This window comes from Shewanella sp. 125m-7, from assembly GCF_052977045.1.
The window spans coordinates 1-57,671 of record NZ_JBRILQ010000008.1 but is presented as its reverse complement, the minus strand read 5'-3'; the positions used below and the strand labels follow the sequence as shown (position 1 = coordinate 57,671).

The following is a 57,671-nucleotide window of genomic DNA, read 5'->3' as shown; positions in this document are numbered from 1 at the left end:
TACCGCAAAATTCATCCCACCAAATACCACCATAAAAGAGGCAACGGTTGACTGCATCGCCAGACTAGACTTATTACTCATAGGGAACATTCCTTTTGTTCTTTATTTATCACATACCTTAGCCCTTAAAGGAGAGGTTAGGAATGTTAATAGACTTATATTAGCGCAGAACAGAGCCAATCAGCTTGATCTATAACAGCAAGTAAGCGAAGAGAGAATCGCGTTCACTAATGGCACATTGTTAATGGATGCTTTTGGACCTCTGATTAGGTGGCTAAATTGACCGTAACAATACAGATGAAATTAGCTGGGTTATAGGGAAATTAGGCGTGTGGGAAAGATATGAGCTTCTAAGAAGCTGATGGGTTAACTGCCGCCATCACCATTTTCGGATTATAAACTGGTAACCCCATTATAACGAGTTAGCGAAAGTTAAAACGCCATTGCAATGTGAAAGTCTTGATCTTCTTTGTTTACGAGTAAAGCGGCTTTTTATTCAATTTTTAAACATTACAGGTACAAAAAAAGGCCGCATTAGCGACCTTTTTTGCATATCAGCTTACGTTATTAGCGCTTAATTAAAGAGCGACTACGTTGCTTGCTTGTGGACCTTTTGGGCCTTGCTCTACTTCGAAAGTCACTTTTTGACCTTCAGTAAGCGTTTTGAAACCTTCAGATGCGATAGCACGAAAATGTACGAATACGTCAGCGCCACCGTTGTCTTGAGCAAGGAAACCGAATCCCTTGTCTTCGTTAAACCATTTTACAGTACCAGTAGTTGAGTTAGACATATGATGCCCCTTATTTAGTTTTAAAAAGTTCAACATTAACACTATGTTAATTTATTGAATTATATCATGTTACGCTAAAATATAAGGCAAACGTCTAGCTACAAAACACGGTTTTGATAGTGGAAGCTTTACTTGTACTTGATGCTGCATTTAATAACTCTCTGAACAACTGAGCGATATAATAACCGCTGTGCGTTTTTTGTACAGCGCTTTTTTGATTTATTTTGCCTTTTTTAAGCAATACCTTTATTTAACAGTTATATGCATATTTTCGTTTTAGACTGCATTGCTCCATTGAACTTTAGCTTCATTGACTTTGGCTAGGGGAAGAGCTGTCAGGGTGAGAGAAATAGGCCTAAACCTATCTCTTGCAATATGACTTCGCCTTGAAACCTTACAAAAATGTATAGTTCAGGAAAACTTGCGGAAAGATGTCTTAAGTAAAGTAGCCTCATCGACAGGGAAGCACCTTGTCTGCATTAAAACAAATGAGGATTTAACCATGAACAATACATCAGTTTTTAAAACAACAACTATTTCGACTCTGCTTGGACTAGGCGCCATGATGGCCATTGGCTCTGCAAATGCAGGTGATGCACCTACATCTTTTAGTCAAGATCCAGTCTCTCTGCTTCAGGCCGTCGCATTGGCTGAAACCAACACGGGTGGCGTAACCGTTGAAGCCGATCGTGAAGTGAAAATGGGACAGGTTTTCTATGAAATTGAATTAATTGGTAAAAACGGAGAGAAAATTTATACCGCAATCAACACACAAACGGGTGATGTTATTTTAACAGACAATCGTGGTCAGAATGATGATCATGACGCTGATGATAAATTAGAAGATGCATTGTATTTATCTGGCTTGAACAGTGGTCAATATTTATCGTTTGCAGATGTTGTGAAGCAAGCAGAAATACAATTTAGCGGTAAAGCGTGGAGCGTTGAACTTGATGATGACCACGGTAATGTTTCTTATGAAATCAAGTTGATGACAGTCAATGGTAAACAAGTTGAAACTGAAGTGAATGCATTGACAACAGCAGTGACCAAATAATTCTCTCGTTGAACACTTGAGCCAAACACTTGAGCCAAACAATGAATAGTTAAAAAAGGGGTGATCTTTGATGACCCCAAGGAGATCTAATGACTGAATCAACTGAATCAACTGAATCAACTGAATCAACTGAATCAACTGAATCAAAAAATACCAACCAAGAAGCTGAGCCTTGCTCGAAAAAGTCGACGTCTTGGTTAAACAGTGTCAAATGCTGTATTAATAAAGTGAAACTGTGGCTTAACAAATCGAAACAATGGTCGTCAAACATACCATCAGGGCTTAAAAGCCTTCGTGAAAATGGACCAAAAGCACTTATTGGTTTAGCCTCTTTCTCTCTGTTTTTCATACTAGGATTGGTTACGCTGGGCGCGAGCTTATTAGCTGGTATCGCAGCGGTGATTATGATGAAATGGCAACAGCATAAAGCGGAAACGGTGCCAACTAATGTGGCTGAACCAACGCCAACTGAACAACAAAATGTCCCTATCGTTGCGGCTTAAGCGACAACGACGTTACCTTATGATCTGAGAGAGAACCGCCATGCGAGTGTTACTGGTTGAAGACGATGTGAGTCTGAGCAGTTTTGTTGAAAAAGGGCTACGTGAAGCTGGGCATCAAGTAGAGGTGACAGAAAACGGCAAATATGCGTTGACCCTATGCATGACGGAACACTTTGATGTGGCGATCGTCGATCGCATGTTGCCGGGCTTAGACGGATTGTCTTTGGTTAAGGCCCTTCGAGCTGCGCAAGTGGGAACGCCTATCTTATTTTTGACCTCCTTAGGCGGGGTGGATGACCGTGTGCAAGGGTTGGAAGCGGGAGGTGATGATTATCTAACTAAGCCATTTGCATTCTCTGAACTGCTTGCCCGTGTTAGCGCTCTTTCTCGCCGATCCGCGCTGACATCGACTGAAACTAAACCTGAACTGACTTTTGGCGATCTGGTATTAAATCTGTTTGAACATACCGCGACACGTCAAGGTAAGTTATTGGATTTGCAGCCTAAAGAATTTCGTATTCTAGAGTTGTTTTTACGTCATCCAGGCCGCGTGATCACCCGTACTATGCTGCTTGAGCATGTATGGGATATTCATTTTGATCCTCAAACCAGCGTTGTCGAAACTCACATTAGTCGTCTTAGGAATAAAATAGAGAAGCCTTATGGCGATACTTTGATCCAAACCGTGCGAGGCGCTGGTTACAAGTTAGAACATCGACATCACCAGGAGGCCAAATGAAACGCAGGCTGCTTGATATGTTGCGAAATAAAATGTCACTTCAGCAACTGATTAATCGCCTTCCACTGTGGATGAAAAGCTCTGCAACCCAGCAAGGTGTGATGTTTGCTCTAGTGTCGCTGTTTAGTCTTGTGCTTATGGCCAGCGTAACCATTCTCTATGTTGACTATGAACTGGGTCAGCAGAACAGTGAACTCGTCAAAGAATCCAAGCTGCGGGCCAATGGTTATAAACACGATATCGACGACGATCCGATTGAAGATGACGACATTATCGCAGTGCTTACCAGCGGCTTTATTCTTGCTGGCGTTTTAGTCTCACTCTTTACCATTGCCATTGTTGTCGCGATGAGCCGTTTGAGTCAGCAACGAATATCTCGTATTGAGCAGGTGTTAAACGCAGCGGCAGACGGTGACTTGTCGGCACGAACGGGCGAGAAAAACACCTACAATGATCTGGCTAGAATATCGGTATCTGTGGATGAAATGCTTTCTCGTTTAGAAGGTTCTGTGGCGGCGATGAGTGATATTTCGTCCAATATTGCCCACGAACTGAAAACACCGATCACGCGTTTAAGACACAATTTACTGACTTTACGTGATGAGGCTGATGCATCACAGATCGCGCACAGTCAGAGCTTTATCAATGAGCTAGACCATGCCTTGGCTGATTCTCAACGTCTTGCTTCTATTTTTGATGCCTTGTTACGCATTACTCAAATTGAGTCAGGCGCAAGGCGAAGTCGCTTCACAACAACGGATTTAACCCTGATTGTCGATACCGTCGCCGAAATTTATGTCGATGTTGCCGAAGATGCTGGAATGCAGTTGCAGGTGCACAAAGCGCAATCGCCCTTGTTGATCCAAGGCGATCGGGAGCTGCTGATCCAGCAAATTGCCAACTTGATAGAAAATGCGCTGCGATACTGCTCTGCCGGCAGTGTGATAAAGCTCAGCTGCGGTGCGGATGATAAAGCCTCACTGGTTTGGCTCAAGGTTGAAGATAATGGGCTTGGTATTGCGGAGGCTGAACGAGAGCGTGTTTTTGAGCGTTTATATCGTGTCGATAAAAGCCGTACCGATGGAGGCTTGGGGCTGGGTCTCTCATTGGCAAAAGCCATTGCGGGTCTACATCACGGCAGTATTACCTTACACGATTGTAAGCCCGGTCTGGGTGTGATGATCACGATGCCAAGAGAAGATGGCTAATTTTTAATGCCAAATGCCAAATGCCAAATGCCAAATGCTTAGTGCCAAATGCTTATTGCCTTCTAATGCCTAATACCTAGTGAACGTTAATCTACCTCGATTAACGGTGACGGAGAATTAGAGAGCATTTACCAAAGCCACGCAATGACACAGCCTTAATGTGTAGAAAAAAATCTCGAACCTATGTTCGGGATTTTTTATTGCTTGTGCGTGTTGAGTAGGAAATCTTGTTCGCTCTTAGTGGAAAATAAAATGCGAAATCTATGATATAATTTAAGATTGAACAGGTATTCAGACTTTATGAATATGTATAAGCCTTATCAGATTAGCAAATCCAATAAAATTAACGTTAAGCTATTGATATGTAGCGATTACCTCTTAACAAAGAACTCTTGATAAAGGATTCTTGTTGAAAAATCATTTTGAGTTGTGACTCATTTTTTAAAACCATTGCCGGATAGTAAATATTATGACAAAAAGGAACCTGCTAAGCATTTTCTTATCTTTAATTGTAGCGGTAAGTATTGTTAATTTGTTCTTGAATGTTAATAAAGGCAAGTTGAATAGTAAGTTTTTAACTAACATCCTTTTTATTAGTGATGCCATATACCGTTTCAATGTAAACAGCCTTAACAGTGACTATATTTCTGTAGCCGCCGGTGATTTAACTCAAGGTGTTATAGTAAAAAATGCTAAAGATAAAAAAATTCGAGATTTATCTAAGCATATAGATAACCTATTTAATGCCTTAAAAAGAAACCCCATCATATCTAGCAACCTATGGACGGTAGCGAATGTATATCCAGAATATGTCATTCCAAAGCCGTTTAGAGAGGAGTATCTGCACCTTTTTGATAAGGAGTTTGGTGAGACAAACTACCTAGAACGTATTTTGAAATTAGAAAATATTGAAAAAACGTTAAAGGGAAGTGGTTTAACTGTATTTGAAACGGTAAGGGTGTTTGGACCTTACGTAGAAGATGGAACCAATGAAGAATTATTTTCAATTTATTACCCACTGTATTTAGAAGGCGATGTTTTTTCTGTGTTAGTAATTGATATTAAAGCTGATTTTCTAAGCGACTTTATATCAGACTTCAATGATGAAGAATTCACTTGGTTTGAGATGTCAGATAAAGACAGTAATAACATAAGCGCGGTTGTTTACGAATCCTTAGCGCTTAAAACTGAAAACAAAAAAGTAGGCCTAACCATAAAAACGCCACTACTTTATAGCAGTGCTGCAATATTGGTATTAACGCTAATAATACACAGCTGTTTTTTAATCGCTGCATACATTAGACGGTTTTATATCGAAAGCAGCATAGATAGCTTGTCTGGTTTCTATCGTAAAGATAGGTTTATGAATAAAGATATGTCAGTTAACTCTATGTGTCTAATTGATATAGACCACTTTAAGAAAATCAATGATGTTTATGGGCACGCTGTCGGTGACATTGTGATTTCAGAAGTGGCAAGTAGAATAAAATCCTCAATGCGCTCCACAGATCTCGCTATCCGATGGGGCGGGGAAGAGTTTGTTGTTATTTTTAATGGTGAACTTTCTTTCGAACAGTTTAATAAAAAAGCAGATGAATTGTTGCGCGTAATAAATAGTGAAAACATAAATGACATAGGCGTTACTATATCAATAGGTGCTATTTATTCTGAATCCAAAATGAAATTGCAAGAAGCGTTTGAATCATCTGACAAAGCGCTTTATGAGTCAAAGAACTCTGGACGAAATAAAGTCACCATTTATCGTCATAGTTGAGTGCATATACAATCTAATGATTGCCATTGTATTTAACATGCATGATGTCGGCGATGAACCTCCTGCCCAAAGGCTGTGAAGCCAATCTTGTTCGAGTGTTACCTTCAGTAAGTTAAAAGTTGTTAGGCTAATACAACTAAAGCTACAACCTAAACTAGAACCAAAGCTACAACTAAATGAACAACTACAGCCCAGAACAATTAGGGGGCTTAGTTGTTCATTATGCTGCTTGGCTGTTGCCAAGTAATGCCTTTAGCCCGTTTACCTGCTTCAATTTGACTCAACTTACTTCATATCAGTTATAAACTTCATTTCATATTTTTTGCCAATGCTGGGTTAGAAATAATCAGCTTGTATTCATACCATTTCCAAGACATTACTTGTGCAAATAATAAAAGCGATGCTCTAGATTGGTCGTCCCAGACGTTGCTATACACTGAAATACATTCTGCTAATTGTTGCCATGTACTGGCATTCATCAATAACGAGCGACCCAAGCCGTAAATGGCTTAGAGAACAGGTAATTAAGTGTGCGCAAAAGTTCAGTTAAAACTGATTTTTTAGAGCGAGTTTATAGACTGATTTTATCTCATTTTTCCCGTAAAGAAATAAATACGAGTAGTCCGCAGCAGCTATTTTGACTAACGTTAATAAAGAAAACAGTTTTTAGCTCTACGGATCAAGCTTGGCCGGAAATTTAATATTGCGACCCTGACAAAATAGAATAATGAGAATAGCCTCTAGGAATAAAAGGATAGTCACTTAATTTAACATAATGAAAACATTATTAGCCGAAGATGGCTTTAAGACCTTCCCGGTAAAGCTCTTTGCTTACAGCTTGATTGTTGTAACTTGTTAATGTTAAGTTTGGTGATTGTTATTTTCTTTGCGGTGTTAACTGTTATTTGACAGGTTAACTTAGGGATCTATTTTATGTTTATTCACGAATGTAAACGTGTGGATGAAAGTCTTTCGATTAAATTTTCTAATAATAAAGAATCACACTTCAGTTTATTTTGGTTGAGAGATCACAGTACCGATGCCTCTAGCCTTAACCCCGGTACATTACAACGAGATGTTGACACCTTTTCCTTACCAGCAGTCCCTGAGCTAAAAGAATTCCAAGTGATTAATAACGGCGCTCAACTGTGCATTCAGTGGTTGGATGCCGATGTAGTGAGCGAGTTTGATGCTGACTTTCTGTTTAATATGGCATTTACGCCAGTCAATGAGCCGGCATATCAATTGTGGGCTTACGAGCTACAAAACCAAGTCCCAGATTTTGATTTTGAACAGGTGACGGCTAACGATGCTGCTTTTTTACCTGTGTTAGAAAGTATGGAACGATATGGTTTAGTCACATTTTCGGGCATGCCAACGGACATGGAAGCCACTAAAAAGTTGCTCAATCAAGTAGGGTATATTCGAGATACCGTATTCGGTAGTTTATGGGACTTTTCTAATAATGGCGCTCATAGTGACAGTGCCTACACCAGTGTTGGCATAGGCCTACATACCGATAGTACCTATACACTTGATCCTCCTGGATTGCAGTTACTGCATTGTTTGGCCTTTGACGGCGAAGGTGCTTTTAATCAATTTGCCGATGGCTTTAAGGTTGCTCAAACCATTAAAAATGAAGATCCAGCCGCTTATGAGACGCTAAAAAGAATTAAGGTACCAGCGCATTATATTGAGCCCGGCATTCAATTGAGAGGTCAGCATGAGGTTGTGCGCGAAGATATCAATGGCCAGTTTGAACAAATTTGTTTTAATAACTTTGATCGCAGCCCCTTTATGCTAAGTGCTAGTGAGCAAAAGGCTTTTTATCATGCTTATGGTCTGTTTCAGCGTTTAATTAACGACCCTAAGTTTCAGGTGAGCTTTCAATTACAACCTGGCCGTGCGGTATGGTTTGATAATTGGCGTGTACTTCATGCGCGCACAGCCTTTAGCGGTTTTCGTCATCTTGCTGGCGGTTACACTAATCGAGAAGACTACATCAGCAAGAAGTTAACCTTAAAAGGGAAAACACCATGGCAGGAGTAATCGATTTACGCAGTGATACCGTCACGCAGCCTTGCCTGAACATGCGCGCGTTAATGGCATCAGCCGAAACGGGAGATGATGTTTACGGTGAAGATCCTAGCGTTAAGCAACTTGAAGCATATGCTGCAGAGTTACTTAATAAACAAGCCGCGGTATTTTGTCCCTCTGGCACCCAAAGCAACTTAATGGGACTGCTGTCTCATTGTGGCCGCGGTGATGAGTACATTGTTGGTAGCGTCGCGCACACCTATCTTTACGAAGGTGGCGGCGCTGCGGTATTAGGTAGTATTCAGCCCCAGCCATTAACGCTACAACGCGATGCAACCATGGATTTATCCGAACTGGAAAAAGCCATTAAACCGAAAGACGTTCACTATGCCAGAACCAAGTTGATTTGCTTAGAAAACACTCATGGTGGTCTCGCTTTACCTCGCGGTTACACTCAAGACGTTAAGGCGATAGCAGAGCGCCATGGCTTAGCCATGCATTTAGATGGCGCAAGGTTGTTTAATGCTGTTGTTGACGGAAACACGAGCGCTGCAGCCTTAACCGCAGATTTTGACAGTGTTTCAATATGCTTATCAAAAGGCTTAGGGGCGCCTGTTGGCTCGCTACTTGTTGGCTCAAATGAGTTCATCGACGAAGCCAGACACTGGCGTAAAATGTTAGGCGGCGGTATGCGCCAAGCAGGAACTATTGCGGCTGCGGGCTTGTATGCCTTACAAAACAACATAAATCGTTTGAGCGAAGATCACCGACGAGCCAACGAATTAGCAAGGGCATTAGAACAAATTGACGGTGTAGGGATCCCTCTCGGCCAAGCCCATACAAACATGTTATATGTGAGCGTTAGCGAAGCAATGAGACAACGCCTTGCAAAGCGTGAAGCCAATAACAATATTTTGCTGCCTTCAGGGGAGCAGATGCGACTGGTTACCCATTTAAATATTAATGATGATGATCTAAAAGCCATTATTGAGTTATTTCAACAAGCGGCTTAACGCCAGGACATCTGATGACACAAAATATAGCTGCACATCCCCAAGACCACAGAGTCATGGGGTTTTGGCGCGTTTGGGCCCTTGCCGTAGGCTGCGCTATTGGTTCGGGGATCTTTATGATGCCGACATTATTGGCCCCTTATGGCATGTTAGGATTGAGTAGCTGGTTGGTTGCTGGCGCGGGTACTGTGCTGATTGCACTGACATTCGCAAGGCTAGCAACCAGAATACCTAAAACGGGTGGTTTATATATTTACGCTGACTCAGGTTTAGGCTCTATGGCCGGATTTATAGTCGGCTGGTGCTATTGGATCTCCTGTTTAACTGCCGTAGCAAGCGTCGCCATTGCATTTATCAGTTATTTATCCGCTTATGTGCCGATACTGGCAGAGCACAATGAAGCCGGGTTAGCTGCATGTTTAGGCTTAATTTGGCTTATTGTCGGTTTAAATATTCGCTCGATTAAGGGCAGTAGTACCTTTCAAGTCATCACGACCATTTTAAAGATCGTGCCCTTGTTAATACTCGCGCTATTGGGCTTAATCAATATGCAGCCGGAGATGCTACCTGAGTTCAATCCGACAGAGTTATCACCAATCGCAGCAATATCTGCTGCCACTATGTTGGTTATGTGGTCATTTTTAGGGATTGAATCTGCCACCGTTCCTGCGGGTAATGTGATTAAACCTGAAAAAACAATCCCAAGAGCCATCATTGCCTCAGTGCTGACTATCTTAGTCTTGTATATATTGGTGAGTTTAGCGGTGAACCTAACGGTGCCTACAAACGAACTTAAAAATTCAACCGCGCCCTTTAAGTTAGCAGCAGAACGGTTAATGGGTCCTGTTGGCGCGTTAGTCGTGACCCTTGGTGCATTATTGTCGACGCTAGGATCCTTAAATGCGAATACCTTAATGTGTGGACAGATGCCGATGGCCATTGCGAGCAATGGATTATTTCCAAAGCGATTTAAACGTTTGTCTAAAAATGGCACGCCAACATTCGGTTTACTCGTGTCGGGCGCTATTGTCTCGGTGTTATTGATAATGAATTACACCAAAGGCTTAATCGGCGCGTTCACTTTTTTAGTGATGATGGCGACGTTAGCGACCTTGATGGCTTACACCTTATGTGCCATTGCAGAGTTCTACTTTTTAAAACAGGATAAACCATCAGCAGCACGAAACCGCGCCATCATTCTTGGCATTGGCACCTTTGTATATAGTTTGTTTTGTATTTTGGGAGCAGGGCAGGAGATTGTCTTTTATTCTTTCTTTCTGATTTTATTAGGCTTGCCTATATACGCCTTACAAAGAAAACCAGAGGAAATAAAACCAAAGACGAGCATGAATGAAGAGTTGTTCACTGACTAGTTGCACCTAAGCGGTACTGACATCACCATTTGTTTATTACCGACCAATGTTATGTTCAAGGCGCTACATCTATTTTGTAGCGCCTTTTAGCAATCTGAACTCATAGCTTTTGAGATACAAAAAACAATCCAAGTATGGATGTAAATCTTGAGACTACACTTCATGGATGACCCGCTACCAGTCTTATTTAGAAGTATGCTATGTTGAAATTATTATATCTCGATGAAAAATAAGTTCATGCATTATGGATAGTCCATCAACGTTATTAGTCGTTCATAACCTTATAATTTCAAAAGCATTTTATGTGGACACTCTTGGTCTCAACATTGTAGAAGAGTATGAAGATAGTGTAAAGTTTAACTGTGGTTCCCATAACGTACTCATGTTTGAAGGTACGATGCAGGCAACCAATTATGAACACGGCTACCACGCAAACTCATCACTTGTTCTTACAGTGCATAACTTGGATGAGAAAATAAAAGAGTTAAAATCAAAGGGAGTTGTATTTATTCACGAGACTCCAAATGAAAATAGATGGGGCCGTTATGCAGCCTTTAAGGACCCTTCTGGCATCGTAAATGAGTTAATGGAGTTTTTTGCGAATCAAAACTGAAAGTAATCATTAACAAATACTCAGTAGGACGTTAATCACATAGGAAAGTGTTATGCATAAAAGTAGGTTGGCGGCTTTGGTGATAGACAGTAAGGTTGATGATATTGAAGAAGCGAATCTTTTTTGGGAGCAAGCGTTAGGTCTAGAATGCGTTCGTTCAAATGAAGACTGGTCTTCAAAGTATTCACACCTTAACGTGCCCGATGAACAACCACATATATTGATTCAAAAAACGACTCATGAAAGTCGAGTGCATCTTGATATTGAGACTGATGATATTGCAGCTGAAGTTACGCGCTTGAAAGCAATTGGTGCACGAGTCGTAGAGCGTTTTGAACGCTGGATTGTTATGCAAGCGCCAACAGGCCACCGCTTTTGTGTAGTGAATCCTCAAACAAAAGACTTTAACGATTCTGACAAGGTTAATGTCTGGGAATAGTTTCGCTAACAATCGCTCTCAATCCTCTTAAAAGAAATTCAGTCCTGGCTTGATGTAGAGCAATAGGACTGTGAATGGTTCAACTGCAAAGCATTACGTCGTTTACAGATAAAGCAATCCATACTTGTAAGAGAACCTAAGATAAGTGGAACGATAGTGTAGTGGCATACATAAATGGGTTAGGGCAGTATAAGGTTAGTTCCTTAATGCCAATTAATTGAGGAAAACAAATTACGTGGATTGGTAACTAAGGTACGCATCACTCGGTTCTAAACAGAGATTTATGACTCTCTTAATAAGGCTTTAGTGAAGCTCATTTGATGGCACTTAGAGGAAGATATTGATTAGGTTGTGTAACTGTCAGATGTTTCCTAGTGTGCGCCAATTGTTTGCATGGCTACTTTTAAAGTTTACCTAGATCAAGCCGTAGCCATTTCCGTAGTGTTAATGAATATACCAAATCCAAATATACAGGCTGTTAAGTGTTACAGACCTTAAATCAGTAGAACGAAACTTAGACGTTATGAAATTTAGTCGTTATGAAATTTAGTCGTTATGAAATTTAGTCGTTAAGAAACTAATGCCATACAAGGCACGCATAGAATGCCTACTAAAACGCTAATCCATTGCAGCGACGAGTTAACTAATAGAGTTGATGAAGGTTTTTAGTTCAGCTGACTAACTAATCGCAACAGCAATACGTTATGAGAATACTAGTTAACACAATAGATCCATAAACTAGCAGCTATCAGAATAAAATTATCAAGCTAGAAGCCATGAGCAGACAATTACTCATAGTTCATGTGATGCCGAATCCGATGTCGTGACTGAGATTCTCATTTTCGATGACAATTCCCAAAAAAATTCAGAAAAGGTATCTCTCCATAAACCCTATTTAACATAATATACATTGTGCGCATAGCTATGTAAGAGCGATTAAGATGGGGTTAGACCTGAATGTTTAGCTCAAATGAGCTTCTACAGTGATTCTATGCTGACACCTAAGGCAATACTTTACTATGTACGTTGGTGTTCTCTAGTTTCATACAAGCTGTATGCTTGCAGCCTGAGATTTACATCACTTGGTTTATGTATTGGGACTTTGCTGTTTTAAGCTACGGCTTTCTATTTCACTAGGCTAAAACAATACTTGAACTGAACTTGGTTAAGGCTTCAGGTTATCAAGCAGCATTCTCAAATGGCGTTAATATCCTAAGCTCTAAATACTAAATTAATACCTCATACTCAAAGGCTGATACTCAAAATCTCATATTCAAAAGCTGATACACAAACTCAATCACGCAGACTCAGTTAACAGCTAAGCAGATTATATTTGCACTTACTATGTGCCACGATGCATTTGATTTGGCACATAGCCTAAGCACTTAATCTAAGTGCATTGCACTGAACACTTAGCAATGAACACTTGAACACTTGAACAAAATGCAGCGTCTTAGTTCTATAGCTAGAAACCCAGAAAGCTCGCAGTAGATTGAAAATATAGTGAAATTAGCTATTTTTTATCGTGCGCTACGTGAATTCTGGTGAGCTGAGATAGGCAAAATGTTAAAGCAGCCACACAGCGCAGCGTATGATCTTAACTAAAACTGATTGACTATAACCAGCTAGATACCAATAACCAGTTTAGCTAAATCTTAGCCTTAGATTAAGTCCAGTTCTGAAACTGCGGTTCTAATAGTAGCTTTGTCTAGCACAGCTAGTTATCAGCACAGTACCAAACAAGCGTTAATCCCGCTAAGTCATATCTAGCTTAATCATAGCAATGTCATAACTCACAATGCCGTAAACTGGAGAGTCTTAATTGGAACCGTTTGTCTAATCCTAGTTAATCTTGGCCAAATCTAGCCAAATCTTGTTAAGGCTAATACTTAGTAGTTTCAGGGTTCAGATAAGGTTTGAGTAGACTTGGGATTAGCTGCAGTCTAACTCCAACTTAAGTTATTCAAACTCAACTAGCTCTAACTAAACTAACTCAAACTAAAGTAGTAAAAAATCGGTAATCAGAACGCCTGCGAACGCAGCCTCATGCCCAAAAACGAACATAGTACGGATAGCCCAACATTAATCATTACCTTTTACAGATAGAGTGACGTCATACTTGGCCAGCGATAGACAGTTAAGTAAAGAGCTAAAGCATTAAGCAGACAGATAAGAACTTTAAGGATATATAGAGATATAGCCCCAAAACCCCCTTTTAAGGCAAATGCCGATAATGTCACTTATCGGCATTAACCAGTCTCTGAAATCCCAGCAGCAATTTCGGTAGAAATCCAAGCTGAAACGCTAACTTAGCTTTTATCGTTAACAATTAGATTAGCCACAGAATTAGGCACAGGATTAGGAATATAACTAGGTACTGAGGTATAAGCTAGGTAAAAGCTAAGAAGCTCGAATGGTTAATGTCAGCTGACGTTGTAAGGCCTGTGTTTCTGGCGTGGACTCAGAGGCTATTTACATATAATCAGTTACTTACAACCAACATTAAACCATCGAGTTAGCTCGCTTCGAACACTGTTAGGCGGTTTATTATCGCGTACGCGCCCTACTTTATCACGGCTCGACTGGCTGATCTTAATCATATATCAGTGAATTATTTTGGCCAAATGAGCTCTGCCTCCCCCAAAACCTGTTATCTCCTTTTAAGATTTGAACCTGTGTTTTCGCCCCTTTATTCATAAAAGTTCACACAAGTTTATTTACACTACTATATTCGCACAAGTTTTCATTCACACAAGTTTTCAGACAGATCGCAGTCATCACAGCGCCCTACTCTCCTGGCTCTATTACTGCTAACTTCGCGCTTATCTTTTGATTCTTATCTCTGATGCTTAAGATCTAAAAGCCTCACATGACAACCCAAATTTCGCCTATAAAAGTAGGCGTTATCTTCCCCCGCTTTCGAGATATAAACGGGATAAACAAAATTCTATTTCGAGGCTTACAACAGAGTCGATAACTCTGAGAGCTTGGAGTGTGAATCGCTTACTTAAACTAGGAGCAGCGTTCTGATAGTAAATGGACATTTATTGGTAGGATAGCGGCTGGATTATAGAACAAATAGGCTGGTCTACATGCCCTACTCGTCTGCGTTATTCTGCATACTCCGATTGCGACATTTACTACACCCGCAGCGATTACCACGATTGGCTTGCAAATAATCGATACCTTTTAAGCAGGAATTAAAGACCTTAAGGGATAGTTATCCCCTCATGGCGCTGGCTTATTTGAAATAGATGACGCTTCACAGCGTTATTTATTCTCTCAGGACTGTAGGTATATGCGGATTTTAGGCATAAAAAAACCGTACGCGTTAACGGGTACGGTTTCTAAAGTTTATTCATATTGTTTAGAACCAGTAAGCTTTTCAACTGAACTTATTCTTATTGACAGTATTTCATTCTTCCTTTTTAGCTCATTCACTTCTTTAAAGTCTTGTTCTATTATATTTAAACCTTGCTCAGTCCTGTCTAATTCAGAATTTAAGTGGTCAACAGATAGTTTCACAATTGCGATATCCTGCCTATTGGTTGCAATGTCTGATTTAACTGCCATTATCGAAGAGAAATAGCCAATAATGCCAGTCAAAATCATTCCAACGCCCATAATTAACCAATCATTCCACCCTCGAGCTTCAGTAGGGGCTAAGGGGGCAGTGTTTGACAATGGAATAACGTATTGTGATACAGCTTGTTGTGTAGGCTGTGCTATTGATGAACTTTGAGAAAAGTCAGCATAGGGCTGTGTTGTAGATGTTGAATATGCTTGAGTTGTTGACGTTGAGGATGGACTCATTTTACTAACCCCATCACCTCGGACTCTGAAATTCGACTAAAATACTTATCTAAAAGGCCTGAAATGGTTTGGTAATCCAGATCTTTATTGTGTATTGGATTGTTATTTATATCTCTAAGAATAGAAATACCCTTTTCAGATATACCATTAGTCAAAGCAGATGCAGAACTTATTTCAATAATATCGTTCATATTAAAGCCGTACATCTCACTGGGTTTGTTTTGTCTTAGGCTAAGTTCTTGTGAGCCATCTACTGCGGGAGTAAAAAAACGATTTCTAATAGTTCTATTTGCAGTGTTATCTTGAATGAAATATCTAGCAACCAATCCAAATCTAGATATTTTCTGTTTTTCTTGTATCACCTTGGTTAAACCAAGAATTTTTGATTTGAAGTCAGTTAACAAATCGGAGTTGCTCTTAATATCTGAAGTTCTCTGAACTATAAAATCAATACGTGACCTAGCAATATTACACGCATATTCTTTATTTTCAGAACGTAAAACCATTACCGGAACTTCTGTAGGAAGCTCTTGAGGGATTGGTATGATTTGTGGCATTCCGTCAAAAATATTCAGCATTTTTGAGTTGAGATCATTAAATTCAAGATCTGGCCTTGAAACGATATCGGATAAAAAAAATGCAAACTGTAGTGATATTGTTCTTGTTTTCACGTAAAACCCCATTATTTTGTGTTGCTAAATATGTTGCTAAATATGTTGCTAAATATGTTGCTAAATATGTTGCTAAATATGTTGCTAAATATGGCATTTAATTTTCCACACACTATAGATAATGAAGCTAATTAGCAAGGAAATCTGATGTTTATGTCAATTCTGACCCAAGTTCCCCTTCCTCACCTTCCCCGTTACATCGTCCCGTTCAACAAAATCTAACGGCTTTAGCCCTGTCACCTCTGACACGTGTACATCTAGCTCTTTGGCAACCATCTTGCGTCGTCCTTTAGCCTTTAACACGTTTGAGTCGCCCCGTTCTGGATAGGGTTGCGTTAACTCTTAACTCTTAACTACTAGCTGTTAACAAATAGCCATGGCAGTTTTTCGGATTCGGCTGGGTGCTGTGTCAGTGCAAAAATAGGTGATAGACCACGAGCGCGACCTTTGTGGAGGTGACATCCGCTGTTTGTTCGGTTACGACTGCTGAATTTCACAAGGTAACGCACTATGCGCCGCTTTTGGTGGGAGTTAAATACAGTGTCAAAGTGAATCTTTGCTAGAAGTGGAGTGCAAGCTTCTAACCTGGCCACAAATGTTCCCTACACTTGTTGGCATTCCAGCAATCCATGGCGGTCTGAGATTTAGCCATGCCTTAGCTCATACCTGAAAAAAAGGGATATATTTACGGCGTCTTGCTAAAGCACGAAAGCAAAGCTCCCCACTAGGCCGCCTTATTTTTAACCTCCATAGAAGCACCTACTCTTGCAAAGGTGCTTTATTCCTAAGCCGAAGTGTTAATTTGTACTTAGCTCTTGCTCTAGATAACTATTACTCAGAACTTACTCAATCCCCTGCAGATAATCTAACGGTTTGTTCTGGGCACTCTCGTGACGTTCTATCTGAGTGGTGTGCAGATATTGCGAGGTGGTGTCGATACTCTCGTGTCCGGCATCGGCTTGTACGTGTGATAACGGACGACCGTTAATATTAATGTCGTGAGTAATGCCGGTGTGACGAATATTGTGGATACTTAAGCCGCGCATTTGTAAGGCATCTTCAATAAAGCCATCAGTTTCGATGCTAATCGACGCTATTTCGATGATCTTATCGACTTCGTCTCGGATATGGCGTATTCCGAGGTTTGCATTTAAATTGCCGACTTCGCGCCCTCGCCCAGCGGCTTTTTGACGTACGATTAATGGATGTTGCTCAGTAGCAGAGGGATAATCTGCCAGCTTTAGGTAACGTCGATAATCCACTAAGGCAGCTAATAATGCTTTAGATATCGCCACGCTTCGACTCTTGCCACCTTTACTCTTAGGGATATGAAAACTCCAGATCCCAGAGTGACGGTTTTGTTTAAACTGGCTCATCACCGGTGAGTAACCCGCTCTTGCTGAGACTTCCGATACGCGCAGATAACAGGAATAGATAAGCTTAATGAGAAACAGGCTGCGCTGATGCAATTCAGGCTGCGCTTTGGCGAGTTTCTCTACCGTTGACATAATGTAGGACCACTGCAACTCGGTAAATGCCAACTGATTATCGTCGTCAGTGTTGAGGCGGTATTTTCGGCTAGATGAAAAGCGGCTCTTATTGAGCCACATCTGCGCTGGGTTCCGCTCACAATAGTCCTCTCCCATTAAGTAGCTATAAAAGCTAGATAGAATGGCTATCTTTGTTTTGAGTGCACTGTCACTGAGGACATAGGGTTTTATCTGGCCATCGACCTTGCAGCCTCTAAAAGGAAGCCAGCTTGGATTGGGCGTTCTTATGTCGCTGGTTTTATCTTGTTTAAATTGGGCGACATTAAAGTAGCCAATAAGGGCTAACGGCGGGTGCTTGCAATAGTCGACATACAGGCCGATCTCTTTGCGCCCTATTGCACTAACGTTCAGTTTAATGACATCAAAACACCAATGTAAAAATGTCGTCAGTTCGCTTCTATAAGCTTTATAGTTGTTTTCATTGTACTTTTGCTCAAACAGCCAATCGGTAGCTAACTCGTAGGCGAGCCCTGCTTCATCGAGTGAACTCAAGCTAAGTTGAGTGATGCGTTGATTGACAACGGGATTACCCTGTTGAATAAAATCGATGGAATCAAAAAATGGGATAACCGGGGGTAATTGCATAAATAGAGCCAGTAACAATCCGTATATCACTATCTTAATCAGTAAGATGAAGAAGCGATATGGTTATTTAGGGTTTAACCGGCTTAAATGGGCGTATCGCTTAACAAGCGATCAATGTGTGCATGCTTAAGGTTTCTATCACTGTTTATGTCACAACTTATGTAACTGTTTGCGACATTAAGATCAGCTCAGTTTTTTGTACATCAGAGCTTTGTACATCAATTTTTTGTACATCAGGGCTTTCGACAATAGCGCATTGATTTTTACAATGGTCTTGGCACTGCTTGTCGCAGTGAATGCGTTTCTCACAGCTCCATAAACAAAGTTGCCAAACCGCTTTTTTGGTGTCGCTATCGAGGCATTTGAAATCTGCGGCGCATAGCACACCTTGCTGGATAAGCTTAGCTATTTTGTCTTCAGAGATACTGATATTTAACTGTCTGGTTGGAGTGGTCATGATGAAACCTCCCAATGCGATTCATTTAAAAACAATATACCTACATGAGAATGATTATCAACAACTGTTTTGTGAATGCGTGATAACTGAGCATTGTTTAACCGACACCCAAACTTAAACCTAAAGCTAAACCCAAAGCTTGGTGTGCTTAATCTGCGCTAGTGCTTGAGTGTTTACTATTAGTCAACAGGCCGAAACGATGAATAAGCAGCACACTATTAATAAACAGTGCACTATTTAATAAGCCGTGACTCTTAATAAGCAGTGCACTAAAAATCACCCTGATAATCTTGTTCAGGCCTACTCGGGGCTATCGGCCAAAAAGTCAAAAGTGGTAAATGACTCTACACCATTGTGCTCAAAACTGACTACTGCACTCCAAACCATATAGCCACTACTACACGAACCGTATATTAGCGGTGCGTTATAGTCATTTTCTCCCATTTGGGTCAAATTTACCGGAATAATACCCATAAACATGTCTCTACCCTGTAATTTAACCTTAAGATTACTTAAGGGTGTCGAGGTATGCAGTGACATCTGTATAGGCTGTTCACTCGGCGCCTGCCAAGGGTTAAGGCTTAACTCGATGTCAACATCGGCAACCGTTTTGACGCATGGACCCGCTTTAAAAGCGCAAAGACTTATATCTACAGGACTTACCGGTGTAACATCTTGGCTTTTTGGCTCACACCCCAGTAAAAATGCGACCGGGATGAGGCTGTATAGAATTCTTAATACTCTTGATTTGTGAGTGACTTGCACGTTATTTAACCTTTACATCATTTGTTTTAACATTCTATTGAGTACCTTGATCTAGATCAACTTATCTGGAGGGGTAATTCCTATCTTTTTTGATATAGCTCAAGTATCATTGCTTTGCCTTGCGTTACTTCATGAAATGTAAGGTTACACATTGACACATAACCCATATTTCCGTTAGGTAACATGGTTTTTTGTCATAATATACGGGTAGAGCTTTACTCTACACAACAATAAGTATAAGTAATAAGCAGTGGAAGCAATATGATGAACCATTCCCAGCCTCAAGGCGCTGATTACAACTACACTGTCGTCCGTCAATTCGCCCTAACTACCGTGTTATGGGGAATTGTTGGTATGTCAGTAGGTGTATTAATTGCAGCCCAGTTGATCTGGCCGCAGCTAAACTTCGAAACGTCATGGTTAACGTATAGTCGTCTACGACCACTACATACGAATGCCGTGATTTTTGCGTTTGGCACTTCAGCCCTTTTCGCCACATCCTATTATATCGTTCAACGCACCTGTCAAACTCGACTATTTGCACCTAAGTTAGCTGCATTTACGTTCTGGGGTTGGCAAGCCATCATTCTTTCAGCAGCCATTAGTTTGCCGCTTGGTATTACCAGTGGTAAAGAATACGCTGAATTAGAATGGCCAATTGATATCGCAATTACCGTCGTATGGGTTTCCTATGCTGTGGTTTTCTTCGGTACGATCATTAAACGAACAACGTCCCACATTTATGTGGCGAACTGGTTCTTTGGTGCCTTTATTATCACAGTAGCAGTACTTCACATAGTTAACTCTATGGCTGTACCGTTAACGATGACTAAGTCTTACTCACTCTATAGTGGTGCAGTAGATGCGATGGTCCAGTGGTGGTATGGTCACAACGCGGTAGGCTTCCTGCTAACTGCAGGCTTCCTAGGTATGATGTACTACTTCGTTCCTAAGCAAGCTGGCCGACCAGTTTACTCGTACCGTCTATCTATCGTTCACTTCTGGGCATTGATTGCTTTGTATATTTGGGCTGGTCCTCACCACCTACACTATACAGCGCTTCCAGACTGGACACAGTCACTTGGTATGGTGATGTCTCTAATCCTATTCGCTCCGTCTTGGGGTGGTATGATTAACGGTATCATGACTTTATCTGGTGCCTGGCACAAACTTCGTACTGACCCAATCTTGCGTTTCCTTGTTGTTTCATTGTCTTTCTATGGTATGTCTACCTTCGAAGGCCCAATGATGGCAATTAAGACGGTTAACGCACTTTCTCATTACACTGACTGGACTGTTGGACACGTTCACTCTGGTGCATTGGGCTGGGTTGCTATGGTTTCAATCGGTTCTTTGTATCACTTGATCCCAGTTCTGTTTGGCCACGGCCGTATGTACAGCACAAGCCTAATTAACGTTCACTTCTGGTTGGCAACAATCGGTACTGTTCTTTATATCGTTTCAATGTGGATCTCTGGTGTGATGCAGGGTCTAATGTGGCGCGCAGTTAACTCTGACGGTACATTGACTTATAGCTTTGTTGAAAGCTTAGAAGCCTCTTACCCGTTCTACTTTGTACGTTTCCTAGGTGGTGTATTCTTCCTTACAGGTATGTTCATAATGGCATACAACGTACTGCGTACTGTTAAGGCCCCTAAAGATTCTTTGCCAGCAATTGCTGAAGCAAAAGCAGCTTAAGGAGTAGATACGATGAAATTTAATCATGAGCTAGTTGAGAAAAACATCGGTCTATTAGGGATCTTTACTGTTATCGCAATCAGCTTTGGTAGCTTGGTTGAGATTACACCCCTACTGTTCCAAGAAGATACAACTGAGCCATTAGAAGGTCAGATTCCTTATACGGCAATGCAGATTGAAGGTCGTGACATCTATGTTCGTGAGGGCTGTTATGGCTGTCACAGCCAGATGATCCGTCCTCTTCGCGCAGAAACTGAACGTTATGGTCACTACTCTGTAGCTGGCGAGTCAGTTTGGGATCACCCATTCCAGTGGGGCTCTAAGCGTACAGGTCCAGATTTAGCCCGTGTTGGCGGTCGTTACAGTGACAAATGGCATGAGGTTCACTTAATTGATCCTCGCGCTGTTGTACCTCAGTCAAATATGCCTGCGTACCCTTGGTTAGCAGAAAACATCCTTACTGGTGATTTGACCGGTGAGAAGATGGAAATCCTGCAAAACTTTCACCCAACTCATAAGTTGTATACAACTGAAGAGATTGCTGGCGCTAAAGACGCTGTGAAAGGTAAGACTGAGCTGGACGCATTGATCGCATATCTGCAATCACTTGGCCACGCGCTTAAATAAGGAGGCAAAATATGGATTACGGCACATTACGTGGAATTATTACTATCGTTGTAATGGTGACCTTCATCGGTATATTTGCCTGGGCATATAGCGCTAGTCGTAAGAAACAATTCGACGATGCAGCTAACCTTGTTTTCTCAGATGATGAGAAAATCTCGGTATCGAAGGACTCAGGAGAACAAAAGTGATGAGTAACTTCTGGAGTGTATGGATTATCGTACTCACCGTTGTGGTAATCATTGGTTGTATTGTTCTACTTCGTGCTTGTTCTAAGAACGACACGGGCGTAGAAGAAGGCAAATCAATGGGTCACAGCTTCGACGGTATTGAAGAGCTAAACAACCCACTACCTAAGTGGTGGAGTTATATGTTCTACATTACCATCGTATTCAGTGTTATCTATTTAGCACTGTACCCAGGACTTGGTAGTTTCAAAGGCTTATTAGGTTGGACAAGTGCTAACCAAAGCGTTCGTACTATTGAAGAGTCAAAGCAAGCTGTTATTGACGCTCAAAATGAAGGGCGTTGGGTGCAGTATGACCAAGAAGTTAAGCACGCAGACGAAAAGTTTGGTCCTATCTTCAAGGCATATGCTGATACACCACTTGAACAGTTAGTTAAGAATGAAGAAGCCCTAAAAGTGGGTGGACGTCTATTCTTACAAAACTGTGCAATGTGTCATGGTAGTGACGCGCGTGGTAGCAAAGGCTTCCCTAACCTAACCGACAACGCGTGGTTATATGGTGGTGAGCTGGCAACGATTAAGACCTCAATCATGAACGGTCGTCACGGTATGATGCCGCCAAAAGGTGGTTTACCGATTGAAGACAGTGAGATTACAGGTCTAGCTGAATACGTTGTAAGCCTATCTGGTCGTGAGCACGATGCAGCACTTGCAGCTCAAGGACAGGGTTCATTCATGAAAGGCTGTTTTGCCTGTCATGGTATGGACGGCACCGGTAACAAGTTTATGGGTGCGCCTAACCTAACTGACAATGCGTGGGTCTACGGCGGAAGTCGTGGCGCTATCGAGCAGTCAATTCAGAACGGTCGTACAGGTGTTATGCCTGCATGGAAAGATGTATTAGGTGAAGAAAAAGTTCACGTAATCACAGCTTACGTTTACAGCTTGTCAAACAAGTAGTTACACCTGACTAACATCTAGTGTACTAATAAGGCCTCGTCACCAACGAGGCCTTTTTTTTAAGTGCTAAATCACAGTTTTTTGGGTAAAATATGCGTTCTTTTTTCCCAGCATTTAACAACTATTCTAATAAGTAAAGGCGGTAAATAATGTCGACTCCACAACCCTGGTATAAACAGTTCTGGCCTTGGTTTCTTATCATATTGCCATTATGTGCCGTGGTCGCAAGTATCAATTTATTTTGGGTTGCTTTTAACAACCAAGACCCATTGGTTACCGAAGAATACTATAAAGAAGGTAAAGGCATTAATATTGACCTTCGAAAAATAAAGCATGCTAAGCAGCTTGGCATGAACTACATGCTAGAGTTTGATGACAAATACGTTGAGCTCTCTCAACAAGGTGGCGATAAGTACCTTGCGGGGTTAAGTATTAGCTTTTATCACCCCACTCTTGAAGATCGAGATTTCTCGCAAATTGTTACCGCTGATGCCAATGGCGTATATCGAATTGATTTAACTCAGAATATTGAAGGCCCTTGGGACGTCAGAATTGAAGGCTATGATCAAACTTGGCGCATTCAGCAGCGTGTCACGTTAAAAGACGATCAGCAATACTGGCTAAACTAATTGGTTTATGCCCTAACCCGCTAGCATCAGCTGCGGGTTCTTTAAATACTTACAAAAAGAATAACATCCCATGAGTCAAGCAAGCTGCTTTCATTGTAGCGAACCAGTGCTAACTGGTCAGCAATTTACAACCCCCATTAACGATGTGGAGCAGCTCATGTGCTGCCCTGGCTGCCAAGCGGTGTCGCAAGCGATTATCGATGCTGGACTCACCAATTACTATAAGTTCCGTACAGAGCCTGGTAATAAGCAAACAGCGTTAGTGCCTGAAGAGTTATCTAACTTCAGTGCTTATGACTTACCAGAAGTGCAGCAAGACTTTATTCAACAAAGAGATGCGTTAAATGAAGTCTCGTTAACGGTTGATGGGATCACCTGCGCTGCCTGTGCTTGGCTGATTGAACATAAGATTAATAAGCTTAACGGCATCGCTAAAATTCAAGTTAACTCAACCACGCAGCGTGCTTTGATCGCGTGGGACAGTGACAAAATCAAACTCAGCGAAATCCTCAATCAAATAAGCCTAATAGGCTATCAAGCGGCGCCGTTTCAAGTCGACGAACAAGAAACTAAAAGTAAGAAAGACAGTCGCAAATTCTTATTAAGACTCGGCCTTGCGGGTTTCGCAACCATGCAAGTGATGATGTTTGCTCTCGCCCTTTATTCTGGCTATTTTTCCGATCTTGATACTGAATATCGTGACTACTTCCGTTGGGTCAGTATGTTGTTTGCCGCCCCTGTAGTGTTTTATTCTGCTCAACCATTTTACTTTAGTGCCGTCCGCTCGTTGCTGATGGGCAGATTAAACATGGATGTGTCTGTGAGTATCGCCATTTGCGGCGCTTATATCGCAAGCTGCATTGAAACCATCAATGGTACCGGCGAAGTGTACTTTGAGTCGGTATCCATGTTTACCTTCTTCTTGTTGCTGGGACGCTTCTTTGAGCAAAATGCCCGTCAAAAAGCCTCGGTGAGCTCCAGTAATTTGCATAAATTAGTGCCATTAACTGCACAGTTAAAAACTGACGAAGGTTTTGATGAAGTACCGGCTAAACGGTTGGTTATTGGCGATATCATTTTAGTTAAGCCGGGTGACGTTATTGCTGCTGACGGTGTTGTTGTTGAAGGCGAGTCTGCGGTAAATGAAGCCATGTTAACGGGTGAGCAAATGCCGCTACATAAAGCACTTGAGTCAGAGGTGTTTGCTGGCACCATTAACATTGAGCAGCCGATATTAGTTAGAGTGACTGCGCTTGGGCAAGATCAGTTAGTTGCTGAAATTATTCGTCTGCAAGAGATAGCATCCAACAATAAACCCAAAGTCGCTTTATACGCAGATCGATTCTCTAATTATTTTACCGCGGCTATTTTACTGATTGCCACATTGACCTATCTGTTTTGGTACTTCTATTCACCGGAAGACGCTTTTTGGATCACTTTATCGGTATTAGTCGCAACCTGCCCTTGCGCCCTTGCTTTAGCAACGCCAACCGCTGTGACCTGTGGTACAGCGATTATGACCCGCCTTGGGATCATTACTCGTCGCTCGGGTATTTTTGAAAAACTACCTAAAATTCAGCATGTTGTTTTCGATAAGACGGGCACGCTGACTTTAGGTTCATTATCGATTAGCGATGTAGAGCTAACCGGCGATATATCAAAGGCCAAAGCACTTGGTTACATTGCGGCATTAGAATCTGGCTCCTTGCACCCTATTGCCAAAGCGTTTACAGCTCATATCGATAAGTCTATTAGCGTGACACAAAGACTAAGTGTGGTTGGTAATGGTCTGTCAGGAGTGATAAATGGCCAGACGTTTAAAGTGGGCAGTCAGCAATTTGTTAATGGCACCGATAATATAGAGAGTGCGACAACGGTTTGGTTAAGTTGTGATGGCGTTATTCAAGCTAAGGTCACGTTGAATGATGAAGTTAGGCCTGATACCGCTAAAGCGGTAGCGCAACTTAAGCAAATGGGCTGCAAACTCAGTATTGCTAGTGGTGACAACTCGACAGAAGTTGCTGCATTAGGCAAAAGGCTTGGCATTGATGATGTGCACAAAGGGCTTTCGCCAAAGGATAAACTGGCATTAATCAACACATTTCAGCAGCAAGGCCAAGTGGCCATGTTTGGTGATGGTATTAACGATGCGCCAGTACTCGCAGGCGCAAACTTATCTATTGCGATGGGCAGTGGCGCTGCGATTTCTAAAAACAGTGCTGATATTATCTTGTTAGGCGATAACCTATCTCGATTTGCCGATGCAGTTAAAGTGGCAAAGTTAACCGGACGGATCATTAAGCAGAATTTATTCTGGGCCCTAGGTTATAACCTGTTTATAATCCCGTTGGCCGTGAGTGGCCATGTCGCACCATACATTGCAGCAATAGGCATGTCAGCGAGCTCGCTCATTGTTGTCAGTAATAGCCTAAGACTACTTAAGGTTCGTTTATGAGTATTATTTATGTCCTGATCCCTATCGCCATGCTTTTTGTATTGGTCGCTGTCGGGGTCTTCTTTTGGGCAGTAAAGTCTGATCAATTTGATGATCTCGAGAAGCAAAGCGTATCCATACTGTTTGAAGATGATAAAGCGCAAAGCGATAACTCAAGCTCTACTGCCACAGCCACTGAAAAAAGCAGCACAGAAAGCAACAACACACAAACCAAGAGCGAAAAAGAGTGAATGATTACAGCTTGATTGGTGCATTGCTCGTTGGCGTAATGGGAGCCGGTCACTGTATTGGTATGTGCGGCGGGCTAGTCGGCGCACTATCTGCAAACCTGCCTAAGCAACAAACGGGCAATAAGCTCGTGGCGCAATTGGGTTACCTGCTTAGCTACAACAGTGGCCGGATCATCAGTTACACCCTCGCTGGCGCGTTTGTCGGAGCAAGTACCAGTGCGCTTGGCTTATTATTTGATGTCGATACTTATTTGCTAGTCCTGCGTTTGTTTGCGGGATTGATGATGATTATTACTGGCCTCTACATTGCTCAAATCTGGGCCGGCATCGTGCAGATTGAACGCCTAGGTAAGTGGTTATGGCAATATATCTCGCCTATTGCTAACAAATTTATTCCTATCAAAAACAAGCGACATGCATTTATCGCCGGCAGTCTTTGGGGATGGTTACCCTGTGGGCTGGTTTATAGCATGTTGACCTGGTCTGTTGCTGCTGGTAACGCAATTGACGGTGCGTTAATTATGCTTGCCTTTGGCGTAGGGACATTACCAGCCTTGTTAAGCGCTGGCATTGCTGCCAGTACATTTGGCCGTTGGGTACAAAAAAAATCTGTTCGAATTATAAGCGGATTTGCCTTAATGGCGTTTGGAGTCCAGACCTTGTACATTGCTATTGGCCAGCTTAGCTAGCTCCAAATATCAAATTAGTTTAACATAGTAGATGAATAGTCAAAATTGAGAGAGACAATGTCAGCAGATAACAACAAGAATCGTCGTCAAATGGCATCTGGATGCGCGATTCATTGTCATGATTGCAGCATGGGTACACTTTGTATTCCGTTCACGCTAAACTCAAATGAGTTAGATCAACTTGATGAAATCATCGAACGTAAAAAGCCTATCCAAAAAGGTGACCCGATTTTCAAATCTGGCGACCCGCTAAAGTCTTTATTTGCAATTCGCTCTGGCACAATTAAGAGCTATACCATCACAGAGCAAGGCGATGAGCAGATCACCGGCTTTCATCTTGCTGGCGACGTTATCGGTTTTGACGGTATTCATTCACAAATTCACCAGAGCTTTGCACAGGCGCTAGAGACATCAATGGTTTGTGAAATCCCCTACACCACTCTCGATGAACTAACTGGCAAGATGCCTAAGCTTAGACAGCAAGTCATGCGCTTAATGAGTAACGAAATTCAAAGCGATCAAGAGATGATTTTACTGCTAAGCAAGAAAAATGCTGAAGAAAGACTTGCCGCTTTTATTAGTAACTTAGCTAAACGCTTTGGCAGTCGCGGCTTCTCACCAAGAGAGTTCAGATTAACCATGACTCGCGGCGACATAGGTAATTACCTTGGGCTTACGGTTGAAACAATTAGTCGTTTACTTGGTCGATTCCAAAAAGCGGAACTAATTGAAGTTAAAGGCAAATATATTACGATATTAGATATAGATGCATTGAGTGAATTGTCAGGTAACAGTAATATTGCGAGATAGTATTTTTTAGACAATCACTTGATCTAAAACAATACTAAATCATCCCGCTCGTGCAAGATGAAACTAGACGATATTTAGATAAGGAAACAGTTATGATGGATTATCAAAAACTCCTTGTGGTTGTCGACCCAACGACAGATAAACAAACGGCTCTTGCTAGAGCCGTTGAACTCGCCTCAGAAAGCCAAGCGGTAATCACCGTATTTTTATCCATTTTCGACTTTTCTTACGAGATGACCTCGATTCTTTCTGGCCAAGAGCGTGAATCAATGCGCGAAGGTGTTGTCAATCAACGCAAAGCTTGGCTTGAAGATGTTGTCAAACCTTACCGTAAAGACGGCTTAACCATTGACTTAGATGTTATTTGGCATAACCGCCCTTTCGAAAGCATTATTAAGCACGCCATTGAAGGCAAGTATGATCTTATCGTTAAAGGTACTCATGAGCACGATAAGCTAAAATCTGTTATTTTTACGCCGACAGATTGGCACTTGCTGCGTAAAGCACCAATCCCAGTATTACTGGTTAAAGCGCAAGATTGGCCTGTAGCCGGAAAAATTCTTTGCGCCATTAACGTGAGCGCAGAAGATGACGATAATGATTCGCTTAATGGCAAAATTATCACTCACGCTAAAAAGCTTGCCAAGCAGTTTGAAGCGCAAGTTCATTTAGTTAATGCGTATCCAGGTACACCAGTCAATTTAGCTATCGAACTGCCAGACTTTGATGCTTATACCTATAGTGAAACAATAAAATTACAGCATGAAGCGCGGATAAGTTATATCGCCAATGCTTATGAGATCTCACCAGATAATTGCCACGTTAAAGAAGGGCTACCAGAAGATGTTATCCCTGATTTGGCTACCGCTTTAGACGCTGAGTTAGTCATTCTTGGGACCGTTGGCCGTACGGGCCTTTCGGCAGCATTAATCGGTAACACAGCCGAGCATGTTATCGATAGCATCAACTGCGACCTACTCGCAATTAAGCCTGACGGCTATAAATCGCCATTAGAAGAGGTATAACCGCTTTCTAAGCTTTACCAAAAGCCTTTAAGCTGGAATAATACGCGCCCTGAACATTTGTGTACTAGGCGCGTTTTTTTATGTCCGAAGAATTAACTCCAGAACAAGTCACCCGCATGTCAAAACTGCAGAAACGTTTACGCAGTGAAGTTGGCCGTGCCATAGGTGATTACAACATGATTGAAGAAGGTGACCGCGTCATGTGTTGCCTATCTGGTGGTAAAGATAGTTATGCCATGCTTGATATCTTGTTGAATCTTCAGCAACGCGCTCCTATCAAATTTGAAATTGTTGCGGTTAACTTAGATCAAAAGCAGCCAGGTTTCCCTGAAGATATTTTGCCTGCGTACCTAGATACCTTAGGTGTTGCTTACCATATCTTGGAAAAAGACACTTATTCAATCGTTAAGGATAAGATCCCGGAAGGAAAAACGACCTGCTCTCTTTGCTCTCGTCTGCGTCGGGGTACGCTTTATGGCTTCGCTCAAAAAATTGGTGCGACCAAGATTGCACTTGGCCATCATAGAGACGACATCATTGAGACTCTATTCTTAAACATGTTCTTTGCTGGCAAGATGAAAGCTATGCCACCAAAGCTACTGTCTGATGACGGTGCAAATATGGTGATCCGTCCTTTGGCTTATAGTCGCGAAAAAGACATTGCTGAATATGCTGGTTTAAAGGGTTTTCCAATCATTCCTTGTAACCTGTGTGGTTCTCAAGAAAACCTAAAGCGCGCAGCCGTAAAAGACATGCTAGTGCAGTGGGATAAAGAACATCCTGGTCGTATTGAAACTATCTTTACCGCGATGCAAAATACATCCCCCTCTCAAGGTGTTGATCGTGAAAAATTTGACTTCTTGTCATTGACTCGCGATCCAGATGCGCCAATGCGCGGTGATGTTGCTGAATCTGACTTACCTGCGTTTGATTTTGTAGATGTGGCCAACAATGGCCATATTAATCTCGATGCCGCCACTCGTATTGATGTGGTCAGCACCTACACGCCAGAGTAACAGCCAGACTCATTTCTAACTAAAAAGCCCTGCATTGCAGGGCTTTTTGTTGGGACATCATTTTTTAGCGAGATCGTAATAAAGTTACTTAGATGTCCAAGGGCTGATAACCTTAGGGGCAACTGAGGACTCAAGCGTGGTCAACTTATCTAATTCACTCATTTGCAAACGATAAGTCCCGGTAACGGGAATGACTTTATTATCGATAGTCAGCGTTGCATCGTCACCAAACTCGAAGTTTAGGCCAGCGATGTCTGATGCTAATAATCGCATAGGGAAGCCTTGCATACGGCTTAAGAGTGCGTTCATCTCTTCGGCAATTTGCTTAAGCTCTGCTTGGTCGTATGCTTTTTTAGTATTTTTTGCCCTAACCTGCATAGCAATTGCGCAAGACTGTGCATCACCATCCTCAACATCAAGGTTAATCAATGCCCGATCTGATTTTAGCTGAGCATCATAAGGCAAAAATAAACGCTGATCTTTAGTTATCGTTACAGGAAAAGAATCTTTTTCTGTTGTGATAGTGCCACTTTTAACCTTGCAACCATTAGCTTTTGAAACAGAAAATGCTAATTCAACTAATTGATAATTCCCTTTATTAACTTGCTTTAAACGTTGATAAAAGCTCTGATACTCAAGTGAAATCGGCGCAGCGTGGGCAGTCGTAGTCAGCCCAAGTAAAATACAGCTAAACAGCAGTTGTTTTTTCATTGTTATCCACTAAAAATCGTTGGTTTTGACGTAACATTTCAAGTAGCTCATCAATATAAGCTTCTTGACGTTCGGAGTAATTAATGAGCCCGTAGACTAAATCTTGTGCGCTAGGCGTTTTATTTTGTGTACGAAGATCTGCTCTAATCGAGCGTAATAAAGAGTAAGCCGCATTTGAGTTAAGGTTACGCATATAAGAAGCTACGGAGTCTTCTACTGTTTTAAATAGCGCAACTTCATGGGACAAGCCTTGGGTTCTCGATTGTGGCACTAAGCCGCAGCCCTTTCTGAAACACCATTGACCGAAAAAGTTTAGTCCTTCGCGAGCAAAGCGTGATGTTCCCCAACCCGTTTCATTGGCTGCTTGAATTAACACCATCTCTTCAGGGATGACATCCACACGAACTAACAAAGTATCGATATTAGCAATGGTTAAACTTCTAAGCGTATATTGATACTTTTCAGAGATCTGCTGCAGTCTAAATTCGTCAGCTTCGGTAAGCTCTTTGTGATTAACAATTTGATTTCGAATAGCGACAAGAAAGTCACGTTCGTCTTGAATAATCGCATTTTGATGCTTAATAGATGGTTTGAGAAATGCAAAAAATGTAAGTTTTTTCTCTTTAACATCGGCTATAGCCGCGAAATCCGGTACAGCGCTTGCCGTTTCTGCATTTTTAACGGCTTTGCCTAATGATGTAACTTCATTTTCAGTGACTGGAACGAATACCAATCTCACCAATAAGATCAGTGCTATTACAAGCCCTAATGCTATGGTAAACAACCCTACTTTACCTGTCTTCACTCGTTTTCCTTTATCAAACTCAATCGACTAAATACGTTGATTAATTGCGGCTATTATATGCTAGGTTTAACTGATAATACATCGCGAATAATTTTGAGTTCTCAGTTATAATTCTCGCGTCTTTATAATACTTTGGGTATTCAGGAAGGAGACCCCAACAATGAAACACAATGGGTTGAATCAATATAACCATGTGGTAGCCATAGGTGGCGGGCATGGTTTAGGGCAAGTGTTATCTGCTCTTTCTTTTTTAGGGCCTAGGCTCACAGGGATAGTTGCAACCACAGATAATGGTGGTTCAACGGGGCGCTTAAGAGCTGGGCAAGATTGCATAGCGTGGGGCGACTTGCGTAACTGTTTGACTCAATTGGCGAAACGCCCTTCTGTCGGCTCCTTAATGTTTGAATACCGCTTCGGTGGTGATAGCGAATTGTCTGGCCATAATCTTGGTAATCTGATGCTTATGGCCCTTGATGAGCTATGTGTCCGCCCGCTTGACGCAGTTAATTTAGTCCGCAACTTTCTAAATATTGATACGCGCTTAATCCCAATGTCAGAAGAGCCGACCCACTTAGTTGCGCTTCAGGCCTGTGGAACGAGTGTTTTTGGTGAAATGAATGTCGATAGAATGCAAGATGCCCCGATTGCTTTGTCCCTCGACCCACAGGTTCAAGCGACCAGTGAAGCTTGTGAAGCTATTCGAGAGGCTGAATTAATTATTTTAGGCCCTGGTAGCTTTCTAACGAGTATCATGCCGCCATTGTTGCTGCCCAAAATAGCCAACGCGCTTGCACAATCAAAAGCAGAGGTGATCTTAATAGATAACCTGACCGATGAGCCGTCACCCATTGCTTATTGCAGCTTAAGTCACAAGATCAATTGGTGTCATCAGGTATTAGGGCTAAAGATTATCGATAAGGTTCTGTGTAACGCGGACCGTGCTTACCAAGAAGATAATATAAGTTACTATCCGCTTCGTAGCTCACATCATATTGGTTTACACGATAAACGCGCGCTAGCTGATGCACTATCTTTGATGGTTAGTCACGATGTTAAGGTAATGACAACATAGTCAAGTACCAGTTGAGAGTTGACCAGATATTAACGAGGATCAGCCAAGCGCTTTTTTATGGGTTACTGACAAAATGCGATGGATTATTGTTTGATTTAATTAACGTAAACATCGCATTAGAAAGGCCGTAAAACCTGGTCAGTAAGCTTCTATTTAATAATACAATATTTGAATTTCGTCATTACAATGTAAGTTATTATCTGCATTTGACAGCTCAGCCCTTCACTGTCCATTACTTGACCAATTAGTCACCTCTAGCCAGACTAAATAGTTACTGATATGGATAATTAATGGCACCTTGTCACGATGAAAACACCTATCGCCACTCTTTTAAAGAAAATAGATTAGTTAAAGCGACTGTTTCTGCATTAGGCGCAGCTCTTTGTATATGGACTCTGGCAGCAATCGATATGGGAATGGACTCGCCCTATGTGCTGATAGCCCCTTTTGGGGCGACGATGGTACTTATTTTTGGGGTACACCGCAGCCCATTAGCACAGCCTAAAAATGTCATATTGGGCCATATCATTACCGCAACGGTAGGACTTGTCTTTGTCAACTATCTACCTGTTACGGCGTTAACATTAGGGCTAGCAGTCGGGTTCGGCCTGTTTTTCATGTTACTTTTTGATGTTACCCATCCACCGGCAGGGGGAAACCCGCTGCTTATTATGCTTGGTGGGCATACAAGTTGGACTTTTTTACTTCATCCTATTTTAATCGGTACCCTAGGTATTGTGGTATTAGCATTGCTTTACCATCGATTGATTCCCGGACATATTTATCCCTATGTAGAACCAAAAAAATAAGCCACATACGGACTTTTATTGTTGCTGTTTTAGCGATAACCCTTGCTAAGGCGGTGTTAAAGGGACGAGGCTATTGCGTTTATACTTGCGACAACAGGCTTATTAAGCATAAAAATGCGCGTAGTGGGAACACTAACGCGCATTTAAATTTTGTCAGGCTCAGAGCCTACTCTATGCTATTTGAGTGGGGTAATCGCTAGATTAAATAACCTTAGCAATTGCCTCACAAATAATAGGCATATTGCTCTTAGTCATGCCAGCTACGCTAATGCGACCAGAACCTACGATATAAACAGCAAACTCTTCTCTTAAACGATTAACTTGCTCTTTGTTTAATCCTGAGAAGCTAAACATGCCGTTTTGACGAGAAATAAAGTCAAAGTTTTGCTCAACACCAGCCGCTTTTAGTGACTCGACGAATAAGCTACGCATTTCAGCAATACGCTCACGCATCTCTTTCAACTCATCATGCCACAGCTGCTTCAGCGTTTCATCGCCTAAAATTGTGCTAACAATTAGCGCGCCGTGTGCTGGAGGGTTCGAATATGACGCGCGAATAGTGCTCTTGATCTGGCTAAACGCGTTAACCGCTTCACCGCTATTAGAGGCCACAACCGTAACTGCGCCAATACGTTCATTGTAAAGGCCAAAATTCTTAGAGAAAGAGTTAGCAACTATTAATTCAGGCACGGTATTGGCAACAATACGTAAACCTTGAGCATCTTCTTCAACACCTGTACCAAAACCTTGGTAAGCAAAATCGAAAAGTGGGACTAACGACTTCTCTAAACACAGGTCAGCCACTTGCTGCCACTGCTCAAGGTTTAAGTCGATACCCGTTGGGTTATGACAGCAGCCGTGAAGCAAGACGAGATCGCCCGCTTTCGCGCTCTGTAGATCCGTCATCATAGCCTCAAAATCTAGACCATGGGTTTCCGCCTTGTAATAGCGATATTCAGCAATTTGTAAGCCCGCTGTAGTAAAGATATTGTTATGGTTAGCCCAAGTAGGATTGCTGACCCAAATCGTTTTTGAGGTTGTGTGACGAACTATAAATTCTGCAGCGACCCTTAAAGAACCGGTACCACCCGGTGCCTGCGCAGTTAATGCACGCCCATGAGATACCACGTCATGTACTTCACCAAAAAGTAACGTTTGAACGGCATCGTTATAGGCTTGAACACCTTCCATACCTAAGTAACTTTTACTTTTCTCAGTCGCTAATAGTTTCTCTTCTGCAAATTTTACAGATTTTAGGATAGGTGTCTGACCTGATTCGTTCTTGTAAATGCCCACGCCTAAATTCACTTTGTTATCGCGTACGTCGGCTTTAAATGCATCTGTTAAACCTAAAATGGGATCAGCTGGGGCCAGTACAACCTGGGAAAATATCATGACGGCTTTCCTAAATATTAGAAGTGTAGGGTTTTCCAGTGTATTTATAACATTGAAGCTAGATGGGGCAAAGCGAGATTTATGATTATTAGTAAAATTTGAGGGCTAGCCAATTTTTCATTATTTGAACGGCAAAAATATGCTTATTTCTTAAAATATGTCTAAATAATTCAGAATACTGCAAGATGTTAGCTGGAAATAAATTTCGCTCATGACGTTTAAAACAATAATGCTGTTTACGGTTTCAGCCCTAAAGCACTATGCCGGTATAGAACGTATTCATCGAATCGAGTTTACCTTGAACATTACCTCATCGATGCGCCTTGAATAGAAAAGCCAGAGAGACTGAACTGATCACACATTGACTATTAATCGCTTGGTAAAAAGGCAAAGAAGCAATTGAACGTGCCGAAGGTTTACAAGGAATACGTGATGTACTTTTTAAGAAGTGAGGCACGAAAAAGCCGCTGTAAAAAACAGCGGCTTAATCTTTGAATATGGCGGAGAGATAGCGGTTCTAAACAATAGAAACCCTAGGGTTCAATCGCTAAACTTCAGATAGCAAAAAGCCCGTTATCTTACGATAACGGGCTTTTCTAAATGTGGCGGAGAGATAGGGATTTGAACCCTAGATGGGCTATAAACCCATGCCGGTTTTCAAGACCGGTGCATTCGACCACTCTGCCATCTCTCCGAACGCCGCAAATAATATAGCGCTCTAAGTGTCTTGTAAAGAATTAATCCTAAAAAAACACTCCTTTGACCAAGAAAGAACCAAGTAGGTTATTTCTCATCCTGATTGATTGCGATGCGTGCAGGATCTGGCATCACTATTTCTTCGCTCACTTCATGCCAATTCTTGTAATTACGTAGCTTGTAGCCAATGAATACAATAAATGAACAGATCATAATGCCCCAGCCAATTGCCATTTCACCATTTGCTGCCCAGATAGCAACTAGGCTAGACGCGCCAAATGATAAGCTGATCTGTAAGAAGTTTTGTAAGCCCGCCGCTTTAGCGGCATTGTCAGAGAACTCCTGCAGTGCACCATTAACAACAATCGGGTAAATGCCGCCGCTACAAGCCGCTAATACCGAGAATATCGCTAGCAATGGGAAAATGGATAACCCTTGTAGCAAGATAGTCACTACCGCAATTGACATAGCAGATAAGCCAAATACTGATAGTAAAACCTTTAAGGTTTTCTCAGAACCGACTTTACGGATTAGAATTTTGCTGGCATAACCACCTAAAATAAAGGTAATTGTTTGCGGTATAAAACTCAGTCCAATTGCAGTTGCATCAAACCCATGTCGCTCCATCACGACTGGCCACAAGGTAAGGTACGAGAAAAACGCCCCAGAACATGCACCAAAGATAACGACGTTACCTAGGTACTTAGTGTTTTTTAGAATAGATAGATAGCTAATCTCTTTTTTATCATGGCTTACCGCTTTCGTTTCAGCTGGCACAAACCAAACCGTCAGTAAAATCATCATGGCAGCCATGCCTGTTAACGTAATGAAAATACTTTCCCAGCCCATGGATTGTAGAATAAATGCGCCTAAAATTGGGGCTAAAGCCGGAGACAGTGCCACTAATGGCATAATGTTAGAAAATACATTTTGCGCTTTCGACGCATCATATTTTTCGATGACAATCGCTTGCCAAATTACACCCGCTGAACACGCGCCTAACGCTTGCATAAAACGAGAAATATTGAATACTAAGATTGAATCGCTAACGGCTAACGAGAAACTCGCAGCAGCGAATAACACTAAGCCAAATATGAGTGAATTACGCTTACCAAAGCGTTCAACAAGTGGCCCATAAAGTAATTGGCCCAGTGCTAAACCCGCTAAAAAAAACGTTAGTGACATAGCAACTTGTGATGGCGATGCCGCCATTGTGTCTTCAATTGCTTTGAATGCAGGCAAATACATGTCGGTTGCAATAAAACCTAGCATGCTTAATAGTGCTAGATAGGTGAGGAATATATAGTATTTAACATTCATAAGAGATTTCATCTGTAAAAATTAAAACGGGATTTATTAAAGTCGCGCAGTGTAAACACTTGCTAAACCACTGTGAAACGTTTATTTTTCACATTAGCTATCAAAAAAACTCACAGCAGGATGTGACCTATGCTTTCAGAACAATCTCTTCAACTTGTCGATATGGTTGCCCGTGTTGGTAGTTTCACCGCCGCAGCAAACAAGCTACATAAAGTGCCTTCAGCGGTAAGTTATGCCGTAAAGCAAATTGAAGAAGAGCTCGGTGTGGTGTTATTTGTAAGGCATCATAGAAGTGTTAGCCTAACTCCTGCTGGAGAGCATTTTGTCAAGCAATCACGATCGCTTCTAACCGACATTGACGCGATGCGTGCTGACACGATTCGTGTGGCTAACGGTTGGCAACCAACACTGTCTATCGCACTGGATAATATTGTTCGCGCTGACAAGATCAGTAATCTGATTGCTGATTTCTACCGCACTTTTGACAATGTTGAGCTAATCATACGGATTGAAGTGTTCAATGGTGTATGGGAGTCGATTGCAACGGGTAGAAGTGATATTGCCATTGGCGCCACCACAGCTATTCCAGTCGGTGGTGATTACCATTTTAGAGACATGGGCGAAATTGAGTGGTGCTTCCTTGTGGGTAAGAACCATCCACTTGCCGAGATTGACAGGCCGTTAACCGATGACGAGCTCAGACAATATCCATCCATCTGTCTAGAAGATACCTCTCGAGAAATCCCTAAAAGAATGACCTGGCTACTCGAAAATCAACGCCGTCTGGTGGTACCTGATTGGATCAGAGCCATTAATTGTTTTAGAGAAGGGCTTGGCGTGGGTTATATGCCTGCCCACTTTGCTTTTCCTTTTATTAAAACCGGTTCACTGATTGAGAAACAGCTCGAGCGACCAAATAAAACCAGCCCCTGTTGTTTAGCGTGGAATACCACCAATAAGTCTCCAGCAATGGCTTGGGTACTCGATTATTTAGGCGATACAGAAAAGCTTCATAAAGATTGGTTAGATTAACTAAGCTTAACTTAATAGCAATTTATCGGTTAAGCGCTTTATACCTTGATTTGGCTACTGTATGATTCAATAACTTAACGAGCGATTGACACTCATTTTGATGATGAGGGAACTCCTTGTTTATCTCATGTTCAAATAAATAGCTTGGAAATTTGTCTTCGGAGAAAGATATGAAAGATATGACACAACAAACCGCGTATAGCAGTACTACCGTAGAGGTAAATAAGCTGCTTAAGAATACGTACATGCTACTTTCTATGACGCTGGCGTTTTCTGCCGTTTGTGCTGGTTTAGCCATGGCGTTAGCGATTAGTCCAATGATGTCTTTAGGCTTATCGATTGGTAGTTTAGTTTTGCTATTCGTCACCCTGAGAAAGGCTGATTCTAGTGCTGGTTTGTTCTGGGTTTTTGCCTTCACTGGTATGCAAGGTGCATCGTTAGGTTACATTCTTAATCATTATGCTGGCATGGCGAATGGCCCACAGCTAATCATGCAAGCGCTGGGATTAACCTCGCTTATCTTCATCACCCTTTCAGGTTATGCGGTTACAACTAAGAAAGATTTTTCTTTCATGCGCGGTTTCCTGATCGCGGGTCTAGTGATTATGGTTGTTGGTCTGCTTGTTAACCTATTCCTAGGTAACGGAATGGTGTTTATGGCACTTAATGCCGGTATCGCATTGTTAATGACAGGTTTCATCCTTTACGATACGAGTCGAATCGTTAATGGCGGCGAAACCAATTATATCCGCGCGACTATCTCGTTATACCTAGATTTCTTGAACTTGTTCGTTGCCCTTCTGCATTTAATGGGTATCGGCGGTGATGACTAATACCAATTAAATTTAATTGAGTTAAAATGGTCCTATTAAAGGGCCATTTTTTTTATCATGAGCAAATTTATTATCCAAGTTAACTCACCTGCTTACAGCAGCGCTTCGAGTTATAGCGCCTACCGGTTCGCTAAAGCCGCGTTAGAAGACGGTCACTCTATCGAGAAGATCTTTTTTTACCAAGACGGCGTATTAAATACTAATCACCTCAACAGCCCTGCTAGTGATGAATTTGATCTACAGCAAGCCTGGGTTGATTTACATCAGCAGTACGGCGTTAACTTAATTAATTGCGTATCGGCAGCGCTTCGTCGTGGTGTTTTATCTGAATCTGACGCCAAAGAAAATCATCAAAGCCATTGGAATATGCAAGCCCCCTTCACTATGGGTGGCTTAGGTGAACTTGTTACTGGTATCGAGACAGCTGATAGACTGGTCTGTTTTTAGGAGCTGAAATGAAAAAGATTTGTATTGTTTTTAGGCATGCTCCCCATGGCACAAGCCACGGACGTGAGGGCTTGGACCTCTCTTTATTAAGTGCCAGCTTTGAACAAGAGGTGAGTCTTTTATTTACCGATGAAGGTTTATTAACGCTATTAAAAGATCAAGATCCTGAATCTATTGGCGCTAAAGACTATATTGCAACGCTCGGCGCGCTGCCGTTATATGACATTGATACCGTATTGGTGTGTCAGGAGTCGATGCAAGAATTTGAGTTAGCGCAAGATGATCTACGTATAGGTGTCACTTTAGCTAACCCAGGCAAGATTGCAGAACATTTAAAATATGTTGATGAGGTCATCGTTTTCTAATGATATTACATAAAATAACGGACTCTCCAGATCAAAGCTCAGCGCTTAAAACATGTTTACGCTACGCCACACAGGACGATTGCATTTTATTGTCAGCAAACGCGGTTAACTGCTTACTTAAGCCTAGTTGGCGAGCACAACTCGCAGAGTTTAATACTCTAGCCTTGCAAGAAGATCTAATCGCAAGAGGCTTAGCCACTGTTGTAAAAGGTGTTGACCAAGTAAACTACAGCGAGTTTGTAGCACTTACTCTTAAGTACGATAAAATTATTAGTTGGTAAGATGATAGAATTTAATGGAAAACAGATTGAAACCGATACTCAAGGGTATTTGAAGTCGGTAAATGATTGGACACCAGAGTTAGCGCCTGTCATTGCTGAAGAAGAAAAGATAGCGTTAACTGACGCACATTGGGAAGTCATTAACTTCGTGCGTGAATTCTATTTAGAGTTTAAAACCAGTCCAGCTATTAGAGTGCTTGTAAAGGCCATAGGTCAAAAGCTTGGCGCTGATAAAGGCAATTCAAAGTATCTCTACACCCTGTTTCCTGTTGGCCCCGCTAAACAGGCGACCAAAATAGCTGGCCTGCCAAAACCTGCGAAATGCATCTAATCTAGAAACACATTAATTACTTAATCAAAGCCCTACTTGTTAGGGCTTTTTTGTGCCGACACAACAGCAGATATCGAACAAGGATTGAAAGCCTATCGTAAAGCCCCTGCTAGCTATGCCAGCAACAAAAGAACCGTTATCAATGCGTTTGCACTTGTATTCATGAGTTAGCCTTGCACACCGCTCTTGATGTTCTACAGCGAATTTGAATGTGAACGATGAATGTCTGTCAACGTAAATTAACAGTTCTCATACCATTAACGCGGGTCATTTACTCTTGATTTAATTTACTAGCCCTAGCCCTAGCCTAGTATGATCTCGAACGCTTATTAAACGAGGCATCTGTTATTAAAAGTAAATCCCTTGTATCTTCTAATCACTAAAATCTAGATGTAAAAAAACCAGCTCAATGGCTGGTTTAGTCACTCTTCATAAGAAGATGGTACCCGTGGCCAGACTTGAACTGGTTAGCTTGTTAAGCGAGGCATCTCTTATTAAAAAGAATCCCTTGCAGCTCTTTGTTTCAAAACGTAGCGATACGCTAAAGTTAGGGTACAAAAAAGCCCCTACAAATGAATGTAAGGGCTTAAATGATGGTACCCGTGGCCAGACTTGCTCTTTTCAACTGAATAGGCACGCTTATTCAGCGAGGCATCTGTTATTAAAGGTAAATCCCTTGTATCTTCTAATCACTAAAATCTAGATGTAAAAAAACCAGCTCAATGGCTGGTTTAGTCACTCTTCATAAGAAGATGGTACCCGTGGCCAGACTTGAACTGGCACGCTTATTCAGCGAGGGATTTTAAATCCCTTGTGTCTACCGATTCCACCACACGGGCAAACTCGTTGACTTTGACGATACATATTGTCGGTATCAATACTGTTTAACCACGTCTTACTGACATTGGTTAAACTCATCAAACTCTTATTCTTTATAACTATCTAAAGTTATGGAGGCGCGACCCGGAGTCGAACCGAGATCGACGGATTTGCAATCCGCAGCATAGCCATTCTGCCATCGCGCCATTTTGTTTCCCTTCTTGCCGGGAACGAGACGTACTTTACTAGAATAGAAAAATGAGTCAACAATTTATTTGTTTATTTGATTCAACTGGTTAATTCGCGCGCGACCTTGCTATTTTATGATCAGCCAGCGCTCAATTAGCGAGCGAGTCGAATTAAATCGAAAGGCTGAGTGATCGGTTAAAGTAGAACAAGGTCACTGACCTGTGTCCCCGATGAGTCTATCTAGTGCGTTAATCGGTGCCCTTTCTTTAGCGGTTCTATACATAAAGCGCGAACAGGACTTTGAGCAACGATTATTAGCTGAGATCTGACGTGCGTTCACCAGAGATACAATTAACAGGCATGCCTTACTCCTTTTGGTGCGGACTAATTTAATTGTTAAAACCTAGTTAGGACTGCTGATTGTAAGTGGATCGCCTTATGACGGTGGGTCACTTACAGACTGACTCGTGATATTTAACAGTGCTATGCCAATAGTATTAAATAGGTGTTCAGTTTAGAGCACTAACCTAGCGAAGCAGATGTTTTAATTAAATCGTAACACGCTAAATTATCGGCACAAAAAAGCCCCTACAAATTAATGTAGGGGCTTAAATGATGGTACCCGTGGCCAGACTTGAACTGGCACGCTTATTCAGCGAGGGATTTTAAATCCCTTGTGTCTACCGATTCCACCACACGGGCAAACTCGTTGACTTTGATGATACGTAATGTCGGTATCAATACTGTTTAACCACGTCTTACTGACATTGGTTAAACTCACCAAACTCTTATTCTTTATAACTATTAAAAGTTATGGAGGCGCGACCCGGAGTCGAACCGAGATCGACGGATTTGCAATCCGCAGCATAGCCATTCTGCCATCGCGCCACATGATGTAAATTGGAGCGACATATCGGGTTCGAACCGATGACCTATACCTTGGCAAGGTATCGCTCTACCAACTGAGCTAATGTCGCATTTCAATTTAATCTGCAATCTTGGTTTCGCTTAATTCGCTTCCCCTTGACTACGGAATGGCATTCTACCGATTTACTTCCGAGAGTCAATCGACAAAAGTCATTTTTATTACCGTATGATGCTAAATCCATCAATTTACTTGTATTTTACCCATTTTGCTTATTTGGCAGTCAAAATGAGACAAGTATTTATAGATATAAATGAGGAGGCCTATAAGTCATCTAGCCCCTACTCTTTCTGTAATACACGTAAACTTGTTTGAATACGTAATTTCTACTTGAGTAGCGGTTAAGCACGCCTTAATTTTTAGTTGTACTTTTACCTTTGATATTTAAAAGCGTTCAAATGATGTTGACTAATCCGACTCAAGTCGTTGCTGACGGTTGAAAACAAAAACGCCTCTGTAAACAGAGGCGTTTTATTCTCTAGTCTAATTCAATTAAGAATTAACCATGAGGTAATGATTGGTAGTTTAGACCAAGCATTTTTTGCATCACACCAACTACCTGGCAGCTATAGCCAAATTCGTTGTCATACCAAACATAAAGAATAGTACGATTACCGTCTGCAATTGTTGCTTGTGAATCAATAACACCTGCATAGCGAGAGCCTACAAGATCACTTGATACAATTTCAGTTGAATCAGTGTAATCGATTTGGTTTTGCAGCTCAGATTGCAACGCCATATCTTTTAGGTACTCATTCATTTCGTGCTTATTTGTTTCACCATTCAGGTTAAGGCTAATGATAGCCATAGACACATTTGGTGTAGGAACACGAATGGCGTTACCGGTTAACTTACCTTCAAGTACTGGCAGCGCTTTTGAAACTGCTTTTGCTGCGCCAGTTTCAGTAATTACCATGTTAAGTGGTGCACTGCGCCCACGTCGATCAGCACTGTGGTAGTTATCGATAAGATTTTGGTCATTAGTATAAGAGTGGATAGTTTCCACGTGACCATTCACTATGCCATATTTATCGTTAACGGCTTTTAACACTGGTGTAATAGCGTTAGTCGTGCAGCTTGCTGCCGATACGATAGTATCTTCGTCAAGAATATCTGATTCGTTTACACCGTAAACGATATTCTTAATTGCACCCTTTGCTGGAGCGGTAAGCAACACTTTAGTTGCGCCTGGTGACTTAAGGTGTAAACCAAGACCCGCCTCATCTTTCCAAATACCCGTGTTATCTACTATTAACGCATTTGAAATACCAAATTGAGTGTAATCAACTTCATCTGGAGAGTTTGCGTAGATAACCTGGATGTAGGTACCGTTTGCAATGATCGCATTGTTTTCTTCGTCAACTTCAACCGAACCATTGAATGGACCGTGTACAGAGTCGCGACGTAGCAAACTTGCACGTTTCTCTAGATCACCCTTACGGCCACCTCGAAGTACAATTGCACGCAATCTAAGTTTGTTACTTACGCCTGTTCTTTCAATAAGAAGACGAGCTAATAGGCGACCAATACGACCGAAACCATATAGAACAACATCTCTAGCTTCTTGGTTATCTTCTTGTGAAATTGCGTCAGCAAGTTCGCGGCTCATATAAGCTTCGATTTGACTCGCATCTTGGTATTCGCGCCAGTAATTTACTGCTAGTTTACCGATATCAACTTTACATTGTTTTACCGCTAACTTGCTTAAAGCCTCGATAAATGGAAAGCTTTCACGTAATCTCAGTTTTTCACCAACATGGCGACGCACTAGACGGTGCGATTTAATGATTTCGATTGTAGAAGCGTTTAGCAGAGGTTTACCATAAACGACCACTTCAACACCTTGGTTACGGTATAACTTACCAAGTAAAGGCTGCATAGCCTCAGCCATTTCGAAACGTTCTTGCCAACTTTGTAGGTGTTTATCAGCGCTCATCAACAGATCCTTTATCTCACTTTTCTGATTTTCTGATCAGAAATGTTTGAGTAACAAAAAGAAAAGACCAATAATCTAACGTTATATAGGGTTCTTTCCCCGTTTGGTCGGCGCTATTGTAATGAAAAGTTAGCCTTCAGGCTAGTTAGAAATTTTCCGTAACAATGTAATTTTATTAGAAAAATATTCTCCTGGAGCCGGATTTGAATAGAAACTTTGTAATGTTTACATCATTTTTAGGATTTAGCGCTTTTTTCGGCCTTTTTGGCTGTGATAGCCCTAAAAATACTGAGGCTATCTGTAACAAAAATCCTGAACTTTGTGCCGATTTGCATAAAGATAGTTGGTGCAGGTTTGAAAAAGGCGACCTGATCCGTAATCGATTCAAGCTTAAAAACACACCTGAACCGTCAGGCTTGTTAATTTATGAACAGCTATTAAATCTAGAACGCTACAATAAATGTATAGAGTTAGCGGCTGGAGTACAGCATATACTACATCCTGAACGAACTAACGATAGAGCAAGAGCGTTCGGGTTAAGTTCGCAGACCTTATCAGAGCTTGAAGAAACAACCAAGGGCAGCCAGGACCCTCACCTAGCCTACTACCATTGGTCACGCTTTAATGATCCTCAGGCAGAGGTCGTACTGTTTAATGCTGAGAAGAACGGCGCCATAACCGATATACAGTTAAAGGCTGAACTTGCGTCGTACTACTTACGATTCAATCCTCAAAAGTCAAAGCAGCTCTATGCTGAAGTGTTAGATGGTAGTACTAAAGAAAACTTTAAAACCGATTGGTTGCTAGCGCTGGCAACAATTTATCGCCAAGAAAACCAATTCGAAATTGATTACTGGCTTTCTAAGACTAATATTGAAATGACCCATGCAAACTTTACTGAAGATCAGATGTTAGCTCTCATTAAAGGCAACAAAGATTTACAGCAAAAGCTTGATAGTGATGCTTCAGAGCTCGCAGAACAATTGCAGGCAGGAAAGTATCAAAAGAGTAAATTAAAGCAGTTACTTGATAAGGATACAGGTGACACGACTTTGGCATTATAGGCTGTCATTTAACTATCATGTAACGTTGGCAATATATTTGCCAACTTACTAGAATTTTAAGTTTTTATGTAATAAATGCTTAAAAGCGCGACACATGTAAAAAAATTACCTAAATTAGCGCCATTAAGTGGCTTTTATCGCCGATATCACTTGACGATAGCTGTCAATTTGGTAATTTTACTACCAGATACTATTTATACATTTACCTGAGGGATATGAGATGACTATCCGAGTTGCAATTAACGGCTATGGCCGTATCGGCCGCAATGTTCTACGTGCTCTATATGAAAGCGAAAAGAACTATCCTATCAAGATCGTTGCACTTAACGATTTAGGTGACGCTTCAATCAACGCTCATTTAACTAAATACGATTCTGTACACGGACGCTTTAACGCTAAAGTTGAGCACACTGATGACGCTATTTTTGTTAACGAAGATAAAATTCTTACCTTCCAAGAACGTGATCCTTCAAAGCTTCCTTGGAAAGAATTAGATATCGACGTGGTATTTGAATGTACTGGTATATTCACTTCTAAAGAATCTGTGCAGTCTCATTTAGATGCAGGCGCTAAGAAAGTACTGATTTCTGCTCCGGGTAAAAATGTCGACGCCACGGTTGTTTATGGCGTAAACAACGATGTTATTACTAGCGATATGACTGTGATTTCAAACGCATCTTGTACGACTAACTGTTTAGCACCATTTGCTAAGCCACTTAATGATGAAATTGGTATTGAATCTGGTCTTATGACAACGATTCACGCATATACCAATGATCAGCGTTTGTCTGACGTATACCACACTGACCTACGTCGTGCTCGTGCAGCGGCGATGTCAATGATCCCAACGCAAACGGGCGCAGCGGCAGCAGTAGGCTTAGTTGTACCAGAGCTTGCTGGTAAGTTTGACGGACTAGCGGTACGTGTACCAACAGTAAACGTTTCATTGGTTGACTTATCTTTTATTGCAGCTCGTGACACTACTGTAGAAGAGATCAACGCAATCATCGAAAAAGCAGCGTCTGTTGCACCGTTGAGCGAAGTCTTGGCTGTTAACCATGAGCCATTGGTTTCAATCGACTTTAACCATAACCCATTCTCTTCAAACTTTGACGCCACTCAAACTCGCGTTAACGGTCGTTTAGTGAAAGTTATGGCATGGTATGACAACGAATGGGGCTTCAGTAACCGCATGTTAGATAATGCTGTTGCACTAATGACAGCTAAATAACTCGTCAGTCTTACTGAAAACCCAGCCTAGGCTGGGTTTTTTTATGCTTCATTAGTAGGTGAAACGACGACGATTAAGCAAGATTGCTAAGTGTTTGTCTGTTTGTGGGGTTAGTTACCAACTCTTTCGTTCGTTTAGTCTACAACATCTGAGTATAGCCAACTGTCTTTCTACGAGAAACGGTCCAATAACTCAAGTAGCCGTCAACGCGCCATGAATTCGAAACAATTTCGCCCACGCTTCTTAGCTTTATACATAAGCAGATCGGCCTGAGTCATTAAGCTCGTACAGTCGATATTTGCTTTCTTACTATATATGGCACCTAAACTAACGGTAATCGCGATCTCTCCAACATCCGTAGACATCTTAGAGTCTGAAATACAACACTGTACCTTGTTCGCAAACTTAATAGTCTGGGTTTCATCAAGTTCAGTCATAAATACACAAAACTCTTCGCCACCGATCCGACCAAATACCGCTTTTTCACTGATAATGTTACTTACCCTGTTCACGACTTCCTTAATCACCTGATCGCCAACATGATGCCCAAAATTGTCATTAACACTTTTAAACCAATCGATATCAAACAACAAAAGTGCCATAGCACTTTTACGAGCGTTGTTTTGCTGCTCAAACTCACTAATAAAAAAGCGTCGATTATTAATTCCTGTTAATGGATCTTTACCCGCCAGTAATTTCAACTCTTCGTTTGCAACGTTGAGTTCCTGGGTACGCCGGCTCACCGTTCTTTTAAGCTGTATGATGTAAATAGCAAATATGCTTAAGCAAAAAATGACCATCAGTGGCATCAAGTAACTTGGGTATACCGTTTCTACATGTAGCCATTTTCGATGAATACGGTTTAGCGTGTCTTGCTCAACTAACTTAAAACCCGACTTAATAAAATCCAGTAGCACCTCATTGCCCTTAACTACAGCGGGTTTAACCGAAGCGGTATAAAGATGCTGTACCGGAGTAAAGGCACTTTGTTTGTTTGAGGTATATAAGTAGAAGTTTGCGACTTGAAAATCTGCGACAAAAGCGTTGAGTTTAAAACTGATAGCGGCGTTGATCATTTGTTCATTGTTGTTAAAGCGAATTAGCTTAGCTTGTGGGTATGCTCCCTGGATAAATTTATCTTCATAGCTTCCTTTAATCACGCCTAAAGTGACATTATCTAAGATTGAGTCTAAGTCATCGCTTAGCAAAGACGGTACGACAAAAAGTTGACCGTCAAGTTTTGCAAGGTTATTACCGTAGTCTAGATATTGGGCCCTATCATTAGACCATAGTAACCCCGCATGAACGTCTGCTTTACCGTCTCTGACATTATCGATCGACTCCTGCCAATCAGTTAACAGAAACTTGATCTCAATCTGATTAACTTCGCCAAACTCTTTCCATAAATCTACAAGCAAGCCTCTTGGTTCGCCTTTATCGTCAAGATACGAGAATGGCTTCCATGCTTTAGAATTGGCAACGATGAGTGAAACGGCACTTTTTGATGGGGGACTGGGTGTTGCATCATTTGCTTTAAGGTAAATAGGTGTTAGCGATAGGCAAGCTACAAACAATAGCGCTAAAATTATTTTTAAGGGAGCAAAATGACCAACGCGCATGCGGCTAAGCATTGTTGTTTTTACCGTATTTTGGCCACCTTTGATGAAAATACTCACGAAAAACAGTTCCCTTGCTTCATTCGCATACCCAGTAAACGTAGCAGCATAATTAGAATTACGCTACATAACAGGTAAGGTAAGCGCTAACGGTACATTGCTTACCTCGCTTTGATAAAATATTAATTGAGTGACATTTGTAAATTATATCGGAGCGATAAAAAAGACATTTATTGACTATGAGTACGATGACATAAGATGGAGCTTACTGTGGAACCCAGTGGATAGCTTCATCAATAGTCTCAATATTTTGATTAATATAGCTCAGTAATATATTGCGCTCAGTGTTATCTATTTCAGCATTGAGTACTGCACTATGTAACTGTAGAGATTCTGACTTATGAGTTAACAGCGTAAGCGCTGAAATTTGGCTGGTATTATTATACCGCACAAGTAAAGCTCGTTGCGTGAGCTTTATTGACGTTTGTATACAACACCTTAAAAGTAAGGTTTTGTCATCATTAATAATTTGTGAAGCAAGACCTCGATATTGTAGGTCTTGCTGTCTAGTTGAATACATATTACCCCCTCATATTTTGGCCTATTTATAGGCTAATAGGAGGATATTATCTTATTAACACTGTACTCAGGCTTAACGGGAGCGAGACAAATACTGACATGAAAATCTTATTAACTACGCTTAATTCTTACGACTTTAAATATATCAATTTCAAAGCCTGCAATTCCTTGCGTATCAGGGTAGTAAGTCATGTTGACTAGTGCACCGCACAAATTTTTATATTTCTTGGTACGTCTGAAGGTGAAAGGCGTATCACAGCCCTCAATCATCACCGTGTGTACAACCCAGTCATCTTTAGCTCGTTGGGTGTGCGAACAAACTTTAACATCTTCTGAATGTACGAGCTTATCGTGCTGAACTAACATTTTGTCTACTGTGGACTTCACTATTTCCTCCATAGCAAAAAAGTAAGTAATAAAAGTAGCACAAAGTGGCATTTGAGTAAAAATATTCCCCTTATATTTATCACTTTTTCAGCTCGCCCCCCTCTCAACGCGCTAAAATGTAAAGTGTCTGCGTCATTTATGTAAAGAGTATGTAAATTGCATAATCTTGGCAAAATATTACTCTAATGTCTTACTGGATAACGAAATTTTGATGTAATGGTTTTTGATAAAGACAGTTAGTAACGATTTAGAGCTATGTATATGCCTGAGCCCAGACAGGATCATTAAAACGAAAAAAAAGCGCTATGCCTCAGGCATAACGCTTTAATTTGTTAGATTAAATAGCTTTGATTACTCAGCTTTCCAACCTAAGGTCTTTTCAATAGACTCGATCATCGCGCCGGCAATGTCGATGCCTGTCGCAGACTCAATACCTTCTAAACCTGGTGATGAGTTAATCTCAAGCAATAACGGTCCACGGCTAGAGCGGATAATATCCACACCGGCAACGCGTAGGCCCATCGTTTTAGCTGCTTTAATCGCCAATTGTCTTTCTGCTGCGGTTACAGAAACGATTGAAGCACTACCACCTTGGTGAATGTTAGCTCTAAACTCACCAGGAGCCGCTGTACGCTCAATTGACGCTACAACTTTACCGTCAATCACAAAACAACGTAAATCTTTACCTTGGGCTTCTTTAATGAATTCCTGCACAAGTAGGTTTACACGCAGAGATTTAAACGCGTTAATAACGCTTTCTGCTGCTTTTGTTGTTTCAGCTAGTACAACACCTTTTCCTTGAGTGCCTTCTAACAGTTTCACGATCAACGGCGCACCGCCAACCATATCAATAAGATCTTTGGTATCCACTGGCGAGTTAGCAAAACCACTCGTAGGAATATCAAGGTTGTTCTTTTGCAACAACTGTAGCGAGAACAACTTGTCTCTTGAACGAGTAATCGCGTCAGAAGTGTTTAACGCCATGATATTTAAACTTTCAAAGTGACGAGTAAGTGCACACCCGTAGAAAGTCATGCTTGGTCTAATACGTGGAATAACAGCATCCACATCATTTAGCACACGTCCGCCACGGTAATGAACTTCAGGCGACGAAGCATCAAGCTTAAGGTAGCATTGACTGATGTTCAAAAATACCATTTCATGGCCGCGTTGTTCGCCGGCTTCAATGATACGTTGGTTGCTGTACAGATCTGGGTTACTCGCCAGCAGACCAATCTTTAAACCACTTTTCTTAGCCGTTTTAACACCGTAAAGCGCTTCGACTTCAAGATCGTTTTGCTCACCTAAGCAGAATGATTCAGAAGGGTCAACCAAGGTTTTGTTGCTCATGGCTTCACGGCCTAAAAGCATACGGTAGCCCATGCTGTCACGGTTAGTTAAGGTCAACTCAACTTCCCAAGCATTACCACCTAACTGAATAACAGAGGCAATCACATAACGCTTTTCAGTTTCACCGTTAGAACTCTTAACATTGCGGCGATCAATAACCTTGCTTTCGCAGCGAAGGATGATCTTGCGACTGTTTTGTATCGGGTGCAGCTCGAATGAAACCCATGGCTCGCCCTCTCTTTTAAAAGGACGGATATTGACAGCATGGATTGACGATGTTCTGGCGCCAGAGTCAACTCTAGCTTTAATTGCTGGAACACCAAGAGATGGAAAAGCACACCATTCTTCACTTCCGATAATAAACTTATTGTCGCTCATTATAATTTTTCCAGTTAAGTTAAATTAAGGAGCGCGAAAGTACTCCTTTTTTCAGCAGATGCAAACTAAATTTTAGTTATTTCCTGCATACGGATAGAATTTTTTCCAAAATCCTGAAAACTGAGACGTTAATCAAAATTATATGCACACATAAACGTCGAATATCACGGCAAAACCGATTAAGGATACAGGGTATCAAAAATAGCGTTTTTTGAGTAGTTCTGTATGGTTAATTATAATTTAGGCTAACCAAAACTGTTATTAAAATTTCATTTTTAAACTACACATAAGGTCTTTAGGCCTCGCGGAGTAAGACCCAATTAAGTATCCACTAAATTTACCAGGGGATAACCTGAGCTTGATAGTCGTAGAATCCACCACTTTGAGCCTGAGTCAACGAATCAATCACCTGCATCATTCCTTTTACTGACATGTCGGTATCGATAAGAGCATTAGGCCCACCCATTGCGGTAAGTACCCAGCCTGGATGTAATGCCACACACTTTATATTGTCATCTTTAAGATCGATTGACAGACTTTTAACAACAGAGTTTAGTGCCGCTTTAGAGGAGCGATAATAATAACCGCCTCCACTACTATTATCTTGCATGCTGCCGACTTTAGAGGAAATAAACGCAACTACGCTATTAGTGCCTAGTTTAAGGTTTTTATGTAACGCTTCGGTTATTAATAATGGTGCAATGGTGTTGATCTCGAACACTCTACGCCACTCCTCAATATCCGTTTGCCCAAAACGTACTCCCTTGGGCCCGTAATAACCGGCGTTATTGATTAATAAGTCAATTGGCACTTCGCCTAATTCAGAACCTAATGCTGCAATAGAATCGGGGATTGCTACATCTAACGATATGACCCTTAAGCCCTCAAATTCGGCCTTTAGCACTGAAAGTTCGACCGCTTTCTTAGGGTTTCGACAAGTAGCGGTAACCAGCCAACCCGCTTTTAAATAGTGCTCTACAAACGTGCGGCCAATTCCGCGATTCCCACCAGTAATGAGTACATGTTTAGTCATTCAAATTACCCCACAAGGTATCGAGCATCACATTCGCTCAGTCTAGTTCAGTGTGATCAAAGGTGCAGATTTTTTACTAGCACGCTTAATAACATGAAAAGTTACAAACTAGTTATCAACTGTAACGACTTTAGGCTTGTATATCGTATAATATCGACGATAAAACGTTTAGTTACTGTATGTATTTTTAACATCCCTACCCCACTAAAAACAAGAAAAAGAGAATGACTAAGTGAAAAAGATAACGCTCCCTACGCTACTTGTCGTTTCGACATTTACTGCGTTAACCATGAGTGCCCAAGCACAAGTAATAAAGCAGTCAAAAGGAAATTTTGAAGACAAGTTTAGACAACTAGATGAAAGTTTACCTACGGCAAACGCATACCGAAACGCCGCGGGTGAACCGGGACATGAATATTGGCAACAACAAGTCGATTATCAAATTAAAGCCACACTCGACGAGGCTAAACGCCGAATCGAAGCGACTCAGAAAATCACCTACAGCAATAACTCACCTGATACCCTCAAGTATCTGTGGCTGCAATTAGATCAGAATTATTATAAAGCTGACTCAATCGCTAGCCGAACTAGAACGTTTTCAACGCCTAAAGAGCTTGCTAATAGCGTTAACGGTAAACCCACAAAAATGAGCATGTCAGGTTTGCGTAAACAGCAGTTTCTCGCCGATAACAAAGTTGGCTATGAGATTGGAGACATCACCTTAGCCGGTCAAAAACTAAAGGCGACCGCGGTGGGTACCAATATGCGTATCGACCTTTTGACACCACTTAAGCCGGGTAAAAAAATTACCTTTTCCCTTGAGTACGCCTACAATATTACCGATCAAAAAGCAGTGGGTGGCCGTTCGGGATATGAGCATTTCCCAAAGGATGAACGCCCAGGTGGCAATGATATTTTTCAATTAGCTCAATGGTTTCCAAGACTTCATGCCTATACAGATTATGAAGCGTGGACCAACAAAGCCTTTTTAGGTAGCGGCGAATTTACGCTTGAGTTTGGCGACTATGATGTTGAAATTACGGTGCCCGCTGATCATATAGTGGCATCTACCGGTTACCTTGCGAACCCTAGAAGCGTGTTGAACTCTAGCCAGCGTAAGCGACTAGACAGTGCAAAAAGCAGTAAGCGCCCAGTGTTTATTGTCACCGAAGACGAAGCATTAGAAAACGAGGCGCAAGGCACGGAAGATGTTAAAACCTGGCACTTTAAAGCGGAAAATGTTCGAGATTTTGCCTGGGCATCTTCACGTAAATTTATCTGGGACGCCAAAGGATATCAACAAAAATCAGCCGAGCAAGAATTAGTGATGGCGATGTCTTTCTACCCGAAAGAAGGGGGGGATTTATGGAAAAAATACTCTACTGAATCCATTATTCACACCATGGAGGTCTATTCACGTTACTCTTTTGATTACCCCTATCCTACTGCGCAGTCTATCAATGGACCTGTTGGGGGGATGGAATATCCGATGATCACCTTCAATGGCCCGCGCACTGAGCTACAAGATGATGGTACTCGTACCTATACAATATCGGAAAAACGTTTTCTGATTGGCGTCGTGATCCATGAAATCGGCCACATTTATTTTCCCATGATTGTAAACTCTGATGAACGCCAATGGACATGGATGGACGAAGGGCTTAACAGTTTTCTTGAATCTATCGCGGTACGCGAATGGGAAACTGACTCCCACTGGGCTAGAGAGCCACGCGATATAATTGAATACATGAAGTCTTCTATTCAAGTACCCATTATGACGCAATCTGACAGTATCTTGAAGTTTGGCCCTAACGCATATACTAAACCTGCAATAGCATTGAACATCCTGCGAGAAGTTATTTTAGGCCGCGAGTTATTTGACTTTGCGTTTAAAGAGTATGCCAATCGTTGGAAGTTTAAACGCCCTACTCCATCAGACTTTTTTAGAACAATGGAAGAGGCTTCCAGCGTTGATCTAGATTGGTTTTGGCGCGGTTGGTTTTACTCGACCGATCATGTGGATTTATCTATTGATAAAATCTATAAGCTCAACATGACGAGTAAAGATCCTGATATCGATTTCAATCGTGAAAGAGAAATTGAACAAGAAAAACCAACGCCTATGGCTATCTTAAAGAACCAGCAAGAAGGGATTAAGACCTGGGTAGAATTGAATGACGATGTATCTGATTTTTATGATGAAAACGATCAATATACTGTTACTAATAAAGAGCGTAATAAGTACAACAAGTTTATCAAAAAACTAGAACCTTGGGAAAACGCAGTATTAGAGCGTGCCGTAAAAGAAGACAAAAACTATTATGTACTGCAGTTCTCAAACCTTGGTGGTTTAGTCATGCCAATATTACTTAATCTAACGTACACAGATAACACTGTTGAATCGTTAAATATCCCTGCTGAAATCTGGCGCCGTAGCCCTATGATTGTTAACAAACTCATTATCACTGATAAAGAGTTAAAAGAGGTCGAAATAGATCCAAGCTGGCAGACAGCCGATGTCGATCTCAATAATAACTACTTCCCTAGACGTATCATTCCATCACGTATCGAAGCCTATAAAAAGGAAAAGAGTAAGAGCAAGTTAAAACGCGATATCATGCAAGATATTAAAACAGAGCTTAAATCTGATGAAGAACTAGACGCAAGCAAAACGCCATCAGGAGTGAAATCATGATGCGTTTTTTGCTCATCTTCTGTAGCTTATTGCTAACAAGTAATGTGCAAGCGCACCAACAAAAAACGGCTGTGACAAGCTTAAGTTTTAACCATCGTTTACAACATATTGAAGTTATGCATAAGTTTTACTTACATGATGCAGAACACGCAGTAAAGGCGTTATTCGATCCGAGTGCCGACATTTTAAGTGATAAAGCGACTCAACAAACATTCGCTGACTATGTTCAAAGCCAATTTGGCCTAAAGTCTGGAGACGGTACTGATATTGCGTTATCTTTTGTTGGAGTAGAGTTAGATGGCAAATTCCTCTGGGTTTATCAAGAAACCAAGATCCCAGCAGAAATTAATGTTTTGTCTATTTCAAACGGCGCTTTACACGAGTTATGGCCAGCCCAAGTAAACTTAGTTAACGTTGAAGGTAAAGGAGAGGTAAAATCTGTTCTTTTTGATAGTGCTACCAGTTGGGTATCAGTAGCGTTAACTCAGAAGTAAAATACTACTCAGTTGCTAACGTTTGTTTCACAGCTGACTTTATCTTTTTAAATTAAATAGATAAGAGGTAAACTGCCGGTGTAGTACTAACAAAAATAACTATCATCAAGGCTTGATAACTTAAATTAGTCATTCATCCTCAAGCTATATAGCCATAAGTAATTATGGCTATATAGTGCATATTTAATGGTCGTTTTACCACGTTAACGAGTTTGCGTTCTCGTTAATTCAATACCGCATAGCCTCTATTGACCATACAGTTTTTAATCACAGTTTGTTGCTCCGTAGTATAATCAGCTTTATTTTGTCTTCTATCTCTGCCCTTGGAAAGAACACCAATACCCAGTCCAATTGCGGCACCTTGTTTAGCACCATCGGTCCCCGAACCACCTGCGATTGCCTTGCCGGCCGAACCGATAGCGGCACCTTTTGCTGCCGTGCCAATTGCACTACCATCGCTACTCTTCTGTTGCACTTGAGTCGATAACTCTGTGCATTGATGAAGATCATACACATAATCTTTTTCATCAACCCCAGTCTTATCGACAATGATATTTGCCATTGCACTCACAGGTAAAAACAAAAAACCAATCATTAAAAAGTAACTTCTCATTAAATATTTCCTCTTTATAAAAATAGCAGTGTTAATCATCAATAGAATCAAGCTACTTAGTCCGTTTTGACTTCTGCTTTATATCCATTATAGTACAGCGTTCTACCTGTCTCGCACTTGAACAAATATTCACTAAGGCCCATTAATGCAACAAAATGTAAAATCTACTGAAGAGGCTTTGTCTATTTTATTAGGGACTCGGAATTTTGAAAAAGTGGAGTGTATACAATCACTTTGGTCTGGATATGGTGATATTTCAAAATACAGGTTTACATTGCCCAGCTCAAACGCTAACAATGATCCTCACTTTGTTGTAAAACATATCTGTCCTCCAAAAGATGTAACACACCCAAGGGGATGGACAAGTTCAGTCTCCCACCAAAGAAAGCTGGACTCATATCAAGTCGAAATAAATTTCTATCGTCACTGGGCAAAAGCCTGCAATCAGCATTGCCGTGTCCCTACTCTTTTGGCTCAAACAAGCTTTACCACAGGAACTGAGCTGACACATCTCATCGTGATGAGCGACCTAAACTCACAAGGTTTTTCGGCCAGAGCATCAACACTTACCATACAACAAACTAAGTTATGCTTAGCTTGGTTAGCGAATTTTCATGCAATATTTTTAACCGCATCAACTAACGAGAAACCTGATGGTCTCTGGCCAATTGGGACATATTGGCATCTTGCCACCCGACAGGAAGAATGGCATTCGATGCCTGACTCTGAACTCAAGGCAAAAGCAGTGCGAATAGATAACTTACTAAATAACTGCAAATACAATACATTAGTTCATGGCGATGCCAAAGTTGCTAACTTTTGCTTTAACGAAAACTTTACCGATGTCGCCGCTGTAGATTTTCAATATGTTGGTAATGGGGTTGGAGTAAAAGATGTCATTTACTTACTTGGCAGCTGCTTAACAGAGCAAGAGTGCGCGCATAACTTTGCAGAATTACTAAATGAATATTTCACGCTGCTTACTCAAGCGATAAATTTATACCAGCCTAACATAGATGCTGATGCCGTTATTTATGAGTGGCGAAAGTTAGTGGATTTAGCCTGGGCCGACTTTGAACGCTTTCTAGTTGGTTGGGCACCTACGCATTCCAAGCGAAATCAATTTAGCAACAATATAACTGAAGCTGCGTTAAATTCGTTAAGTTGAGCGAGTTACTTTTAGAAAGCGAGAACATACATGCTGTTTAGAATGTATGTTCTGAACTGAAATAAGAACGGGTAGATAACTAGTTCGCTTTATCGTCTATCGTCTACTTTCTACCGCATGAGATTAGGTACTATTGCTCAACATCAACATCCGCCGTACTTTGATATTCACTCAATAGAAAATCGATTGCTTGATCAAAGGTATCAACCTGATGAAGAGACATAAACTCTTTCAGACGAGCGACGAGATCGTTACCAATCTCTATATGAGATTTTTTCTTACGTTTCTTAATCTGGGATAATTCTTTACGAACCATGCGCCAGCCATAATCACTAAAATATTGATTAAGTAATTTATTGGATTTTACTAACGCTTCTTCAAGTCCACGGGTCTGTTTTCGTTTAGCATTTAATTCAGACAAACTTTCGCTCAACATGACATAGAGTCGCTGGCACTCTTTAGTAGAATTAAATTCTATAAACCACTCGGTTCTTTTTTCCATTTCACTTAATGGAATAAGGCGGTAGATCAAGGGTAAGGCAAGCACTAACTCATCAATTTGCAATATCTTCAACATTCGCCCAGCTGTAGGCTTAGCATTATGGTATTGCCATACTTGGGCGGAATTTATAGGCGTTTGCGCCCCAAACTTATCTACTTGCACGAAACCTCTCGACTATATAGTTAGGTCTAAAATACCATGCATAATAGTATGGTATAACCATTTTAAGCAAGGAATATCTTAGATCGCCCTATTAACCTTCGTATTATTCCGTCATATTTAAAATTAGCAAGCTCTTAAGTTTTCTCAAGTAATAAAATGGTGACACCAGCTTATTGTCTGCAATGGTCTTGGTTACTACACTGTACTCCTTTACCATTGGCAACAGCACTAGATTAAGCTCAATATCTTCTTACTTGTAGTTAGCATGGTATAACCATACTTTGACGAATCGGTTGACCTAGGTATCATCGATGCTGCTTTTAAAATCGAGAACGGTATTTCAAGAACAATAATCAACCAGTCATGGTAGTTTAATTGAGCCATTACGACCTTTAGTGCTTATAAAAAGAACAGCTTATGGCTGATTTAACGCTACCAGTGATAATGACGATTATCACTGGTAGAGAAGCTCAATTTTAAGTAGAATATCAGCGGTTTATTGGGCTAATTTCCACCAGCAGGCGCTGGATGTAGGCGTATTGGATAGATGAATTCACAGAAAAACAGACATGAAATCGGTAGCGATTCTGACAAAAATAACACAGAACAGATAAACAATATTGCAACAGATCAAGTTGAAAGTACTCAAGTTGAAAGTACTCAAGTTGAAAGTACTCAAGTTGAAAGTACTCAAGTTGAAAGTACTCAAGTTGAAAGTACTC

At 41.3% G+C, this 57,671-nt stretch carries 53 protein-coding genes, 6 tRNA genes and 1 pseudogene (1 of these 60 running past the window's edge); 34 read left to right on the top strand and 26 right to left on the bottom strand.

All coding sequences use genetic code 11. From position 1 onward, the window contains the following. On the bottom strand, positions 1-81 hold the 5' end (the start) of the coding sequence (locus ACVBIL_RS05770) for a hypothetical protein (protein WP_447166030.1). 618 nt of this gene lie to the left of the window's left edge; 81 of the gene's 699 nt are visible here — the first part of the coding sequence; its start codon is at positions 79-81; the stop codon falls past the left edge of the window. 497 nt (positions 82-578) lie between these two features. Further along, complete coding sequence (gene cspE / locus ACVBIL_RS05765) at positions 579-791, bottom strand: transcription antiterminator/RNA stability regulator CspE (protein WP_447159274.1); 213 nt, start codon at positions 789-791, stop codon at positions 579-581. A gap of 502 nt (positions 792-1,293) precedes the next feature. Between cspE and ACVBIL_RS05760 the strand changes: the two genes are divergently transcribed. The 10 genes from ACVBIL_RS05760 (at position 1,294) to ACVBIL_RS05715 (ending at position 11,547) form a co-directional block, all read left to right on the top strand. Beyond that, a complete protein-coding gene (locus ACVBIL_RS05760) occupies positions 1,294-1,848 on the top strand; it encodes a PepSY domain-containing protein (protein WP_447166029.1) in 555 nt (184 codons plus the stop codon). Positions 1,849-1,937: 89 nt separating this feature from the next. Continuing rightward, on the top strand, positions 1,938-2,351 hold the full coding sequence (locus tag ACVBIL_RS05755; RefSeq protein WP_447166028.1) for a hypothetical protein: 414 nt from the start codon (positions 1,938-1,940) through the stop codon (positions 2,349-2,351). A gap of 40 nt (positions 2,352-2,391) precedes the next feature. Continuing rightward, positions 2,392-3,090: a response regulator transcription factor gene (locus ACVBIL_RS05750; RefSeq protein WP_447166027.1), complete on the top strand. Its 699-nt coding sequence runs from the start codon at positions 2,392-2,394 to the stop codon at positions 3,088-3,090. Then, positions 3,087-4,298, top strand: coding sequence for a sensor histidine kinase (locus tag ACVBIL_RS05745; RefSeq protein WP_447166026.1), 1,212 nt, complete (start codon positions 3,087-3,089; stop codon positions 4,296-4,298). Before ACVBIL_RS05750 ends, ACVBIL_RS05745 begins: the two co-directional genes overlap by 4 nt. A gap of 469 nt (positions 4,299-4,767) precedes the next feature. Further along, a complete protein-coding gene (locus tag ACVBIL_RS05740) occupies positions 4,768-6,072 on the top strand; it encodes a GGDEF domain-containing protein (RefSeq protein WP_447166025.1) in 1,305 nt (434 codons plus the stop codon). A 933-nt stretch (positions 6,073-7,005) separates the two neighbouring features. Continuing rightward, complete coding sequence (locus ACVBIL_RS05735; RefSeq protein ID WP_447166024.1) at positions 7,006-8,121, top strand: trimethyllysine dioxygenase; 1,116 nt, start codon at positions 7,006-7,008, stop codon at positions 8,119-8,121. Continuing rightward, on the top strand, positions 8,109-9,122 hold the full coding sequence (ltaE, locus tag ACVBIL_RS05730) for a low-specificity L-threonine aldolase (protein ID WP_447166023.1): 1,014 nt from the start codon (positions 8,109-8,111) through the stop codon (positions 9,120-9,122). The genes ACVBIL_RS05735 and ltaE overlap by 13 nt, the downstream gene beginning before the upstream one ends. 14 nt (positions 9,123-9,136) lie before the next feature. Further along, entirely contained in the window at positions 9,137-10,495 is a 1,359-nt protein-coding gene (locus tag ACVBIL_RS05725; protein WP_447166022.1) for an APC family permease, read from the top strand. Between the two features lie 244 nt (positions 10,496-10,739). Further along, positions 10,740-11,108 carry a VOC family protein gene (locus ACVBIL_RS05720; protein WP_447166021.1) on the top strand — a complete coding sequence of 123 codons (369 nt, stop codon included), beginning with the start codon at positions 10,740-10,742 and terminating at the stop codon, positions 11,106-11,108. 52 nt (positions 11,109-11,160) lie between these two features. Continuing rightward, complete coding sequence (locus ACVBIL_RS05715; RefSeq protein WP_447166020.1) at positions 11,161-11,547, top strand: VOC family protein; 387 nt, start codon at positions 11,161-11,163, stop codon at positions 11,545-11,547. A gap of 3,354 nt (positions 11,548-14,901) precedes the next feature. Here the strand turns inward: ACVBIL_RS05715 and ACVBIL_RS05710 are convergent. From ACVBIL_RS05710 to ACVBIL_RS05690, 5 genes are all read right to left on the bottom strand, one after another. Then, positions 14,902-15,360 carry a hypothetical protein gene (locus ACVBIL_RS05710; protein WP_447166019.1) on the bottom strand — a complete coding sequence of 153 codons (459 nt, stop codon included), beginning with the start codon at positions 15,358-15,360 and terminating at the stop codon, positions 14,902-14,904. Further along, the gene (locus ACVBIL_RS05705) at positions 15,357-16,031 is read right to left on the bottom strand and encodes a hypothetical protein (protein ID WP_447166018.1); all 675 of its coding nucleotides are present in this window, start codon (positions 16,029-16,031) and stop codon (positions 15,357-15,359) included. Before ACVBIL_RS05705 ends, ACVBIL_RS05710 begins: the two co-directional genes overlap by 4 nt. Positions 16,032-16,873: 842 nt before the next feature. Further along, positions 16,874-18,166, bottom strand: coding sequence for a tyrosine-type recombinase/integrase (locus ACVBIL_RS05700; RefSeq protein ID WP_447166017.1), 1,293 nt, complete (start codon positions 18,164-18,166; stop codon positions 16,874-16,876). A gap of 157 nt (positions 18,167-18,323) precedes the next feature. Further along, entirely contained in the window at positions 18,324-18,623 is a 300-nt protein-coding gene (locus tag ACVBIL_RS05695; protein ID WP_447166016.1) for a hypothetical protein, read from the bottom strand. Between the two features lie 300 nt (positions 18,624-18,923). Beyond that, positions 18,924-19,388 (bottom strand): hypothetical protein, encoded by a 465-nt coding sequence (locus ACVBIL_RS05690; RefSeq protein ID WP_447166015.1) that lies wholly within the window; start codon positions 19,386-19,388, stop codon positions 18,924-18,926. A 261-nt stretch (positions 19,389-19,649) separates the two neighbouring features. On the opposite strand from ACVBIL_RS05690, the gene ccoN reads away from it, so the two are divergent. The 11 genes from ccoN to ttcA all read left to right on the top strand — a co-directional run bounded on the left by ccoN (position 19,650) and on the right by ttcA (position 29,711). Next, positions 19,650-21,086 (top strand): cytochrome-c oxidase, cbb3-type subunit I, encoded by a 1,437-nt coding sequence (gene ccoN / locus ACVBIL_RS05685; protein ID WP_447159234.1) that lies wholly within the window; start codon positions 19,650-19,652, stop codon positions 21,084-21,086. A gap of 12 nt (positions 21,087-21,098) precedes the next feature. Further along, entirely contained in the window at positions 21,099-21,713 is a 615-nt protein-coding gene (gene ccoO / locus ACVBIL_RS05680) for a cytochrome-c oxidase, cbb3-type subunit II (RefSeq protein WP_447166014.1), read from the top strand. 11 nt (positions 21,714-21,724) lie between these two features. After that, positions 21,725-21,901, top strand: coding sequence for a cbb3-type cytochrome oxidase subunit 3 (locus ACVBIL_RS05675; RefSeq protein ID WP_447159232.1), 177 nt, complete (start codon positions 21,725-21,727; stop codon positions 21,899-21,901). Next, entirely contained in the window at positions 21,901-22,857 is a 957-nt protein-coding gene (ccoP, locus tag ACVBIL_RS05670; RefSeq protein WP_447166013.1) for a cytochrome-c oxidase, cbb3-type subunit III, read from the top strand. Before ACVBIL_RS05675 ends, ccoP begins: the two co-directional genes overlap by 1 nt. Positions 22,858-23,006: 149 nt before the next feature. Then, entirely contained in the window at positions 23,007-23,486 is a 480-nt protein-coding gene (locus ACVBIL_RS05665; protein WP_447166012.1) for a FixH family protein, read from the top strand. A 70-nt stretch (positions 23,487-23,556) separates the two neighbouring features. Next, positions 23,557-25,941: a heavy metal translocating P-type ATPase gene (locus tag ACVBIL_RS05660; RefSeq protein WP_447166011.1), complete on the top strand. Its 2,385-nt coding sequence runs from the start codon at positions 23,557-23,559 to the stop codon at positions 25,939-25,941. Then, positions 25,938-26,171, top strand: a complete 234-nt coding sequence (gene ccoS, locus ACVBIL_RS05655; RefSeq protein WP_447166010.1) for a cbb3-type cytochrome oxidase assembly protein CcoS — start codon at positions 25,938-25,940, stop codon at positions 26,169-26,171. The genes ACVBIL_RS05660 and ccoS overlap by 4 nt, the downstream gene beginning before the upstream one ends. Then, the gene (locus tag ACVBIL_RS05650) at positions 26,168-26,860 is read left to right on the top strand and encodes a sulfite exporter TauE/SafE family protein (RefSeq protein ID WP_447166009.1); all 693 of its coding nucleotides are present in this window, start codon (positions 26,168-26,170) and stop codon (positions 26,858-26,860) included. Before ccoS ends, ACVBIL_RS05650 begins: the two co-directional genes overlap by 4 nt. Before the next feature lie 57 nt (positions 26,861-26,917). Further along, on the top strand, positions 26,918-27,670 hold the full coding sequence (gene etrA, locus ACVBIL_RS05645; RefSeq protein WP_447166008.1) for an electron transport transcriptional regulator EtrA: 753 nt from the start codon (positions 26,918-26,920) through the stop codon (positions 27,668-27,670). Positions 27,671-27,762: 92 nt separating this feature from the next. Beyond that, positions 27,763-28,695 carry a universal stress protein UspE gene (uspE, locus tag ACVBIL_RS05640; RefSeq protein WP_447166007.1) on the top strand — a complete coding sequence of 311 codons (933 nt, stop codon included), beginning with the start codon at positions 27,763-27,765 and terminating at the stop codon, positions 28,693-28,695. Positions 28,696-28,775: 80 nt separating this feature from the next. Then, the gene (gene ttcA, locus ACVBIL_RS05635; protein ID WP_447166006.1) at positions 28,776-29,711 is read left to right on the top strand and encodes a tRNA 2-thiocytidine(32) synthetase TtcA; all 936 of its coding nucleotides are present in this window, start codon (positions 28,776-28,778) and stop codon (positions 29,709-29,711) included. 84 nt (positions 29,712-29,795) lie between these two features. Here ttcA and ACVBIL_RS05630 read toward each other — a convergent pair whose 3' ends face one another. Together ACVBIL_RS05630 and ACVBIL_RS05625 are read right to left on the bottom strand one after the other, a co-directional pair. Further along, the gene (locus ACVBIL_RS05630) at positions 29,796-30,422 is read right to left on the bottom strand and encodes a DUF2987 domain-containing protein (RefSeq protein ID WP_447166005.1); all 627 of its coding nucleotides are present in this window, start codon (positions 30,420-30,422) and stop codon (positions 29,796-29,798) included. Next, positions 30,400-31,227: a glucosaminidase domain-containing protein gene (locus ACVBIL_RS05625; RefSeq protein ID WP_447166004.1), complete on the bottom strand. Its 828-nt coding sequence runs from the start codon at positions 31,225-31,227 to the stop codon at positions 30,400-30,402. Before ACVBIL_RS05625 ends, ACVBIL_RS05630 begins: the two co-directional genes overlap by 23 nt. 160 nt (positions 31,228-31,387) lie before the next feature. On the opposite strand from ACVBIL_RS05625, the gene yvcK reads away from it, so the two are divergent. Together yvcK and ACVBIL_RS05615 are read left to right on the top strand one after the other, a co-directional pair. Beyond that, the gene (yvcK, locus tag ACVBIL_RS05620; protein WP_447166003.1) at positions 31,388-32,299 is read left to right on the top strand and encodes a uridine diphosphate-N-acetylglucosamine-binding protein YvcK; all 912 of its coding nucleotides are present in this window, start codon (positions 31,388-31,390) and stop codon (positions 32,297-32,299) included. 290 nt (positions 32,300-32,589) lie between these two features. Continuing rightward, positions 32,590-33,108: an HPP family protein gene (locus ACVBIL_RS05615; RefSeq protein WP_447166002.1), complete on the top strand. Its 519-nt coding sequence runs from the start codon at positions 32,590-32,592 to the stop codon at positions 33,106-33,108. Between the two features lie 201 nt (positions 33,109-33,309). Here ACVBIL_RS05615 and ACVBIL_RS05610 read toward each other — a convergent pair whose 3' ends face one another. The 3 genes from ACVBIL_RS05610 to punC form a co-directional block, all read right to left on the bottom strand. Next, positions 33,310-34,503, bottom strand: a complete 1,194-nt coding sequence (locus ACVBIL_RS05610; protein WP_447166001.1) for an amino acid aminotransferase — start codon at positions 34,501-34,503, stop codon at positions 33,310-33,312. 603 nt (positions 34,504-35,106) lie between these two features. After that, positions 35,107-35,197 (bottom strand) — tRNA-Ser (locus ACVBIL_RS05605). Positions 35,198-35,286: 89 nt separating this feature from the next. Then, positions 35,287-36,531 carry a purine nucleoside transporter PunC gene (gene punC / locus ACVBIL_RS05600; protein ID WP_447166000.1) on the bottom strand — a complete coding sequence of 415 codons (1,245 nt, stop codon included), beginning with the start codon at positions 36,529-36,531 and terminating at the stop codon, positions 35,287-35,289. A gap of 117 nt (positions 36,532-36,648) precedes the next feature. On the opposite strand from punC, the gene punR reads away from it, so the two are divergent. The 6 genes from punR to ACVBIL_RS05570 all read left to right on the top strand — a co-directional run bounded on the left by punR (position 36,649) and on the right by ACVBIL_RS05570 (position 39,808). Beyond that, entirely contained in the window at positions 36,649-37,551 is a 903-nt protein-coding gene (gene punR, locus ACVBIL_RS05595) for a DNA-binding transcriptional activator PunR (protein WP_447165999.1), read from the top strand. A gap of 179 nt (positions 37,552-37,730) precedes the next feature. Then, positions 37,731-38,384: a Bax inhibitor-1/YccA family protein gene (locus tag ACVBIL_RS05590; RefSeq protein WP_447166104.1), complete on the top strand. Its 654-nt coding sequence runs from the start codon at positions 37,731-37,733 to the stop codon at positions 38,382-38,384. A gap of 57 nt (positions 38,385-38,441) precedes the next feature. Beyond that, on the top strand, positions 38,442-38,831 hold the full coding sequence (gene tusD / locus ACVBIL_RS05585) for a sulfurtransferase complex subunit TusD (RefSeq protein WP_447165998.1): 390 nt from the start codon (positions 38,442-38,444) through the stop codon (positions 38,829-38,831). 8 nt (positions 38,832-38,839) lie between these two features. Beyond that, positions 38,840-39,196, top strand: a complete 357-nt coding sequence (gene tusC / locus ACVBIL_RS05580) for a sulfurtransferase complex subunit TusC (protein WP_447165997.1) — start codon at positions 38,840-38,842, stop codon at positions 39,194-39,196. Next, on the top strand, positions 39,196-39,477 hold the full coding sequence (gene tusB / locus ACVBIL_RS05575; protein ID WP_447165996.1) for a sulfurtransferase complex subunit TusB: 282 nt from the start codon (positions 39,196-39,198) through the stop codon (positions 39,475-39,477). Before tusC ends, tusB begins: the two co-directional genes overlap by 1 nt. Before the next feature lies 1 nt (position 39,478). Then, on the top strand, positions 39,479-39,808 hold the full coding sequence (locus tag ACVBIL_RS05570) for a TusE/DsrC/DsvC family sulfur relay protein (protein WP_447165995.1): 330 nt from the start codon (positions 39,479-39,481) through the stop codon (positions 39,806-39,808). A gap of 753 nt (positions 39,809-40,561) precedes the next feature. On the opposite strand, the gene ACVBIL_RS05565 is transcribed toward ACVBIL_RS05570, so the two are convergent. The 6 genes from ACVBIL_RS05565 to ACVBIL_RS05540 form a co-directional block, all read right to left on the bottom strand. Then, positions 40,562-40,647: transfer RNA gene (locus tag ACVBIL_RS05565), tRNA-Leu, on the bottom strand. A 112-nt stretch (positions 40,648-40,759) separates the two neighbouring features. Further along, positions 40,760-40,833 (bottom strand) — tRNA-Cys (locus ACVBIL_RS05560). A 599-nt stretch (positions 40,834-41,432) separates the two neighbouring features. After that, positions 41,433-41,518 (bottom strand) — tRNA-Leu (locus tag ACVBIL_RS05555). Positions 41,519-41,630: 112 nt separating this feature from the next. Beyond that, a tRNA-Cys gene (locus tag ACVBIL_RS05550) sits at positions 41,631-41,704 on the bottom strand. Positions 41,705-41,717: 13 nt separating this feature from the next. Beyond that, positions 41,718-41,793, bottom strand: a tRNA-Gly gene (locus tag ACVBIL_RS05545). Between the two features lie 447 nt (positions 41,794-42,240). Further along, the gene (locus tag ACVBIL_RS05540; RefSeq protein WP_447165994.1) at positions 42,241-43,677 is read right to left on the bottom strand and encodes a glyceraldehyde-3-phosphate dehydrogenase; all 1,437 of its coding nucleotides are present in this window, start codon (positions 43,675-43,677) and stop codon (positions 42,241-42,243) included. A 221-nt stretch (positions 43,678-43,898) separates the two neighbouring features. Here ACVBIL_RS05540 and ACVBIL_RS05535 point away from each other — a divergent pair, with 221 nt between their 5' ends. After that, a complete protein-coding gene (locus ACVBIL_RS05535; RefSeq protein WP_447165993.1) occupies positions 43,899-44,741 on the top strand; it encodes a DUF2989 domain-containing protein in 843 nt (280 codons plus the stop codon). Between the two features lie 220 nt (positions 44,742-44,961). Beyond that, positions 44,962-45,972: a type I glyceraldehyde-3-phosphate dehydrogenase gene (gap, locus tag ACVBIL_RS05530; RefSeq protein ID WP_447165992.1), complete on the top strand. Its 1,011-nt coding sequence runs from the start codon at positions 44,962-44,964 to the stop codon at positions 45,970-45,972. 203 nt (positions 45,973-46,175) lie between these two features. Here the strand turns inward: gap and ACVBIL_RS05525 are convergent, their stop codons facing one another. The 6 genes and pseudogenes from ACVBIL_RS05525 to ACVBIL_RS05500 form a co-directional block, all read right to left on the bottom strand. Then, a complete protein-coding gene (locus tag ACVBIL_RS05525; protein WP_447165991.1) occupies positions 46,176-47,648 on the bottom strand; it encodes a transporter substrate-binding domain-containing diguanylate cyclase in 1,473 nt (490 codons plus the stop codon). A 205-nt stretch (positions 47,649-47,853) separates the two neighbouring features. Next, entirely contained in the window at positions 47,854-48,039 is a 186-nt protein-coding gene (locus ACVBIL_RS05520) for a hypothetical protein (protein ID WP_447165990.1), read from the bottom strand. A gap of 239 nt (positions 48,040-48,278) precedes the next feature. After that, positions 48,279-48,554 carry a putative cross-wall-targeting lipoprotein signal domain-containing proteiin gene (locus ACVBIL_RS05515; RefSeq protein WP_447165989.1) on the bottom strand — a complete coding sequence of 92 codons (276 nt, stop codon included), beginning with the start codon at positions 48,552-48,554 and terminating at the stop codon, positions 48,279-48,281. A 351-nt stretch (positions 48,555-48,905) separates the two neighbouring features. Then, entirely contained in the window at positions 48,906-49,790 is an 885-nt protein-coding gene (rimK, locus tag ACVBIL_RS05510) for a 30S ribosomal protein S6--L-glutamate ligase (protein WP_447166103.1), read from the bottom strand. An 84-nt stretch (positions 49,791-49,874) separates the two neighbouring features. After that, positions 49,875-50,282, bottom strand: a pseudogene (locus tag ACVBIL_RS05505) (ATP-dependent zinc protease family protein); the annotation flags it as partial. Between the two features lie 337 nt (positions 50,283-50,619). Continuing rightward, positions 50,620-51,315 carry an SDR family oxidoreductase gene (locus ACVBIL_RS05500; protein WP_447165988.1) on the bottom strand — a complete coding sequence of 232 codons (696 nt, stop codon included), beginning with the start codon at positions 51,313-51,315 and terminating at the stop codon, positions 50,620-50,622. Between the two features lie 289 nt (positions 51,316-51,604). Here ACVBIL_RS05500 and ACVBIL_RS05495 point away from each other — a divergent pair, with 289 nt between their 5' ends. After that, positions 51,605-54,010: a M1 family aminopeptidase gene (locus tag ACVBIL_RS05495; protein ID WP_447166102.1), complete on the top strand. Its 2,406-nt coding sequence runs from the start codon at positions 51,605-51,607 to the stop codon at positions 54,008-54,010. Next, positions 54,007-54,504, top strand: a complete 498-nt coding sequence (locus ACVBIL_RS05490; protein ID WP_447165987.1) for a DUF6702 family protein — start codon at positions 54,007-54,009, stop codon at positions 54,502-54,504. The genes ACVBIL_RS05495 and ACVBIL_RS05490 overlap by 4 nt, the downstream gene beginning before the upstream one ends. A gap of 223 nt (positions 54,505-54,727) precedes the next feature. Here ACVBIL_RS05490 and ACVBIL_RS05485 read toward each other — a convergent pair whose 3' ends face one another. Then, entirely contained in the window at positions 54,728-55,117 is a 390-nt protein-coding gene (locus tag ACVBIL_RS05485; RefSeq protein WP_447165986.1) for a glycine zipper family protein, read from the bottom strand. A 145-nt stretch (positions 55,118-55,262) separates the two neighbouring features. Between ACVBIL_RS05485 and ACVBIL_RS05480 the strand changes: the two genes are divergently transcribed. Further along, complete coding sequence (locus tag ACVBIL_RS05480; RefSeq protein ID WP_447165985.1) at positions 55,263-56,285, top strand: oxidoreductase family protein; 1,023 nt, start codon at positions 55,263-55,265, stop codon at positions 56,283-56,285. A 130-nt stretch (positions 56,286-56,415) separates the two neighbouring features. Here ACVBIL_RS05480 and ACVBIL_RS05475 read toward each other — a convergent pair whose 3' ends face one another. Beyond that, on the bottom strand, positions 56,416-56,949 hold the full coding sequence (locus ACVBIL_RS05475; protein WP_447165984.1) for a hypothetical protein: 534 nt from the start codon (positions 56,947-56,949) through the stop codon (positions 56,416-56,418). Positions 56,950-57,671: the final 722 nt, after the last annotated feature.

Coding starts and splice junctions, on each gene's coding strand:
- cspE (WP_447159274.1), bottom strand. CDS start 791: ATGTCTAACTCAACTACTGGTACTGTAAAATGGTTTAACGAAGACAAG.
- ACVBIL_RS05760 (WP_447166029.1), top strand. CDS start 1,294: ATGAACAATACATCAGTTTTTAAAACAACAACTATTTCGACTCTGCTT.
- ACVBIL_RS05755 (WP_447166028.1), top strand. CDS start 1,938: ATGACTGAATCAACTGAATCAACTGAATCAACTGAATCAACTGAATCA.
- ACVBIL_RS05750 (WP_447166027.1), top strand. CDS start 2,392: ATGCGAGTGTTACTGGTTGAAGACGATGTGAGTCTGAGCAGTTTTGTT.
- ACVBIL_RS05745 (WP_447166026.1), top strand. CDS start 3,087: ATGAAACGCAGGCTGCTTGATATGTTGCGAAATAAAATGTCACTTCAG.
- ACVBIL_RS05740 (WP_447166025.1), top strand. CDS start 4,768: ATGACAAAAAGGAACCTGCTAAGCATTTTCTTATCTTTAATTGTAGCG.
- ACVBIL_RS05735 (WP_447166024.1), top strand. CDS start 7,006: ATGTTTATTCACGAATGTAAACGTGTGGATGAAAGTCTTTCGATTAAA.
- ltaE (WP_447166023.1), top strand. CDS start 8,109: ATGGCAGGAGTAATCGATTTACGCAGTGATACCGTCACGCAGCCTTGC.
- ACVBIL_RS05725 (WP_447166022.1), top strand. CDS start 9,137: ATGACACAAAATATAGCTGCACATCCCCAAGACCACAGAGTCATGGGG.
- ACVBIL_RS05720 (WP_447166021.1), top strand. CDS start 10,740: ATGGATAGTCCATCAACGTTATTAGTCGTTCATAACCTTATAATTTCA.
- ACVBIL_RS05715 (WP_447166020.1), top strand. CDS start 11,161: ATGCATAAAAGTAGGTTGGCGGCTTTGGTGATAGACAGTAAGGTTGAT.
- ACVBIL_RS05710 (WP_447166019.1), bottom strand. CDS start 15,360: ATGAGTCCATCCTCAACGTCAACAACTCAAGCATATTCAACATCTACA.
- ACVBIL_RS05700 (WP_447166017.1), bottom strand. CDS start 18,166: ATGCAATTACCCCCGGTTATCCCATTTTTTGATTCCATCGATTTTATT.
- ACVBIL_RS05695 (WP_447166016.1), bottom strand. CDS start 18,623: ATGACCACTCCAACCAGACAGTTAAATATCAGTATCTCTGAAGACAAA.
- ccoN (WP_447159234.1), top strand. CDS start 19,650: ATGATGAACCATTCCCAGCCTCAAGGCGCTGATTACAACTACACTGTC.
- ccoO (WP_447166014.1), top strand. CDS start 21,099: ATGAAATTTAATCATGAGCTAGTTGAGAAAAACATCGGTCTATTAGGG.
- ACVBIL_RS05675 (WP_447159232.1), top strand. CDS start 21,725: ATGGATTACGGCACATTACGTGGAATTATTACTATCGTTGTAATGGTG.
- ccoP (WP_447166013.1), top strand. CDS start 21,901: ATGAGTAACTTCTGGAGTGTATGGATTATCGTACTCACCGTTGTGGTA.
- ACVBIL_RS05665 (WP_447166012.1), top strand. CDS start 23,007: ATGTCGACTCCACAACCCTGGTATAAACAGTTCTGGCCTTGGTTTCTT.
- ACVBIL_RS05660 (WP_447166011.1), top strand. CDS start 23,557: ATGAGTCAAGCAAGCTGCTTTCATTGTAGCGAACCAGTGCTAACTGGT.
- ccoS (WP_447166010.1), top strand. CDS start 25,938: ATGAGTATTATTTATGTCCTGATCCCTATCGCCATGCTTTTTGTATTG.
- etrA (WP_447166008.1), top strand. CDS start 26,918: ATGTCAGCAGATAACAACAAGAATCGTCGTCAAATGGCATCTGGATGC.
- uspE (WP_447166007.1), top strand. CDS start 27,763: ATGATGGATTATCAAAAACTCCTTGTGGTTGTCGACCCAACGACAGAT.
- ttcA (WP_447166006.1), top strand. CDS start 28,776: ATGTCCGAAGAATTAACTCCAGAACAAGTCACCCGCATGTCAAAACTG.
- ACVBIL_RS05630 (WP_447166005.1), bottom strand. CDS start 30,422: ATGAAAAAACAACTGCTGTTTAGCTGTATTTTACTTGGGCTGACTACG.
- yvcK (WP_447166003.1), top strand. CDS start 31,388: ATGAAACACAATGGGTTGAATCAATATAACCATGTGGTAGCCATAGGT.
- ACVBIL_RS05615 (WP_447166002.1), top strand. CDS start 32,590: ATGGCACCTTGTCACGATGAAAACACCTATCGCCACTCTTTTAAAGAA.
- ACVBIL_RS05610 (WP_447166001.1), bottom strand. CDS start 34,503: ATGATATTTTCCCAGGTTGTACTGGCCCCAGCTGATCCCATTTTAGGT.
- punC (WP_447166000.1), bottom strand. CDS start 36,531: ATGAAATCTCTTATGAATGTTAAATACTATATATTCCTCACCTATCTA.
- punR (WP_447165999.1), top strand. CDS start 36,649: ATGCTTTCAGAACAATCTCTTCAACTTGTCGATATGGTTGCCCGTGTT.
- ACVBIL_RS05590 (WP_447166104.1), top strand. CDS start 37,731: ATGACACAACAAACCGCGTATAGCAGTACTACCGTAGAGGTAAATAAG.
- tusD (WP_447165998.1), top strand. CDS start 38,442: ATGAGCAAATTTATTATCCAAGTTAACTCACCTGCTTACAGCAGCGCT.
- tusC (WP_447165997.1), top strand. CDS start 38,840: ATGAAAAAGATTTGTATTGTTTTTAGGCATGCTCCCCATGGCACAAGC.
- tusB (WP_447165996.1), top strand. CDS start 39,196: ATGATATTACATAAAATAACGGACTCTCCAGATCAAAGCTCAGCGCTT.
- ACVBIL_RS05570 (WP_447165995.1), top strand. CDS start 39,479: ATGATAGAATTTAATGGAAAACAGATTGAAACCGATACTCAAGGGTAT.
- ACVBIL_RS05540 (WP_447165994.1), bottom strand. CDS start 43,677: ATGAGCGCTGATAAACACCTACAAAGTTGGCAAGAACGTTTCGAAATG.
- ACVBIL_RS05535 (WP_447165993.1), top strand. CDS start 43,899: ATGTTTACATCATTTTTAGGATTTAGCGCTTTTTTCGGCCTTTTTGGC.
- gap (WP_447165992.1), top strand. CDS start 44,962: ATGACTATCCGAGTTGCAATTAACGGCTATGGCCGTATCGGCCGCAAT.
- ACVBIL_RS05500 (WP_447165988.1), bottom strand. CDS start 51,315: ATGACTAAACATGTACTCATTACTGGTGGGAATCGCGGAATTGGCCGC.
- ACVBIL_RS05495 (WP_447166102.1), top strand. CDS start 51,605: ATGAGTGCCCAAGCACAAGTAATAAAGCAGTCAAAAGGAAATTTTGAA.
- ACVBIL_RS05490 (WP_447165987.1), top strand. CDS start 54,007: ATGATGCGTTTTTTGCTCATCTTCTGTAGCTTATTGCTAACAAGTAAT.
- ACVBIL_RS05485 (WP_447165986.1), bottom strand. CDS start 55,117: ATGAGAAGTTACTTTTTAATGATTGGTTTTTTGTTTTTACCTGTGAGT.
- ACVBIL_RS05480 (WP_447165985.1), top strand. CDS start 55,263: ATGCAACAAAATGTAAAATCTACTGAAGAGGCTTTGTCTATTTTATTA.